This is a genomic window from Streptomyces bikiniensis (assembly GCF_000716625.1).
In the GTDB taxonomy this organism is placed as follows: domain Bacteria; phylum Actinomycetota; class Actinomycetes; order Streptomycetales; family Streptomycetaceae; genus Streptomyces; species Streptomyces bikiniensis.
This window is the reverse complement of sequence record NZ_JNXJ01000049.1, coordinates 1-56,511: the sequence shown is the minus strand read 5'-3', so window position 1 is coordinate 56,511 and position 56,511 is coordinate 1. Positions and strand designations below refer to the sequence as shown.

General features: G+C 74.0%; 51 protein-coding genes and 2 pseudogenes (1 of these 53 only partly in view). 29 read left to right on the top strand and 24 right to left on the bottom strand.

All coding sequences use genetic code 11. The annotated features are described in order from the left end of the window. The 3 genes from OO47_RS28710 to OO47_RS28700 form a co-directional block, all read left to right on the top strand. Positions 1-18 carry the 3' portion of a helix-turn-helix domain-containing protein gene (locus OO47_RS28710; protein ID WP_030221417.1) on the top strand. Its footprint begins 366 nt before the window's first position, so the window shows 18 of its 384 coding nt (coding positions 367-384); the start codon falls outside the window, past its left edge; the stop codon is at positions 16-18. A gap of 156 nt (positions 19-174) precedes the next feature. Further along, positions 175-645, top strand: coding sequence for a Dps family protein (locus OO47_RS28705; protein ID WP_030221413.1), 471 nt, complete (start codon positions 175-177; stop codon positions 643-645). A 106-nt stretch (positions 646-751) separates the two neighbouring features. Then, on the top strand, positions 752-1,021 hold the full coding sequence (locus OO47_RS28700; protein ID WP_030221410.1) for a hypothetical protein: 270 nt from the start codon (positions 752-754) through the stop codon (positions 1,019-1,021). Positions 1,022-1,180: 159 nt separating this feature from the next. On the opposite strand, the gene OO47_RS28695 is transcribed toward OO47_RS28700, so the two are convergent. Both OO47_RS28695 and OO47_RS28690 read right to left on the bottom strand, forming a co-directional pair. Then, entirely contained in the window at positions 1,181-1,996 is an 816-nt protein-coding gene (locus tag OO47_RS28695; RefSeq protein WP_030221407.1) for an Fpg/Nei family DNA glycosylase, read from the bottom strand. 308 nt (positions 1,997-2,304) lie between these two features. Continuing rightward, positions 2,305-6,954, bottom strand: a complete 4,650-nt coding sequence (locus OO47_RS28690; RefSeq protein WP_030221404.1) for an ATP-dependent helicase — start codon at positions 6,952-6,954, stop codon at positions 2,305-2,307. Between the two features lie 136 nt (positions 6,955-7,090). On the opposite strand from OO47_RS28690, the gene OO47_RS28685 reads away from it, so the two are divergent. The 3 genes from OO47_RS28685 (at position 7,091) to OO47_RS28675 (ending at position 9,212) form a co-directional block, all read left to right on the top strand. Next, positions 7,091-7,960 (top strand): AraC family transcriptional regulator, encoded by an 870-nt coding sequence (locus OO47_RS28685; RefSeq protein WP_030221401.1) that lies wholly within the window; start codon positions 7,091-7,093, stop codon positions 7,958-7,960. A 179-nt stretch (positions 7,961-8,139) separates the two neighbouring features. Next, complete coding sequence (locus OO47_RS28680) at positions 8,140-8,907, top strand: AzlC family ABC transporter permease (protein WP_030221398.1); 768 nt, start codon at positions 8,140-8,142, stop codon at positions 8,905-8,907. Beyond that, on the top strand, positions 8,904-9,212 hold the full coding sequence (locus tag OO47_RS28675) for an AzlD domain-containing protein (protein ID WP_030221395.1): 309 nt from the start codon (positions 8,904-8,906) through the stop codon (positions 9,210-9,212). Before OO47_RS28680 ends, OO47_RS28675 begins: the two co-directional genes overlap by 4 nt. Positions 9,213-9,305: 93 nt before the next feature. On the opposite strand, the gene OO47_RS28670 is transcribed toward OO47_RS28675, so the two are convergent. After that, entirely contained in the window at positions 9,306-10,235 is a 930-nt protein-coding gene (locus tag OO47_RS28670; protein WP_030221392.1) for a hypothetical protein, read from the bottom strand. A gap of 79 nt (positions 10,236-10,314) precedes the next feature. Here OO47_RS28670 and OO47_RS28665 point away from each other — a divergent pair, with 79 nt between their 5' ends. Both OO47_RS28665 and OO47_RS28660 read left to right on the top strand, forming a co-directional pair. After that, positions 10,315-10,509, top strand: a complete 195-nt coding sequence (locus OO47_RS28665) for a DUF3046 domain-containing protein (RefSeq protein WP_030221389.1) — start codon at positions 10,315-10,317, stop codon at positions 10,507-10,509. A 360-nt stretch (positions 10,510-10,869) separates the two neighbouring features. Next, positions 10,870-11,997, top strand: a complete 1,128-nt coding sequence (locus tag OO47_RS28660) for an AI-2E family transporter (protein WP_033210637.1) — start codon at positions 10,870-10,872, stop codon at positions 11,995-11,997. A 45-nt stretch (positions 11,998-12,042) separates the two neighbouring features. Here OO47_RS28660 and OO47_RS28655 read toward each other — a convergent pair whose 3' ends face one another. The 4 genes from OO47_RS28655 to OO47_RS28640 all read right to left on the bottom strand — a co-directional run bounded on the left by OO47_RS28655 (position 12,043) and on the right by OO47_RS28640 (position 16,334). Beyond that, positions 12,043-12,822, bottom strand: coding sequence for a cytochrome d ubiquinol oxidase subunit II (locus OO47_RS28655; RefSeq protein ID WP_030221383.1), 780 nt, complete (start codon positions 12,820-12,822; stop codon positions 12,043-12,045). A gap of 121 nt (positions 12,823-12,943) precedes the next feature. Next, on the bottom strand, positions 12,944-14,248 hold the full coding sequence (locus OO47_RS28650) for a cytochrome ubiquinol oxidase subunit I (protein WP_030221380.1): 1,305 nt from the start codon (positions 14,246-14,248) through the stop codon (positions 12,944-12,946). Between the two features lie 137 nt (positions 14,249-14,385). Continuing rightward, on the bottom strand, positions 14,386-15,054 hold the full coding sequence (locus OO47_RS28645; protein ID WP_030221378.1) for a response regulator: 669 nt from the start codon (positions 15,052-15,054) through the stop codon (positions 14,386-14,388). Continuing rightward, the gene (locus tag OO47_RS28640) at positions 15,051-16,334 is read right to left on the bottom strand and encodes a sensor histidine kinase (protein ID WP_051716335.1); all 1,284 of its coding nucleotides are present in this window, start codon (positions 16,332-16,334) and stop codon (positions 15,051-15,053) included. The genes OO47_RS28645 and OO47_RS28640 overlap by 4 nt, the downstream gene beginning before the upstream one ends. Positions 16,335-16,482: 148 nt before the next feature. Between OO47_RS28640 and OO47_RS28635 the strand changes: the two genes are divergently transcribed. Next, positions 16,483-17,277, top strand: a complete 795-nt coding sequence (locus OO47_RS28635; protein WP_030221372.1) for an SGNH/GDSL hydrolase family protein — start codon at positions 16,483-16,485, stop codon at positions 17,275-17,277. A gap of 106 nt (positions 17,278-17,383) precedes the next feature. Here OO47_RS28635 and OO47_RS28630 read toward each other — a convergent pair whose 3' ends face one another. Continuing rightward, on the bottom strand, positions 17,384-18,181 hold the full coding sequence (locus tag OO47_RS28630; protein WP_030221370.1) for a hypothetical protein: 798 nt from the start codon (positions 18,179-18,181) through the stop codon (positions 17,384-17,386). A 579-nt stretch (positions 18,182-18,760) separates the two neighbouring features. Between OO47_RS28630 and recA the strand changes: the two genes are divergently transcribed. Both recA and recX read left to right on the top strand, forming a co-directional pair. Further along, entirely contained in the window at positions 18,761-19,894 is a 1,134-nt protein-coding gene (recA, locus tag OO47_RS28625; RefSeq protein ID WP_030221368.1) for a recombinase RecA, read from the top strand. A 4-nt stretch (positions 19,895-19,898) separates the two neighbouring features. Next, positions 19,899-20,465: a recombination regulator RecX gene (gene recX, locus OO47_RS28620; protein WP_030221366.1), complete on the top strand. Its 567-nt coding sequence runs from the start codon at positions 19,899-19,901 to the stop codon at positions 20,463-20,465. Positions 20,466-20,788: 323 nt separating this feature from the next. Here the strand turns inward: recX and OO47_RS28615 are convergent, their stop codons facing one another. The 8 genes and pseudogenes from OO47_RS28615 to OO47_RS28585 all read right to left on the bottom strand — a co-directional run. After that, the gene (locus OO47_RS28615) at positions 20,789-21,241 is read right to left on the bottom strand and encodes a rhodanese-like domain-containing protein (RefSeq protein WP_078490002.1); all 453 of its coding nucleotides are present in this window, start codon (positions 21,239-21,241) and stop codon (positions 20,789-20,791) included. Further along, entirely contained in the window at positions 21,238-21,723 is a 486-nt protein-coding gene (locus OO47_RS28610; protein ID WP_234323328.1) for a cupin domain-containing protein, read from the bottom strand. The genes OO47_RS28615 and OO47_RS28610 overlap by 4 nt, the downstream gene beginning before the upstream one ends. A gap of 195 nt (positions 21,724-21,918) precedes the next feature. Then, positions 21,919-21,990, bottom strand: coding sequence for a putative leader peptide (locus OO47_RS38670; RefSeq protein WP_310851512.1), 72 nt, complete (start codon positions 21,988-21,990; stop codon positions 21,919-21,921). 47 nt (positions 21,991-22,037) lie between these two features. Beyond that, on the bottom strand, positions 22,038-23,738 hold the full coding sequence (locus tag OO47_RS28605; protein WP_051716334.1) for an FAD-dependent monooxygenase: 1,701 nt from the start codon (positions 23,736-23,738) through the stop codon (positions 22,038-22,040). A gap of 551 nt (positions 23,739-24,289) precedes the next feature. Next, a complete protein-coding gene (locus OO47_RS28600; RefSeq protein WP_030221358.1) occupies positions 24,290-25,180 on the bottom strand; it encodes an amino acid ABC transporter permease in 891 nt (296 codons plus the stop codon). Next, positions 25,177-25,851 carry an amino acid ABC transporter permease gene (locus OO47_RS28595; protein WP_030221357.1) on the bottom strand — a complete coding sequence of 225 codons (675 nt, stop codon included), beginning with the start codon at positions 25,849-25,851 and terminating at the stop codon, positions 25,177-25,179. The genes OO47_RS28600 and OO47_RS28595 overlap by 4 nt, the downstream gene beginning before the upstream one ends. A 120-nt stretch (positions 25,852-25,971) precedes the next feature. Then, positions 25,972-26,793 carry a glutamate ABC transporter substrate-binding protein gene (locus OO47_RS28590; RefSeq protein ID WP_030221355.1) on the bottom strand — a complete coding sequence of 274 codons (822 nt, stop codon included), beginning with the start codon at positions 26,791-26,793 and terminating at the stop codon, positions 25,972-25,974. A 20-nt stretch (positions 26,794-26,813) separates the two neighbouring features. Next, positions 26,814-27,500 (bottom strand): annotated as a pseudogene (locus OO47_RS28585) (amino acid ABC transporter ATP-binding protein); the annotation flags it as partial. Positions 27,501-27,829: 329 nt separating this feature from the next. Between OO47_RS28585 and OO47_RS28580 the strand changes: the two are divergent. Continuing rightward, positions 27,830-28,543 (top strand): response regulator transcription factor, encoded by a 714-nt coding sequence (locus OO47_RS28580; RefSeq protein WP_030221353.1) that lies wholly within the window; start codon positions 27,830-27,832, stop codon positions 28,541-28,543. Between the two features lie 18 nt (positions 28,544-28,561). After that, on the top strand, positions 28,562-29,989 hold the full coding sequence (locus OO47_RS28575) for a sensor histidine kinase (protein ID WP_051716332.1): 1,428 nt from the start codon (positions 28,562-28,564) through the stop codon (positions 29,987-29,989). A 24-nt stretch (positions 29,990-30,013) separates the two neighbouring features. Here the strand turns inward: OO47_RS28575 and OO47_RS28570 are convergent, their stop codons facing one another. Further along, positions 30,014-31,012, bottom strand: coding sequence for a TAXI family TRAP transporter solute-binding subunit (locus OO47_RS28570; RefSeq protein WP_030221347.1), 999 nt, complete (start codon positions 31,010-31,012; stop codon positions 30,014-30,016). Positions 31,013-31,505: 493 nt separating this feature from the next. On the opposite strand from OO47_RS28570, the gene OO47_RS38200 reads away from it, so the two are divergent. The 4 genes and pseudogenes from OO47_RS38200 to OO47_RS38190 all read left to right on the top strand — a co-directional run bounded on the left by OO47_RS38200 (position 31,506) and on the right by OO47_RS38190 (position 33,989). Beyond that, positions 31,506-32,159, top strand: a complete 654-nt coding sequence (locus OO47_RS38200; protein WP_078489999.1) for an LLM class flavin-dependent oxidoreductase — start codon at positions 31,506-31,508, stop codon at positions 32,157-32,159. Between the two features lie 240 nt (positions 32,160-32,399). Beyond that, the gene (locus OO47_RS28555) at positions 32,400-33,332 is read left to right on the top strand and encodes a DMT family transporter (RefSeq protein ID WP_030221344.1); all 933 of its coding nucleotides are present in this window, start codon (positions 32,400-32,402) and stop codon (positions 33,330-33,332) included. 102 nt (positions 33,333-33,434) lie between these two features. Further along, positions 33,435-33,539, top strand: a pseudogene (locus OO47_RS38845) (LuxR C-terminal-related transcriptional regulator); the annotation flags it as partial. A 213-nt stretch (positions 33,540-33,752) separates the two neighbouring features. Next, complete coding sequence (locus tag OO47_RS38190; protein WP_234323329.1) at positions 33,753-33,989, top strand: helix-turn-helix domain-containing protein; 237 nt, start codon at positions 33,753-33,755, stop codon at positions 33,987-33,989. Here OO47_RS38190 and OO47_RS28545 read toward each other — a convergent pair. The 3 genes from OO47_RS28545 to OO47_RS28535 form a co-directional block, all read right to left on the bottom strand. Further along, positions 33,974-34,618: a response regulator transcription factor gene (locus OO47_RS28545; protein WP_030221337.1), complete on the bottom strand. Its 645-nt coding sequence runs from the start codon at positions 34,616-34,618 to the stop codon at positions 33,974-33,976. The genes OO47_RS38190 and OO47_RS28545 overlap by 16 nt on opposite strands. Further along, positions 34,609-35,811, bottom strand: a complete 1,203-nt coding sequence (locus OO47_RS28540) for a sensor histidine kinase (protein WP_051716330.1) — start codon at positions 35,809-35,811, stop codon at positions 34,609-34,611. The genes OO47_RS28545 and OO47_RS28540 overlap by 10 nt, the downstream gene beginning before the upstream one ends. Positions 35,812-35,921: 110 nt before the next feature. Continuing rightward, complete coding sequence (locus OO47_RS28535; RefSeq protein WP_051716339.1) at positions 35,922-36,614, bottom strand: DedA family protein; 693 nt, start codon at positions 36,612-36,614, stop codon at positions 35,922-35,924. Positions 36,615-36,894: 280 nt separating this feature from the next. Here OO47_RS28535 and OO47_RS37035 point away from each other — a divergent pair, with 280 nt between their 5' ends. Beyond that, on the top strand, positions 36,895-37,053 hold the full coding sequence (locus OO47_RS37035; RefSeq protein WP_158708712.1) for a hypothetical protein: 159 nt from the start codon (positions 36,895-36,897) through the stop codon (positions 37,051-37,053). Here OO47_RS37035 and OO47_RS28530 read toward each other — a convergent pair. Next, a complete protein-coding gene (locus tag OO47_RS28530) occupies positions 37,029-37,304 on the bottom strand; it encodes a nuclear transport factor 2 family protein (RefSeq protein WP_033210614.1) in 276 nt (91 codons plus the stop codon). The two genes, OO47_RS37035 and OO47_RS28530, sit on opposite strands and share 25 nt — an antisense overlap. 62 nt (positions 37,305-37,366) lie before the next feature. Between OO47_RS28530 and OO47_RS37030 the strand changes: the two genes are divergently transcribed. The 3 genes from OO47_RS37030 to OO47_RS28515 all read left to right on the top strand — a co-directional run bounded on the left by OO47_RS37030 (position 37,367) and on the right by OO47_RS28515 (position 40,415). Continuing rightward, a complete protein-coding gene (locus OO47_RS37030; RefSeq protein WP_051716329.1) occupies positions 37,367-37,852 on the top strand; it encodes a hypothetical protein in 486 nt (161 codons plus the stop codon). Next, positions 37,812-39,332: a tRNA (N6-isopentenyl adenosine(37)-C2)-methylthiotransferase MiaB gene (gene miaB, locus OO47_RS28520; protein ID WP_033210611.1), complete on the top strand. Its 1,521-nt coding sequence runs from the start codon at positions 37,812-37,814 to the stop codon at positions 39,330-39,332. Before OO47_RS37030 ends, miaB begins: the two co-directional genes overlap by 41 nt. 375 nt (positions 39,333-39,707) lie before the next feature. Then, the gene (locus tag OO47_RS28515) at positions 39,708-40,415 is read left to right on the top strand and encodes a class III extradiol dioxygenase subunit B-like domain-containing protein (RefSeq protein ID WP_030221318.1); all 708 of its coding nucleotides are present in this window, start codon (positions 39,708-39,710) and stop codon (positions 40,413-40,415) included. Between the two features lie 111 nt (positions 40,416-40,526). Here OO47_RS28515 and OO47_RS28510 read toward each other — a convergent pair whose 3' ends face one another. Beyond that, positions 40,527-40,874 (bottom strand): antitoxin, encoded by a 348-nt coding sequence (locus tag OO47_RS28510; RefSeq protein WP_030221315.1) that lies wholly within the window; start codon positions 40,872-40,874, stop codon positions 40,527-40,529. Positions 40,875-41,221: 347 nt separating this feature from the next. Between OO47_RS28510 and miaA the strand changes: the two genes are divergently transcribed. From miaA to hflX, 6 genes are all read left to right on the top strand, one after another. Continuing rightward, positions 41,222-42,160, top strand: a complete 939-nt coding sequence (gene miaA / locus OO47_RS28505) for a tRNA (adenosine(37)-N6)-dimethylallyltransferase MiaA (RefSeq protein WP_030221312.1) — start codon at positions 41,222-41,224, stop codon at positions 42,158-42,160. Between the two features lie 108 nt (positions 42,161-42,268). Continuing rightward, a complete protein-coding gene (locus OO47_RS28500) occupies positions 42,269-42,805 on the top strand; it encodes a membrane protein (protein ID WP_030221309.1) in 537 nt (178 codons plus the stop codon). Between the two features lie 65 nt (positions 42,806-42,870). After that, positions 42,871-43,788 carry a diaminopimelate epimerase gene (dapF, locus tag OO47_RS28495; RefSeq protein WP_030221306.1) on the top strand — a complete coding sequence of 306 codons (918 nt, stop codon included), beginning with the start codon at positions 42,871-42,873 and terminating at the stop codon, positions 43,786-43,788. 137 nt (positions 43,789-43,925) lie between these two features. Next, positions 43,926-46,370, top strand: coding sequence for a RelA/SpoT family protein (locus OO47_RS28490; protein ID WP_030221304.1), 2,445 nt, complete (start codon positions 43,926-43,928; stop codon positions 46,368-46,370). Positions 46,371-46,533: 163 nt separating this feature from the next. After that, positions 46,534-48,069, top strand: coding sequence for a M1 family metallopeptidase (locus tag OO47_RS28485; protein WP_407696366.1), 1,536 nt, complete (start codon positions 46,534-46,536; stop codon positions 48,067-48,069). 123 nt (positions 48,070-48,192) lie between these two features. Next, entirely contained in the window at positions 48,193-49,686 is a 1,494-nt protein-coding gene (gene hflX / locus OO47_RS28480) for a GTPase HflX (RefSeq protein ID WP_030221299.1), read from the top strand. A gap of 102 nt (positions 49,687-49,788) precedes the next feature. On the opposite strand, the gene OO47_RS28475 is transcribed toward hflX, so the two are convergent. Beyond that, positions 49,789-50,961 carry a trypsin-like serine peptidase gene (locus OO47_RS28475; RefSeq protein ID WP_030221297.1) on the bottom strand — a complete coding sequence of 391 codons (1,173 nt, stop codon included), beginning with the start codon at positions 50,959-50,961 and terminating at the stop codon, positions 49,789-49,791. Between the two features lie 155 nt (positions 50,962-51,116). After that, positions 51,117-52,292, bottom strand: coding sequence for a trypsin-like serine peptidase (locus OO47_RS28470; RefSeq protein WP_033210610.1), 1,176 nt, complete (start codon positions 52,290-52,292; stop codon positions 51,117-51,119). Positions 52,293-52,669: 377 nt separating this feature from the next. On the opposite strand from OO47_RS28470, the gene OO47_RS28465 reads away from it, so the two are divergent. Together OO47_RS28465 and OO47_RS28460 are read left to right on the top strand one after the other, a co-directional pair. Continuing rightward, on the top strand, positions 52,670-54,187 hold the full coding sequence (locus OO47_RS28465; protein ID WP_407696365.1) for a diaminobutyrate--2-oxoglutarate transaminase family protein: 1,518 nt from the start codon (positions 52,670-52,672) through the stop codon (positions 54,185-54,187). A gap of 37 nt (positions 54,188-54,224) precedes the next feature. After that, positions 54,225-56,330, top strand: coding sequence for an IucA/IucC family protein (locus OO47_RS28460; protein WP_033210607.1), 2,106 nt, complete (start codon positions 54,225-54,227; stop codon positions 56,328-56,330). Positions 56,331-56,511 lie beyond the last annotated feature (181 nt).

Genomic DNA, 56,511 nt, shown 5'->3' with positions numbered 1-56,511 from the left:
GACGTCGTCGCCGCCTGAACCGAAACGAGGGCGAAGCCCCGGTCCGTGTCCCGTGAGGGACGCCGACCGGGGCTTCGCCCTTTCCGGGATTTCTTTGGGACGGTTTGTTTGAGATGCCGGGTTCCGGTGAGGCGTGCCATGGTGGGGAAACGTTCGACTGGTTGGAGATTCCACATGTCTGTCGTGAAGAGCACGCTGTCCGAGACCGACCTCAAGACGGTCGGCGACGCGCTCCAGGGCGCCCTGGTCGACCTGGTCGACCTCTCCCTGGTGGCCAAGCAGGTGCACTGGAACGTCGTCGGACCGCGCTTCCGCTCCGTCCACCTCCAGCTGGACGAGGTGGTCACCACCGCCCGGACGCACTCCGACACCGTGGCCGAGCGGGCCTCCGCCCTGGGCGTCAACCCGGACGGGCGAGCCGCGACCGTGGCGTCGTCGAGCGCGATCGGAACGGTGCCGGAGGGCTGGATCAAGGACGTGGAGGCGGTGAAGATCCTCGTCGACGCCCTCGGGGCCGTCACCACCCGGATGCGGGAGCGGATCGACGCGACCGGCGACCCCGACCCGGTCACCCAGGACATCCTGATCGCCCTCACGGGTGAGCTGGAGAAGCACGCGTGGATGTTCCAGGCGGAGAGCGTCTGAGGCGGGCCGGGGCGTGCTGATACGTACGGTGCGCGCCGGGGCGGGCCCCGGTGCGCCCTCCCGCAGGGTGATCCTGCCGGTCTAGCGTCGACCGCGGGAGGCGGCCATGGTACGGCGACGGTTTCCGCCGGCAACGCTCGCGCTGGTCGCGGTCGGGCTGGCGGCCGGGGGGCTCTGGTGGTGGGCGGTGCTGCGCCTGCTGCTCGTCCCGGGCGAGACCGGGCCAGTCGAGGGCGTGATGGCCGCGGGCGGTTGGGGCCTGAGCCTGCTGCCCGTGCACGTGGCCGCCTCGTCGGGGCCGCCGGGCGCGCTCGTCCGGCGCCTCGGCAGGCTGCCGTGGCGCCGGTGGCGGGGCGCGGGGCCCGGGTCGGCGTGAGGGCCGTGTTCGGCGTGAGCGACGTGTTAGGTGTGGGGCGTGTTCAGTGTGAGAGGCATGTTCGGTGGGGGACTCGCTTGGTGTGAGGGGCGTGTTCCGTTCCAGGGTGTGACGAAGACGTGGGGCCGCCGCGGTTGTGGGGTCGTGGCGGACGGACGGTCACACTGACGGGCTCGTATCGGCTTCCTGCCGGTGCGGGCCCTTCTGGCATCCAGGGCACCAGTACGTGACCCGGTCCCCGAGCTCCGCCTTGCGGATGCGGGCGCCGCAGCGCAGACAGGGGCGGCCCGCGCGGCCGTAGACGTGGAGCAGGGTGCCGGGGCGGCGCACGGTGGTGACGCGCCGGTCCGGGTGGTCCTTGTTGAGGTCGAGCAGGCGGTGGGCGGTCGCCACCAGACGGGCGGGAACGCCGGGCTCCAGCTCGCCCACGGGGAGCCAGGGGGTGACGGCGGCGAGGAACGCCAGCTCCGACTTGTAGACGTTGCCGATACCGGCCAGGTTGCGCTGGTCGAGGAGGGCCTCCCCGAGCGTCCTCGCCGGATCGGCCGTCAGTCTGCGCACGGCCTCCTCCGGGTCCCAGTCGGGACCGAGCAGGTCCGGACCGAGATGGCCCACCACGTGCGACTCCTCGTCGGTGCGCAGGAGCTCCACGATCGGGAGCCGGTAGCCGTACGCGGTGGACTCCGCGTTCCCCAGGACGGCCCGGATCTGGTGGTCGGGGCCGCCGCGGGGCCGCTCCCCGGTGGCGTACACCCGCCAGGCGCCGTCCATCCGCAGATGGGAGTGGAGGGTGAGCCCGCCCTCGATCCGGGCGAGCAGGTGCTTGCCGCGCGGGGTGACGTCGAGGAGCGTGCGGCCGGTGAGGTCGGCGGTGGCGAAGCGGGGCACCCGCAGGTCCGAGCGGGTGAGTACCCGCCCGGCGAGTGCGGCGTGCAGGCGGTGGGCCACCTGCCAGACGGTGTCTCCTTCGGGCACGGTCCTCCTCGGGTCACGGTCTCTCGGGCACGGTCGCGGGAACGCCGGGGGCCGGCCTCCTTTCGGGCTTCTTCCCGGGGGCGCGTCGACAAGACACCCCCTAGGGCATGTGTCGAAAATCCCGCCTGCCCGGTGGCGTCCGGCACGCACTCGCCCGTAGTCCTTCGGGCACGGGGGTGCCCCCAGCCGCGTTGTCGGGATCGCCCCGATACATCAAGTATCGGGGCGACCCTCCGCCTTGCGATCGCACGCACCGGACGTCGCCGGGCCTGCCCTCCGGGCAGACGACGTTCCTTTCGACACACGCTCTAGGCGCGCAGGCGCAGGCCTCTGGGGGTGGCCAGGAAGCCCGCCGCCTCCAGGGGGCGGGCCAGCGGGGAGGTCAGGGCCGCGGCGCCGTTGAGCCGTTCCACCGTGACCGTGCCCAGGGTGCCCGCGCGGGCGGACGCGGCCAGGGCCTCTGCCGCCGCTGTGAGGGCCGGGTCGTCCGGGTCGGTCGGCCAGGACAGGAGCGTCTTGCCGCCGCGCTCCACGTAGAGCGTCAGCTCGCCGTCGACCAGGACCACCATCGCGCCCGCCTTGCGGCCCGGTTTGTGCCCGGCGCCGGTCGGCGGCTCGGGCCAGGACAGGGCGGCGCCGTACGCGTTCGCCGGATCGGCCGCCGCCAGGACCAGGGCTCGCGGACCGGCCGCCGCCTCGACGCCCCGGTCCCGCGCGGTCGCCGCGGCCCGCAGCCGGTCCACCGCGCCGTCCATCGCGAACTGGGCCGCGCCGAGCCCCTCCACGACATAGCCCCTGCGGGCCTGGCCGCTGTCCTCGAAGGCGGCCAGGATCCGGTACACGGCCGAGAAACCGCCCTCCACGCCCTCGGCGGCCACCGCGCCCCGGGTGACCACCCCGTGCCGGTCCAGGAGGGTGCGGGCCAGGGCGTGCGCCCGCTGGGTCGGCTCCGGTTCGCGCGACGGCAGCAGCGACCAGCGGCCCGAGACCGTGGGCGGGCCCGTGCGGGACACCGGCCGGGCCGACGCGGTCAGGGTGCCGTACCGGCCGCGGGGGACCGTGCGGCGCGCGCGGTGCGCGGTGGCGCCGGCCGTGCGGCCCGAGCCGAGCAGCGCCCGCAGCGGGGCGAGGGTGTCATTAGTGAGCCGGCCCGACCAGGCCAGGTCCCAGAGCGCGTCGGTCAGCTGCGGATCGGTGGCGTCCGGGTGGGTGGTCGCCCGGACCTGGTCGGCGATCTGGCGGAAGAACAGGCCGTACCCGCCGGAGAGGGCGGTGAGCACCGACTCGTGCAGCGCGGACAGCTCCAGCGGGTGCGGCGGGGGCAGGAGCAGCGGGGCCGCGTCCGCGAGGTACAGCGAGACCCAGCCGTCCTTGCCGGGCAGCGAGCCCGCGCCCGCCCACACCACCTCGCCGGTGGTCGTCAGCTCGTCCAGCATCGCCGGGGAGTAGTCCCGCACCCGGGACGGCAGGACCAGCTTCTCCAGGGCGGAGGCCGGGACGGGGGCGCCCTGGAGCTGCTCGACCGCCCGGACCAGGCCGTCGATCCCGTGCAGACGGTGGCTCCCCAGGTGCTGCCACTGGGGCAGGAAGGAGGCGAGGGCCGCCGGGGGCACCGGCTCCAGCTCGTGGCGCAGGGCCGCCAGGGAGCGCCGGCGCAGTCGGCGCAGGACGGTGGCGTCGCACCACTCCTGGCCGATGCCCGAGGGATGGAACTCGCCCTGGACGACCCGTCCGGACGCGGCGAGCCGCTGGAGGGCGCCGTCGGTGACGGCCGTGCCCAGGCCGAAGCGCTCACCGGCCAGGGAGGAGGTGAACGGGCCGTGCGTGCGCGCGTACCGGGCGAGGAGGTCGCCCAGCGGGTCCTTGACCGGCTCGGTGAAGGCCTCGGGGACGCCGACCGGCAGGGCCGTGCCCAGGGCGTCCCTGAGCCGGCCCGCGTCCTCGATCGCCGCCCAGTGCTCCCGGCCCCCGATCCGCACCCGGATCGCGCGCCGCGCCGCCTCCAGCTCGCCCGCCCAGTCCGGATCGGCGCCCCGCTCGGCCAGCTCGGCGCCGGTGAGCGGGCCCAGGACCCGCAGCAGGTCGGCGACGCCCTCCACGTCCTTGATCCGCCGGTCCTCCGTCAGCCACTGGAGCTCCCGCTCCAGCTCCGTCAGGACGTCCGCGTCGAGCAGCTCGCGCAGCTCCGCCTGGCCGAGCAGCTCGGCGAGCAGCCGGGAGTCCAGGGAGAGCGCGGCGGCCCGCCGCTCCGCGAGCGGCGAGTCGCCCTCGTACAGGAACTGCGCCACGTAGCCGAAGAGCAGCGAGCGGGCGAAGGGGGACGGCTCGGGGGTGGTGACCTCGACGAGGCGGACCCGGCGGGCCTCGATGTCGCCCATCAGCTCCGTCAGGCCCGGGAGGTCGAAGACGTCCTGGAGGCACTCGCGGACGGCTTCCAGGACGATCGGGAACGAGCCGAACTCGCTCGCCACCTGGAGGAGCTGGGCAGCGCGCTGCCGCTGCTGCCACAGCGGGGTGCGCTTGCCCGGGTTCCGCTTCGGCAGCAGCAGGGCGCGGGCGGCGCACTCGCGGAAGCGGGAGGCGAACAGCGCGGAACCGCCCACCTGTTCGGTGACGACCTGCCCGATCTCGCCCTTGTCGAAGAGGGCGTCGGCCGCGCCGACGGGCGCCTTGTCCGCGTCGTACGCCTTGTCCGCGTGGCGGCCCGGGTCGACCGGCTCGTGGTCGAGGAGGTCCAGGCCCATGTCCAGGCCCATCAGGTCGGCGTCCGGCAGACGCAGCACGATGCCGTCGTCCGCGTGCATCACCTGCGCGTCCATGCCGTACCGCTCGGCGAGCCGGGCGCCGAGGGCCAGCGCCCACGGGGCGTGCACCTGCGCCCCGAACGGGGAGTGGATGACGACCCGCCAGTCCCCGAGCTCGTCCCGGAAGCGCTCGACCAGGATCGTCCGGTCGTCCGGCACGTGGCCGCAGGCCTCGCGCTGCTCCTTGAGGTACGCCAGGACGTTCTCGGCGGCCCACGCGTCGAGCCCGGCGGCGAGCAGCCGCAGCCGCGCGTCCTCGTCCTCCAGGGCACCGATCTCGCGGAGGAACGCGCCCACCGCCCGGCCCAGTTCGAGCGGGCGGCCCAGCTGGTCGCCCTTCCAGAACGGCAGCCGGCCCGGCGCGCCGGGCGCGGGGGTGACCAGGACCCGGTCCCGGGTGATGTCCTCGATCCGCCACGAGGTGGTGCCGAGCGTGAACACGTCGCCCACCCGCGACTCGTACACCATCTCCTCGTCGAGCTCCCCGACCCGGCCCCCGCCCTTCTTGGGGTCGGAGCCCGCCAGGAAGACGCCGAACAGGCCCCGGTCGGGGATCGTGCCGCCCGAGGTGACGGCGAGCCGCTGTGCACCCGGCCGGCCCGTGACCGTCCCGGCCACCCGGTCCCAGACCACGCGCGGGCGCAGCTCGGCGAAGGCGTCCGAGGGATACCGCCCCGCCAGCATGTCGAGGACGCCCGTGAACGCGGACTCGGGCAGCGACGCGAACGGCGCCGCCCGGCGCACCACCGCGAGCAGGTCGTCCACCTGCCAGGTGTCGAGCGCGACCATCGCGACCAGCTGCTGCGCGAGCACGTCCAGCGGATTGGCGGGGATCCGCAGGGACTCGATGGCCCCCGTCCGCATCCGCTCGGTGACCACGGCCGCCTGCACCAGGTCCCCCCGGTACTTGGGGAAGACCACGCCCGTCGACACCGCGCCGACCTGGTGGCCCGCGCGGCCCACCCGCTGGAGCCCGGAGGCCACCGAGGGCGGCGACTCGACCTGCACGACCAGGTCCACCGCGCCCATGTCGATGCCCAGCTCCAGGCTGGAGGTGGCCACCACGGCGGGCAGCCGGCCCGCCTTCAGGTCCTCCTCGACCTGGGCGCGCTGCTCCTTGGACACCGAGCCGTGATGGGCCCGGGCGAGCAGCGGCGGGGCGCCGTGCGCCGCCCCCGACTGGGCCATGACCTCGGCCGGGGGAGCCCCCTCGGGCAGGGGCTCGCCGGTCGCCCGCTCGTACGCGATCTCGTTGAGCCGGTTGCACAGGCGCTCGGCCAGGCGCCGGGAGTTGGCGAAGACGATCGTGGAGCGGTGCGACTGCACCAGGTCGGCGATCCGTTCCTCCACGTGCGGCCAGATCGACGGCCTGTCCCCGCCTTCCTTGCCCTCGGAGGCCGGGGAGCCGCCCAGCTCGCCCATGTCCTCGACGGGGACGACGACGGAGAGGTCGAACTCCTTGCCCGACGGCGGCTGCACGATCTCCACGGCGCGCCCCGGCGACAGGTAGCGGGCCACCTCGTCGACCGGCCGGACCGTGGCCGACAGGCCGATCCGGCGCGCGGGCCTCGGCAACAGCTCGTCGAGCCGCTCCAGGGAGAGCGCCAGGTGCGCACCCCGCTTCGTGCCCGCGACCGCGTGGACCTCGTCCAGGATGACCGTCTCCACGCCCGCCAGGGCGTCGCGGGCGGCGGAGGTCAGCATCAGGAACAACGACTCGGGGGTGGTGATCAGGATGTCCGGCGGCTTGGTCGCGAGCGTCCGGCGCTCGGCGGCCGGGGTGTCGCCGGAGCGGATCCCGACCCGGACGTCCGGCTCGGGCAGTCCGAGCCGCACCGACTCCTGGCGGATGCCGGTCAGCGGAGAGCGCAGGTTCCGCTCGACGTCCACCGCGAGGGCCTTCAGCGGGGACACGTACAGCACGCGGCAGCGCTTCCTCGCCTCGGCGGGCGGGGGAGCGGACGCCAGCCGGTCCAGGGAGGCGAGGAAGGCCGCCAGCGTCTTGCCCGAGCCGGTCGGGGCGACGACCAGCACGTCGGAGCCCGCCCCGATGGCGTTCCAGGCGCCCTCCTGCGCCGCCGTGGGCGCGGTGAAGGCCCCGGTGAACCAACCACGGGTCGCGGGGGAGAACGAGTCGAGCGCGGACCTGACCATGCCCCCATCGTGCACCCGGGCACTGACAACCGCCGGGACCTGTGGAAAACCGCCCGGACGGCGCGGTGGCCCGTCACCCTCCGGTATGAGCGGACCGGAGCGGCGGGCCCGCACGCCCCTGGCGCAGAATGGAGGCATGGCGAGCGGGGAACGGGCACGGTACTGGCAGTACCCCGAGCTGCCCGGGGTCGACCTGCTGCACGCCCACTACGTCCGCAAGGCCTTCGCCCGCCACACCCACGAGACCTTCGTCTTCGCCGCGATCACCGAGGGCGTCGAGGCCTTCCACCACCACGACGAGCTGGTCCACGCCGGGCCCGGGCAGATCGCCCTGGTCAACCCCGGTACCCCGCACACCGGGCACGCGGGCGTCCCCGAGGGCTGGACCTACCGCACGATCTACCCCGACGCGGAGATCGTCCGGTCGATCGCCGCCGACACCCTCGCCCTGCGCGGCTCGGTCGGCTTCACCTCGCCCGTCATCGACGACCCTTACGCCGCGCGGCTCGTCGTCGGCGTCCACCGGGCCGCCGAGGAGGGCAACGCGCTCGCCGCCGACAGCCTGCTCCGGCTCGTCACCGCCCGGATGCTGCGCAGCCACGGCGGCCTGATCACCCCGCTCCCGCCCCGCTCGGCGGGCGCCCGGAACGCGGCACGCGCGCGTGAGGTCCTGGAGGGCCGGATGGCCGAGCCACCGACCCTGGAGCGCCTCGCCGCCGAGCTGGACACCAGCCCCTTCGCCCTGCTCCGGGCCTTCCGCGACACGTACGGGATGCCGCCGCACACCTGGCTCACCGACGCGCGCGTGCGCCGCGCCCGCCGGCTGCTCGACGCCGGCGTCCCCCCGGCGGAGGCGGCCGCCGCAGTCGGCTTCACCGACCAGTCGCACCTCAACCGGCACTTCACCCGCAGCGTCGGGGTGCCGCCGGGGGCTTATCAACGCGCGCGTGAGGCGGGAAGACCCGCGGGAACGGGTGGGGCCCGGGGGCTTCGCGGGATCGGTTGATCCGGCAGAACGGCCGGCCCGGCCGACCCGGCCGATTTGGCCTGCCCTGTTGACCCGGTCGGCGCGCCTGTCCGTCAGGCCCTGTCGGCCCTGCCAGCCCTGTCGGCCCTGCCGGTCAGGTCGGCCCGGTGCAAGAACGTACAAGACCCGGCGGTCCCGGCGGCCGTAGCGTCCCCGACGTGGCAGAACAGACAGCATCCCCCGTGATACCCGACGACGCCCCGGCCAAGCCCGACGTCGCCGTCGTCCGCGACGCCCTCGGCGTCGGCGTCGCCGTCGGGCTCTCCGGCTTCGCCTTCGGCGTGACCTCGGCGGGCTCCGGACTCGGCCTCCTCCAGACCTGCGTCCTCAGCCTGCTCGTCTTCACCGGCGCCTCGCAGTTCGCCCTCGTCGGCGCGCTCGCCGCGGGCGGCAACCCCTTCACGGCCGCCGCCGGGGCGTTCTTCCTGGGCACCCGCAACGCCTTCTACGGGCTGCGGCTCTCCCAGCTCCTCGCCCTGCCGAAGGCCGTCAGGCCCCTCGCCGCGCACTGGGTGATCGACGAGACCACGGCGGTCGCGCTCGCCCAGCCGTCCCGCCGGGCCGCCCGCATCGGCTTCACCGTCACCGGTCTCACGCTGTACGTCCTGTGGAACGCCACCACGCTCCTCGGGGCGCTCGGCGCCGAGGCGATCGGTGACACCGCCGCCTGGGGGCTCGACGCGGCCGGACCCGCCGTCTTCCTGGCCCTGCTCGCCCCCATGCTCACGTCCGCGACCGAGCGGGCCACCGCCGGACTCGCCGTCCTGCTCGGCCTCGGCCTGCTCCCCGTGCTCCCCGCCGGGGTGCCGGTCCTCGCCGCCGCCCTCGCCGCGCCCGCGGTGCTCTGGGCGCAGGGCCGGCGCGCCGCGTCCACGACCGGCCCCACGGCCGGCTCCACGCCCCGACGAGAGAAGGACTCCCGATGAACGTCTGGATCGCGATCGCCCTCACCGTCGCCGGGTGCTACCTGGTCAAACTCGTCGGGCTGCTCGTCCCCGCCGGGGTGCTGGAACGCCCCCTCGTCCAGCGGCTTGCGGCGCTGCTCCCCGTCGCCCTGCTCGCCGCGCTCACCGCGCAGCAGACGTTCAGCACGGGCGGCGGCCTCGTCCTGGACGCCCGGGCCGCCGGACTCGCCGCGGCCGCCGTCGCGCTCGTCCTGCGGGCGCCGTTCCTGGTCGTCGTGGGCGCCGCCGTCGCCGTCACGGCGGGGGCACGAGCCCTGGGCTGGTGAGCTCGGCCCCGGGGCCGTACGGGATCGGGACGACCCCGACCTCCCCGCCCATCCGGCCCGTACACCTGACCCGTACACCCGGCACCCGCCCCGTCAGTGGACGGGGCGGCCGTGCGCGCGGAGGGTGCGCAGGGCCTCGACGGTGACGATCGGGCGCCACTCCAGGGCGGAGCCGGGGGCCCAGGCGCGCCAGCGGATCGGCCAGCCGCCGTCCTCCTCCTGGTCGGCCGCGAGCCGGTCGAGCGACCGGGCCATCTCCTCCTCCGTGAACCAGCGCGCGGCCAGCGAGTCCGGCACGCGCGCGTAGTCGTGCGGGAAGTGGTGCTCCCCGGGCGCGTACCCGTCCGCCACCGGCCAGTCCTCCGGACGGTCCGGGTCGAGCACGGCGAGCCCCTGCTCCCGGACGAGCCGGCCGAGGCGGTCGGCGGCCGCCTCCGCGCGCGGGCGGTCCGGAGCCCCGTCGAGGAAGGCGACGGCGGCCTGGACCTCGTACGGATGGGACTTCTCCAGGGACTCCACGGCCGACCAGCAGAACTCGGTGGCCCGGAACAGCCACGCGTGCCACACCTGGTTGCGGTGGAGGAGCCCGACCACCGGACCGGTCGAGAGCAGCGCGCTCGGCGGCCGGTCGACGACCGGCACGAAGGGGGCCGAGGGGTAGGGCCGCTGCGAGGGGTGGATCGCCGGGAGGGCGCCGTCGTGCGTGGACACCGCCGTGAGGTACCGGCAGATCCGTTCGATCCGCGGCCCGCCGCAGCGGCCGATGGAGTCCAGGACCCGCAGCGCGTGCGCGGTGTGCAGCGGCTGGCTGACGGGCCCGCGCAGATCCGGTTCGAGCGCGTGGCCGTACCCGCCGTCCTCGTTCAGGTACGCCGTGAGCGCCGTCTCGACCTGATCCGCGCCACCGCGCTGGAAGTGGTAGGCGAACCGGCGCTGTTCGAGGACGCGGGCCGTGAGCCAGACGAAACGCTCGGCGCGGGCCAAGGGGGTCGGGGACGCGGAGGGGAGGGGTTTTTCGGCCATGCTCCGACCGTAGGGCGGAAAGCCGTGCTGACAAGGCCCGCGGAGCGGGCTGCACTCTTGGGAGCGGGATACTGGGGGCATGCGGTTGACGATTTTCTGGGAACGGATGGCCGACCACTTCGGTGCGTCGTACGCCGAGTCCTTCGCGAGTGACCATGTGATGGCGGAGCTCGGGGGCCGGACCGTACGGGAGGCGCTGGACGCCGGCTGGGAGGCGAAGGACGTGTGGCGCGCCGTCTGCGCCGCCGTCGACGTGCCCGCCGACAAGCGCTGAGCGGTCCGTCCACCGGCCCGGTGGGCGGACCGGGGGACGGGACCGTCGTACGGTGACGGGCGGGGGCCCGGGAGGAATGTCCGCGCGGTGCGCGAGACTGGCGGGGTGGCCCCGACTGACGACAGCGACGACACCGACAAGACCCCCGGCTCCGAGGAGATCCACGGGAGCCGTGGCGCCGACGAGGCCCACGGCTCCGGCGGGATCACCGGCAGGCCCGGCGGCGCCGGCAGGACCGGTTCGACCGACGTGACGGCTTCCGCGCCTCCGGCTTCCGCCATCGGCACCGGCACGGGGGGAGGCGTCGCCGTGGGCACGCCTCCCGCCCCGGAGACCGTGTCCCCGGCGGGCGCCGCGCGGATGCCGCGCTGGCTGCCCCGCGCGCTCGTCCTGGCCTTCGCGCTCTACTCCTGTTTCCTGCTGGGCAGCTGGGCCTTCCACCAGCTCGTCGGCCTCCTCGTCAACATCCTCCTGGCCTTCTTCCTCGCCCTCGCCATCGAACCGGCGGTCGGGCGCATGGCGGCGCGCGGGATGCGCCGGGGCCTCGCCACCTTCCTCGTCTTCCTCGCCGTCCTCGTCTTCAGCGTCGGCTTCGTCGTCCTCCTGGGCTCGATGCTCGCCGGACAGATCGTCGACATGGTCGAGAACTTCCCCAAGTACCTCGACTCGCTGATCAAGTGGATCAACGACAGCTTCCACACGGACCTGTCGAGGGTCGAGGTCCAGGACAGCCTGCTCAAGTCCGACTGGCTGCAGAGGTACGTGCAGAACAGCGCTTCCGGCGTCCTCGACGTCTCCGCCACCGTCCTCGGCGGCCTGTTCCGGCTCCTCACGATCTTCCTGTTCTCGTTCTACTTCGCCGCCGACGGGCCCCGGCTGCGGCGCGCGCTCTGCTCCGTCCTGCCGCCCGCCCGGCAGGCCGAGGTGCTGCGGGCGTGGGAGATCGCGGTCGACAAGACCGGTGGCTATCTGTATTCGCGCGGCCTGATGGCCCTCATCTCGGGCGTCGCGCACTTCGTGCTCTTCGAGATCCTGGACGTGCCGTACGCCCCTGCGCTCGCCGTGTGGGTCGGTCTGGTCTCGCAGTTCATCCCGACCATCGGCACCTATCTGGCCGGCGCCCTGCCGATGCTGATCGCCTTCACCGTCAACCCCTGGTACGCGGTGTGGGTGCTCGGCTTCGTCGTGGTCTACCAGCAGTTCGAGAACTACGTCCTCCAGCCGAAGCTCACCTCGAAGACCGTGGACATCCACCCGGCGGTGGCCTTCGGTTCGGTCATCGCGGGGACGGCGCTGCTCGGTGCCGTCGGCGCGCTGATCGCGATCCCGGCCGTCGCCACCCTGCAGGCCTTCCTCGGCGCGTACGTGAAGCGGTACGACGTGACGGATGACCCGCGCGTCCACGGCCACCGCAGGTACGGCGAGGCGGTGGTCGCCCGGCTGCAGAAGGCCCTGCACCACAAGAAGGAGTCCGCGCCGGAGGAGTGAGGCGTTCCGGCCCGCGCCCGGGAACGCGGGGATCGAACGCGGGGCTCAGAGGTACGAGGGCCGGGTGACCCGGTGCCGGAAGGCGTACCAGGTCCAGGCCTGGACGGCCACGAGCAGCGGGGTGACGACGAGGAGGGCGGGCACCAGCAGGGCGAGCGTGGCGGGGTCCGCCGCCCGTCCGGCCAGCGGCAGCGCGGTCCCCGCCCAGAGCGGCAGCCCGGCGAGCAGGACGCCGGTGAGCGCGAAGGACTGCCACGGGTGCCCGGTCCGCCCGACGAGGCGGCGGGCCCGCTCGTACGGCGGTCCCGTGAGCCGCAGCACGGCGAAGCCGAGGCCGTGCGCGGCGAACAGGGCGGCCACGGCGAGGGCGGCGAGGACCGCCGTGGGGCCGGTCGCCGGGGCGTACGGACGCCCGGTGAGCAGGGCGGCGAGCAGCCACCCCCAGGAGAGCGCGACGGTCCAGCTCCCGCAGACCACGGCGGCGTCGCAGCCGGCCCGCCGCCGTGGTCCGGCGCCCCGGCCGCGCGACCAGAGGCCCGTGTCGCGCACGACCCAGCCGGTGAGGAGGGCCACGAAGACCGGGAACTGGCCGCTCAGGAGGTCTCCTTCGAGGGCGGGGAAGCAGCCGACGAACGCTCCGGCGGCGGCGACCAGCCAGACCTCGTTGCCGAGGAAGAAGGGGGCGAAGGAGGCGAGGACGAGCCGCCGCTCGCGGTCGTTCCGGCCGAGCCAGGGGACGAGCATGCCCGTGCCGACGTCCGCCCCGGCGAGGACGAACCAGCCTGCGGTGAAGAAGGCGAGCAGGGCGATGGCCAGGGTCTCCACGGGGAATTCCTCTTCTCGGGGCTTCTCGGGGCTTCTCGGGGCTTCTCGGGGCTTCCCGGAGGCTTCTCGGGGCTTCCCGGAGGCTTCTCGGGGGTTTCTCGGAAACGGGGCGTGCGGGGGCTCAGTAGCGCGGGGCGGGCAGTGCGTCGGCCGGGTCGGGCGCCCCGCCCGGCCCGTCGCCGGTGGCCGGGCGCTCGTCGTGGCCGAGGCCGGAGTCGACGGGACCGCGGCGGGCGTGCCGGGTCAGGAGCCGGGCGTTGAGGACGGCGAGCAGGACGAACAGCGTGGTGAAGACGGTGAGGGAGAGACGCATGGCGCCGGGGGAGAGGTCCGACACCGCGTCCTCCGTCTTGAGGAGCCCGTACACCACCCAGGGCTGCCGGCCCGCCTCCCGGAACACCCAGCCGCTGATCATCGCGAGGTACGGCAGCGGCACGGCCGCCATCAGGACGGCGTGCCAGAGCCGGAACCGGAAGACGGCCGTCTTGAAACAGGCCAGGATCACCCCGGCGAAGCACAGGTACATCATCAGGGCGAAGCAGATGAGCATCACCAGGCCGCCGCCTCGGGTCCACGCTTCCGAGGGCACGTAGTCACCCGGACCGAAACGTTCCGTCATCTCCGCCTGGAGGCGCGCGGTCTCGGCCGCCTTCCCGCTGAAGACGGCCGACTTCATCGGCTGGAAGGTGGCGAGGGCCCCGAGCTGGAGTCCGCCGAAGACGGCCGCCGCCATCAGCGCGGGCGCCGACAGGAACACCCCGATGCGCAGGCTGCGGCCGAAGAACTCCCACTCGGGGCTGCGGCGGAAGAGGTGGTACGCGCTCACCCCGGCCATGAAGAACCCGGCGGTGAGCAGCGCCCCCGCCAGGACGTGGCCGAAGGCGAGGAGGGCGGAGGGATTGGTGAGGACGGCGACCGGGTCGTCGAGCACGAGCCCGCCGTCCCCGGAGCGGTGCCCCACGGGGTGGTTGAGGAAGCCGTTGGAGACGAGGATCCAGTACGCCGACAGGTAGGCGGTCAGGACGACGATCCAGATCGCGGCCAGATGGGCCCAGCGGTTGAGCCGGTGCCAGCCGAAGATCCACAGGCCGAGGAAGGTCGACTCGACGAAGAACGCCACGACCGTCTCGACGGCGAGGGAGGCGCCCAGGACGTTGCCCGCCTCGTGCGTGAGCCCGCTCCAGGCCATGCCGAACTGGAACTCCATCACGAGGCCGGTGACGATCCCGACCGCGCAGTTGATCACGTACAGCTGGCCCCAGAAGCGCACCATGCGCGCGTGGAGCGGGTTCCGGCCGAGCGTCGCCCGCGTCTGGAGCACCGCCACGACCGTCGCGAGCCCGAGCGTGAGGGCGACGAAGAGGAAGTGGCCGCCGGCGGTGAGGGCGAACTGCAGCCGGGCGAGATCGAGTACGTCCTGGTTCACCCGTTCAGCGTCGGCGTACGGCACGGGGGCCGGCGTCGGTCCGGGGTGGACACCGGCCGTACCACGGTGGTCGCGCCGGTCCACGCGCGCGTACTCCGTGGGTTGTCCCTGTGGGGTCCCCTCCCTTAGGGGAGGCGTCAGGCCAGCCAGCCCGGGGTGATCATCCCGGACTCGTACGCCAGGATCACCAGCTGCGCCCGGTCCCGTACGGCCAGTTTGGTCATGATCCGGCTGACGTGGGTCTTGGCGGTGGCGGGGGAGAGGACCAGGCGGCCGGCGATCTCGTCGTTGGAGAGCCCCGCGCCGACCAGGCCGAGGACCTCGCGCTCCCGCTCGGTGAGGGCGTTCAGCCGGGGGCTCGGGTCCGGCTGCCGTTCGGCGCGCCCGGCGAACTCGGCGATCAGACGGCGGGTCACGGCCGGGGAGATCAGGGCGTCGCCGCGCGCCACGACCCGTACCGCGTGCAGCAGTTCCATCGGCTCGGTGTCCTTGACGAGGAAGCCCGAGGCGCCGGCGCGCAGCGCCCCGTACACGTGGTCGTCCGCGTCGAAGGTGGTCAGGATGACCACCCGGACCCCTTCGAGCCGCTGGTCGGCGGTGATGCGGCGGGTGGCTTCGAGCCCGTCGAGCACCGGCATCCGGATGTCCATCAGGACCACGTCCGGGCGCAGTTCGCGGGCGAGGCCGATCGCCCGCTCCCCGTCGCCGGCCTCTCCGACGACCTCGATGTCCTCCTCGTCGGAGAGGATCGACCGGAAACCGGCCCGGACCAGGGTCTGGTCGTCGGCCAGCACGACACGGATCATCGGGTGCCCTCCTGGGGGCTCTTCTCGGGGGTACGGGGGCCTTCCCCGAGTACGGAAGGTGCGGAAGAGGCGGAGGGCGCGGAAGGTGTGGCGTACGGCAGTCGGGCGTCCACCAGGAAGCCGCCGTCCTCCCCGTTTCCCGCGGTCAGTTCACCGCCGAGCGCGCGGGCCCGCTCGGCCATGCCCCGGATGCCGCTGCCCAGCGGGCGGTCCTCCGGGGCGCCCCCGCCGTCGTCCGCGATCCGCAGCCGCACCACGTCCGGGCCCCAGTCGAGGCCGACGTCCACGGTCCTCGCGCCCGCGTGCCGGGCGATGTTCGTCAGCGACTCCTGCACGATCCGGTACGCGGCGAGGTCGACGGGCGGCGGCAGCGGCACGGGGGTGCCCGTGACGCCCGTACGGACGTCGAGGCCGGCGCTCCGGGCCCGTTCGGCGAGGTCGCCGAGGAGCGCGAGGCCGGAGGAGGCGGGGGTCGTCGGGGTGGCCTCGTCGGCCCGGCGCAGCACCCCCAGGGTCGCCCGCAGCTCGCGCAGCGCGTCCTTGCTCGTGGCCCTCACCGCCTCCAGGGCTTCGGTCGCGGTGGCGAGCCCGGCCTCGGGGGCCGGCTTCTTGCCGAGCCGGTGCAGCGCGGCCCCGGACTGCACGTTGATCAGCGAGATGCTGTGGCCGAGGACGTCGTGGACCTCGCGGGCGATCCGCAGCCGCTCCTCGGTGGCGCTCTGCCGGGCCCGGGCCTCCTGCTCCCGCTCGGCGGCCAGCGCCCGTTGCTCCACCTCGTGGAGGTAGGCGGCCCGGGTGCGCTGGGCCCGGCCCACGGCGACCAGGCTGATCAGCCAGCCGGCCAGCATGGCGAGCGAGGTGTCGTCGATCTGCCGGTGCCCCGGCTGCTGCCGGACCTCGCCGGCGCCGACCGCGAGCAGGGTGACGGCGCCGAGCGCGACGGCGGCGGCGAAGCGTCCTTCGGCGGCGGTCGTGTAGAGGGCGAGCGCGAAGGCGATCATGAGCGGGCCGTCCTGGGCGGACAGCGGGTAGTAGACGGCGCAGGCGAGCAGCGTGGCGACGGCGACGGCGACCGGCTGCCGTCGCCGGAAGTACAGGGCCCCGCAGCCGGCCAGGACGAGCACCCAGCCGAGCACGGCGCGGAGCGGGGGCTCGCTCGCGCGGAGCCCCGCGACGAGCGTCCAGACCGCCACCACGAGCAGGACGGCGCCGGCCACGAGGGCGTCGGCGGCGCGCGGTGACGGACGGCCGCCGCCGGGGGAGCGGAGGGGGAGGGGCATGCGTCGAAGGATAGGTCGGAGAGCGGGTCCAGGAGCTACTCATACAGTTGGCTAGTCAATAAAGTGAGTATGGTGGGCGTGGGTGCGGCACGGCTCGTGGGTCTGGCCGCCCGTAGGGCCGGTCGGTGGGAGAGGGTGGAGGTCCGCGATGACGGATGGCACGTTTCTGCGGTACGTCGCGCTGGGGGACAGCCAGACGGAGGGCGTCGGCGACGGTGACGACACCGGCGGTCTGCGCGGCTGGGCGGACCGGCTCGCCGAACTGCTCGCCCGCGACAGTCCGGACATGCTCTACGCCAACCTGGCCGTACGGGGCCGCCTCGCCGGGCAGGTGCGTGCCGAACAGCTCGCCCCCGCCCTCGCGCTCGATCCGGATTTCGCCACGGTCGTCGCGGGCTTCAACGACCTGCTGAGGCCCGGGTTCGACGCGGACGCGACGGCCGGGCATCTGGAGGAGATGTTCGCCGCGCTGACCGGGCGGGGCGCGCGCGTAGCGACCCTGGCCTTCCCCGACGTGGGCCGGATCACCCCGCTGGCCCGGCCGCTCGTCCCGCGCGTCCGGGCCCTCAACGCGCGCGTCCGGGAGGCCGCGGGCCGGTACGGCGTCGTCGTCGTGGAGACCGGCCACCAGCCGGTCGTCACCGACCCGCGGCTGTGGAGCCCCGACCGGCTGCACGCCGGACCGCTGGGCCACGCGCGCATCGCAGCCGCCGTGGCCGAGGCCCTCGGCCTGCCCGGTGCCGACGACTCCTGGACCCGCCCGCTGCCGCCGCCGGACGTCCCCCTCCCCACGGGCCTCCGCGCCGAACTGCGCTGGGCCGGCGCCTTCCTGGGGCCTTGGCTCGGCCGGCGGCTGCGCGGCCGGTCGTCCGGCGACGGCCGCGGGGCCAAGCGGTCGGAGCTGCTGCCGGTGGTACGGGTCGAGGAGCCGGGCGTACGGTGACCGCCGTCCCGGCGGCGTGTACGAGGGGGGCGCCCGCGTGGCCACCGTTACCGGGTCGAGGAAGCGCCGGCGCGGGACGGGAGGTCCGGAGCCCGGGGGCGGGGATTCAGAGCGCGAGGACGGGGCGCACGGAGAGGTCGTCGACGAAGTCCTCGCCGTCCGGGCCGTACACGAACTCGGCCATGAAGGGATTGCGGTGGGCGGTGGCCAGGGGGAGCCACGCCAGCAGGGTGCCGTAGCCGCCGCACACCGACTCGCCGCCGTCCCCGCCGTACACCGTGGTGGGGTCGCTCGTCAGTTCCATGTCGTACGTGTCGTGGGCGATGCGCGGGCCGAAGGCGCTCGGCAGGCGGTGCGGGCCGGTGTCGTCCCCGTAGGGGACCCGGTCGAGGGGGCACTCGTCGCCCCACCGGAACAGGGTGTCGGCCCCGGCCCCGCAGGCGTGCTCCCACTCGTCCGGGCTCGGCATCCGCAGTCCGCGCGCCGCGAGCACGGCCGGCACGGCGGCGGGCGGCTCCGACAGGTGCTCGCTCTCCACGGCCATGAGCACCGTGGGCAGCGTGACGCGCCGCCAGGGGCTGAGCACGCGTGCGAGGTGGGTCTTCAGATCGGGGCCGAAACCGAAGCCCTGCTCCGCGCTCTCCGCGTAGTCGGCGACCTGCCCGGGCGTCGGCCGCCAGGCCTCGGCGTCGAACCCGAGGGTCACGGGGCCGCCGGGTATCAGGGCGAACTCCCGACCGTCCCGCTCCACGCGGGCGCGATGCAGCGGGGCGCCGAGGTGCTCGACCGTGTCGACAGCGGTCACGCGCCCGTCCACCCGGCGCGCGGCGTCCTGGGCGAAACGGTGTGCGGCGGACAGGTCGAAGGACCGCCACCGGGAGAGGGTGAGATCGGAGAGGGGCACGCCGCGCAGGATGGCACGGGGGTGTGACAGCGGTTGAGGGAGGGGCCGGTGCGGGCCGGCCGCCCCTCGACCGACCGACCGACCGACCGACTGATTGATCGCCCGATCGCCCGCCCGCCCGCCCGACCGGCCGACCATTCGCCCGCCCGCCCGACCGGCCGACCATTCGCCCGCCCGCCGCGAGCGGCGCGGTCGTTTCGGCGGGCGTGGAGCCTCAGCGCTGGACCAGGCCGCCGACCGGGACCGGAGCGACGTGGCCGGTCGGCGGCACGTGGCGGGTGAGCAGCACCCGTCCGTCCTCGACGCACACGGCGTACACCGCCAAACGGAAACTCGTCCCTCTGCCTCCGGGGGCTCGGTACGGCCGCCGTGGGGACCTCTCCGCACGGCGCTCCGGGTCCGCGTGGCGCGCTTGACACTAAAATCGAACATCCATTCTCATGGAGGTCCGGCCCTTGGAATCGCGGGGTTGTCGCGGGGTTTTCCACAGGGTGGGCGGGACGCCGGGGCCCATTGTCAGTGGCAGGGGTTAGCGTCTTTCACATGAAGCGATCGACTCAAGCAAACCGGGTGGAACCCATGGCAGGAACCGACCGCGAGAAGGCGCTCGACGCCGCACTCGCACAGATTGAACGCCAATTCGGCAAGGGCGCCGTGATGCGCATGGGCGACCGCACCCAGGAGCCGATCGAGGTGATCTCCACCGGCTCGACCGCCCTGGACGTCGCCCTTGGCGTCGGCGGACTGCCGCGCGGCCGCGTCGTCGAGATCTACGGACCGGAGTCCTCCGGCAAGACGACCCTGACCCTGCACGCCGTCGCCAACGCGCAGAAGGCCGGCGGCCAGGTCGCCTTCGTCGACGCCGAGCACGCCCTCGACCCCGAGTACGCCAAGAAGCTCGGCGTCGACATCGACAACCTCATCCTGTCCCAGCCGGACAACGGCGAGCAGGCCCTCGAGATCGTCGACATGCTGGTCCGCTCCGGCGCCCTCGACCTGATCGTCATCGACTCCGTCGCCGCGCTCGTCCCGCGCGCGGAGATCGAGGGCGAGATGGGCGACTCGCACGTGGGTCTCCAGGCCCGCCTGATGAGCCAGGCCCTCCGGAAGATCACCAGCGCGCTCAACCAGTCCAAGACCACCGCGATCTTCATCAACCAGCTCCGCGAGAAGATCGGCGTGATGTTCGGCTCGCCGGAGACCACGACCGGTGGCCGCGCCCTCAAGTTCTACGCCTCGGTGCGCCTCGACATCCGCCGCATCGAAACCCTCAAGGACGGCACGGACGCGGTCGGCAACCGCACCCGCGTCAAGGTCGTCAAGAACAAGGTCGCGCCCCCCTTCAAGCAGGCGGAGTTCGACATCCTCTACGGCCAGGGCATCAGCCGCGAGGGCGGCCTGATCGACATGGGCGTGGAGCACGGCTTCGTCCGCAAGGCCGGTGCCTGGTACACCTACGAGGGCGACCAGCTCGGCCAGGGCAAGGAGAACGCCCGCAACTTCCTGAAGGACAATCCCGACCTCGCCAACGAGATCGAGAAGAAGATCAAGGAGAAGCTGGGCGTCGGCGTCCGTCCCGAGGCCCTGTCGGCCGAGCCGGGCGCGGACGCGGCGGCCACGGACGCGGCCGGCGCGGACGACGCCGCCAAGAGCGTCCCGGCATCCGCGGCCAAGACCGCGAAGGCGACCAAGGCCACCGCGGTCAAGAGCTGAACCGGTGACCGGTCGTACCGAATGGCCGGGTGACGGCCCCGACTCGTCGAGGGCCGAGAAGGAGCCGTCACCCCAGGATCCGGCCGAGCGGGCGCGTGCGATCTGCCTGCGCCTGCTCACCGGGACCCCCCGCACGCGCAAGCAGCTGGCCGACGCGCTGCGCAAGCGGGAGATCCCCGACGAGGTCGCGGAAGAGGTCCTCTCCCGCTTCGAGGACGTCGGGCTCATCGACGACGCCGCCTTCGCGGGGGCCTGGGTGGAGTCCCGCCACCACGGCCGGGGCCTCGCCCGCCGCGCCCTCGCCCGGGAGCTGCGCACCAAGGGCGTCGAGCCCACCCTCATCCAGGAGGCGGTGGACCAGCTCGACTCCGAGCGGGAGGAGGCCACGGCCCGTGAGCTCGTGGCCCGCAAGCTGCGCGCCACCCGGGGCCTGGACCGCGACCGGCGGCTGCGGCGGCTCGCCGGCATGCTCGCCCGCAAGGGATACCCCGAGGGCATGGCCCTCCGCGTCGTCCGGCAGGCGCTGGAGGCGGAGGGTGAGGACACGGACGGGCTGGACGAGTCCTTCTGACACGGGGGCAGAGGGACTCGTCCGGTTCGACGGGCGGTGAGGGCCCGGTCAGTCTGGCGGGCGCGGGCGCGGGCTCGGGGTGCGGGCCTGCCAGGCCCGGCAGGCGGCGAGGAACCGGTCGGCCTGGTGGGCGGTGGGGATTCGTCCGGTCCGGCAGGCGGTGATGTCCGTCCGGTCCGGCAGGCGGTGAGCGGTCAGCCGGTCCGGCAGGCGGTGAGGGGTCAGCCGGTCCGGTGGGTGGTGAGGGCCCGTCCGGCCCGGTGGGCGGGGAAGATCCGGTCGGCCCGGCGGACGGGAGGGGCTTCCGGTGTCGGGCGGTCGTGTCAGCTTCTGCTTGCCGGGAGGAGCACTGGGAGGCCGGCGGCCTTCCAGGCCTGGAAGCCGCCGATGAGGTCGGTCGCCCGGTGCAGACCCAGGCGGCGGAGGGACTCGGCGGCGAGCGAGGAGGCGTAGCCCTCGTTGCAGAGGACCACCACCCGCAGGTCGTGGCTGTCGGCCTCCGTCGCGCGGTGGCTGCCCAGCGGATCGAGCCGCCACTCCAGCTCGTTGCGCTCCACGATCAGCGCGCCCGGGATTAGCCCATCCCGCTCCCGCAGGGCCGCGTAGCGCGTGTCCACCAGGAGCGCGTCACCCGCCTCGTACGCCTCGTAGGCGGCCCGGGGCTCGATCCGGTCCAGGCCCGATCTGACCCGTTCCAGAAGCTCGTCGATGCCCACCCTGGCTCCCCGCTCCACCCGCTCCGCCCCTTCCTTGCCTTTCTCCCGTCCCCCGCTCACTGCCAGTCCTCCGGGCGCTCGACCTGCTCAAGGCGGAGCACCGCGCCCGTCCGGCTGAAGCGCCGGATCAGCGGGAGCGGAGGGTAGTAGGCGTGCACCGACACGGCGTGGGTGTCCGGGGACTCGTTGAGCACCTCGTGCACGTGGTGGCGGCCGAAGGCCCGCCCCGCCCCCTCTCCCAGACGGCGGGAGCGGTCCACCCCGTCGGCCAGCTCCAGGGTCTTCCAGCCGCTCGCCGGCAGCCGGACCGCGAGCGCGTTCTCGGTCAGGGTCCCGCGCGCGGTCGCGAAGGCGCCCTGCGACTCGGCGTGGTCGTGCCAGCCGGTGCCCGTGCCGGGCGGCCAGCCGATGAGCCAGGCCTCGCTGCCGCCGGGGCCGTCGAGCCGTACCCAGGTGCGGCCCTCGGGGTCGAGCGGCAGGGAGGCGATCAGTTCCCGGTCGGCGGCCGTGCGCCGGACGAAGTCGAGCAGCTCGGTCGCCATCGGAGCCGACGGGGCGGAGCCGGGAACAGGAGCGGGGGCGATGGGTGGAAGTGGGGCGGTGTGCTGCGACACGGGTGACCGTCCTGGGGTTCGCGGAGGGCGCGCGACGGCACGTGGCACGCACGGACCCGCGTCGGCGGACGACGCAGAGGGGTGCGGCGGGAGTGCGGCGGGGCGCGCGGGAGAGGGGCGAGATCAGCAGGACGGGCGACACACGCAGCCCGCATAGCGGAGGAGGTCCATGTGGACCCTCCGCCACAGGCGCACGTCGGTGTCGGTCACGCTCCGGAGTACACCACGCGTCCCCGGCGGAATCAATGCATGTCCGCCGTGCGGTCACTCTCCACGGGCGCCCCCGAGGACGTCTCGGAGGACTTCTCCGGGGACACCCCGGCGGGCTCCCGGTCGGTCAGGGGGCCGCCGCGGACCGCGTCCGCCGCCGCGTGCAGCTCCTCGGGGCGCACCCCGGAGAAGGCGGCGACGAGATGCCCGTCGGGCCGTACGAGGAGGACGGCGTGGGCCGGAGCCCCCGGATAGGACTCCGACACCAGGACCTCGGCCCGTACCGGCAGGCCTCGTACGGCCTCTTCGAGGCGGGGCATCACACCGGCGGTCCGCCAGTGGCGCCGGTCCCACACCCCCGTACCGGGCGCGATCAGGAGGACCAGGAGGCGGCCCCGGCCGAGCCGGTCCCGGAGCCGTACGGTCGTGCCGTCGGGAGCGGTCACGCGGACGTCCTCGACGGGGGCGCCCGGCGGGGTGCCGACCGGGATCCGCCCGTCGGCGTACGGAGGCGCGAGGGGGGAGTGCGGGTACGCGGGGGGCGCGCCCAGCGGGCCGCGCCCCACGTGCCCGTCGGTCAGCAGGGCGTCGTGGCCGCGCGTGGCCCCGGGCAGGTACGTCCGCAGGCCCCCGCCGCCGCGCAGCACCGGCAGCGACTGGTCCGCCGCCCGAAGCCGGGTGGCCACGGCCGCCCGCCGCTCGCTCTGGTAGCTGTCGAGCAGCCGGTCCGAACCGCCGTGGTGCCAGGTGAGGGCGAGCTTCCAGGCGAGGTTGTCCACGTCCCGCAGGCCCTCGTCGAGCCCCTGGGTGCCGACCGCGCCGAGCAGGTGCGCCGCGTCCCCGGCGAGGAGGACCCGGTCGACCCGCCAGCGCCGGGCGAGCCGGTGGTGCAGCGTGTGCACCCCGGTGTCGATGAGTTCGTACGGGGGCGTCACCCCGTCGCACCAGCCGGCCAGGGTCTCGCGGATGCGGGCGATCAGCGCGTCCGGGGTGACCAGGTCGCCGCGCGGCGGCAGCAGCCAGTCGATCCGCCACACGCCGTCGGGCAGCGGGCGCGCGCCGATCTCCTCGGCGGCGCCGCGCCACGGCGGCTGACGGTGCAGCAGGGCCTCGCCGGGCCAGGGGAGTTCGGTGCGCAGGGCGGCGACCGCGTGCCGCTCCACCGCCGTGCGGCCGGGGAAGCGGATGCCGAGCAGCTTGCGCACCGTCGAACGGGCGCCGTCGCAGCCCACGAGGTGGCTGCCGCGCCACCAGGTGCCCGCCGGGCCCCGGGTGTGGGCGACGACCCCGTCCCGGTCCTGCTCGATGGTGTCGAGCCGGGCCTCGGGGACGAGTTCGACCAGCTTCTGCCGGGCGATGGCGTCGCGCAGTCCGCGCGCCAGGGCGTGCTGGGGGATGTGCAGCGGGGCGGCCGGGGCGGCGGGCGAGGCGGGGTCCTCGGACCACTCCTCCGTACCGCCGAGGCCCAGGTCGAGCTCCAGGTGGCGCACCACCTGGCGGCGGCGCATGCCGCGCCAGCCGACCCAGCGGACCCCTTCGTCGCGGAGGGTCGTGCAGCCGAGGCGTTCGACCATCGCGGCCATGTCGGCGCGCAGGACGACGCTCCGGGCCGGGCGGGGCTCCTCCTTGCCGGGGCCCTCGTCGAGGACGACGCTGGGCACGCCCTGCGCGGCGAGCGCGAGGGAGAGCGCGAGACCGACCGGTCCCGCACCCACGATGATCACCGGGTCCACGGCGCGGCTCCTGAAGGCCGGACGGTCATGAGGGCAGCACGGTCGAGTGTGGCACGGGCCCGGTGGTTGATCACAGACCGTATGCAACCCACTGGGGGTGCTTGCGTCAAGCGACGGGGTGGGCGCGGTGCGGCCGACCTCAAGTCGGTGCCGCGAACGGCGGGGCGGACGAGGTCAGCCGGGCTCGTGACGGGGGCGTACACGAGGGGCGGGGCGGGCTGCCGGGGCCCTCGGGACCGTGCCGTACGGGAGGGGTGGAGGCGGGCTGTCGGGACACGACGGGTGTCGTACGGGAGGGGTGGGGGCGGCCTGTCGGGACACGACGGGTGTCGTACGGGAGGGACGGGCGCGGGCTGCCGGAGCCCGACCGGTCTCGTACGCGAGGAGCCGGCGCGGGCTGCCGGCCCGGGCCCGGCCCCCTGCTTCCCGCCCCGCGACGCCGCCGTACGCGAAGGAGCGGGCGGGGCGGCCGACCTGGTGTCGGTACCGCCCCGCCCGCTCTTGCTTCGTTCCGGGTCCCTTGGGGCCTCGTCGTTCCAGGCCCCGCAGGGTCACGCGCCGCTGACGGCCTCCGCCGGGGCCTCGCCGGTCTTCGTGACCGCGCTCTCGGTGACGCCGGCCGTCTTCCGGCCCTGCCGCAGCCGCCGCTCCAGCCAGCCGGCCAGGGTGGTCAGGGCGAAGTTGACGGCGATGAAGATCAGCGCGATGACCGTGAAGGTGGCGATCGTGTTGGCGCCGTAGTTGGCCGTGATCTGCCGGTTCTGGCTGAGCAACTCGGGGAAGCCGAGCAGGGCGCCGCCGAGCGCGGTGTCCTTGACGATCACGACGAGCTGGCTGACCAGGGCCGGGAGCATGACGGTCACGGCCTGCGGCAGCAGCACGTACAGCATGGTCTGGCCCTTGCGCATGCCGAGCGCGACGGCCGCGTCGCCCTGGCCCCGGGGCAGCGAGAGCACGCCCGCCCGGACGACCTCGGCGATGACCGAGGCGTTGTAGAGCACAAGGCCGGTGACGACCGCGTACAGCGGGCGGAAGTCGGAGCTCACGGGCGTGAACTGTGCGTACACGGCGCTCGCGAACATCATCAGGAGCAGGACCGGGATGGCGCGGAAGAACTCCACGACCGTGCCGACGGGCACCCGCACCCAGCGGTGGTCGGAGAGCCGGCCGATGCCGAGGAGGGCGCCGAGCGGCAGTGCGATCAGGATGGAGAGCGCGGCGGCCTTGAGGGTCTCGACCAGACCCGGCAGCAGGTACGTCGTCCAGACCCGGACGTCGGTGACGAACGGGCTCCACTTGTCGGCGTCCAGCTGGCCCTTGTCGGCGAGGGCGGAGAGCACCCACCAGGCCAGCACGGCGAGGACCGCGAGGAAGCCGACCGTGTAGAGGACGTTGCGCCGCTTGGCGCGCGGGCCGGGATTGTCGTACAGGACGGAGCTCATCGCTTCACCGCCAGTCGCTTGGCCGCCCAGCCCAGGGCCAGGCCGGTGGGGAGGGTGAGGACGATGAAGCCGAACGCGAAGATCGCGAAGACCGTGAAGAGCGCCTGGGCCTCGTTCTCGATCATCTCCTTCATCAGGAACGCCGCCTCGGCGGCGCTGATGGCCGCCGCCACGGTGGTGTTCTTGGTGAGGGCGATGAGGACGTTGGCGAGCGGGGTCACCGCGGCGCGGAAGGCCTGCGGGAGCACCACCAGGGTGAGCACCTGGAAGAAGCTCAGACCGAGCGCGCGGGCGGCCTCGGCCTGGCCCGGCGGCACCGTGTTGATGCCGGAGCGCAGCGCCTCGCAGACGAACGTGCCGGTGTACGCGACCAGTCCGAGGATCGCGAGGCGGAAGCCGATCTCCTTGAAGTCGGAGCCGCCGAGTGTGACCCCGAGAGTCTGGTCGAGGACCAGGGAACAGGCCACGATGACCACGGTCAGCGGGGTGTTCCGGACGAAGTTGACGTACGCGGTGCCGAAGGACCGCATGAGCGGGACCGGGCTGACCCGCATGGCGGCCAGGGCCGTGCCCCAGATCAGCGAGCCGATCGCCGAGTAGAGGGCGAGTTGCGCCGTCACCCAGAAGGCGCCGAGCAGGTCGTACTGCCCGGAATCAAGAAAGTCGAACACGATGCCCCGCGCTCTCCCCTGGTGGTCGGTCGGTGTGGAGGCCGCCGGGGTGGCGGCGGCCGGTGCCGGAGTGACGACCGTCCCCGTGCGGGACGGCCGTCACTCCAGAGGCAGGGTGGATCAGCCCTGGACCTTCGGCGCGGACTCGTACTTGTAGCCGGACGGACCGAAGTGCTCCTTGACGAGCTTCTCCCAGGTGCCGTCGGAGACCATCTTCTCCAGCGCCTTGTTGATCTTGCCGCGCAGCTCGTCGTCGCCCTTCTTGAGGCCGATGCCGTAGTTCTCGTCACTCATGCGCAGGCCGGCGAGCTTGAACTTGCCCTGGTGCTCCTTCTGCGAGGCGTAGCCCGCGAGGATGGAGTCGTCGGTGGTGAGGGCGTCGACGCGCTTGTTCTGCAGGCCGGTCAGGCACTCGGAGTAGCCGCCGAGCTGCTGGAGGTCGGCCTTGGGGGCGAGCTTGTCGCGGACGTTCTGCGCGGAGGTCGAGCCGGTGACCGAGCAGAGCTTCTTGGAGTTCAGGTCCTCGACCTTGGTGATCGAGGTGTCGTCGGCGCGCACGAGCAGGTCTTGGTGGGCCAGGAAGTACGGGCCGGCGAAGTCGACCTCCTTCTTGCGCTTGTCGTTGATCGAGTAGCTGGCGACGATGAACTTCACGTCGCCGTTCTTGATCAGGTTCTCGCGCTCGGCGCTCGGCGCCTGCTTGAAGTTGATCTTGTCCTCGGCGTAGCCGAGCTCCTTGGCCACGTAACGGGCGACGTCGACGTCGAAGCCGACGTACTTGCCGTCCGGGGTCTTCAGGCCCAGGCCGGGCTGGTCGAACTTGATGCCGACGGTGATCTTGTCGCCGTTGCTCCCGGAGTCGGACCCGCCACCACAGGCCGTCGCGGTCAGCGCGAGCAGGGCGACGGCCGCGACGGCGGCGGAGGTGTTGCGAAGCTTCATCGAGGAAAGTCCCTTGGCTAGGCGTGAGTCGCGAAGCCCATCTCGTGGGTCACGACCACCATCGTCATGCCGTCCCGGGCCAGCTGCTGCATGACCTCCAGGACCTCGTTGATCATCTCGGGGTCGAGGGCCGAGGTCGGCTCGTCGAAGAGCATGACCTTCGGGTCCATCGCCAGCGCGCGGGCGATCGCCACGCGCTGCTGCTGACCGCCGGAGAGCTGGGCCGGGTACTTGTCCGCCTGCGTGCCCACGCCCACCCGGTCGAGCAGCGCGCGCGCCTTCTCCTCGGCGGCCTTCTTCTCCGTCTTCCGGACCTTGATCTGCCCCAGCATCACGTTCTCGAGCACCGTCTTGTGCGAGAACAGGTTGAACGACTGGAACACCATGCCGACGTCGGACCGCAGCCGGGCGAGCTCCTTGCCCTCCTGCGGCAGCGGCTTGCCGTCGATGGTGATGGTGCCGGAGTCGATGCTCTCCAGCCGGTTGATCGTGCGGCACAGCGTCGACTTGCCGGACCCCGAGGGCCCGATGACGACCACGACCTCGCCGCGGGTGATCGTCAGATCGATGTCCTGGAGGACATGCAGTGCGCCGAAGTGCTTGTTCACGCCGGACAGCACGACCAGGTCGTCCGCGGCGCGCGGGGTGTCCTGCGGACCCTTGGACAGGGCGTCCTTCGGATCCTTCGACACTGACTCTCCGCTCATCGGCCTCTTGCTCCGTCCTCCTCGGTTGGGGAGGACACTAGAGACCGGATGTGACGAGCGTCATCACATCTGAGCGGAAATTGAGGATAACGATCCGGCCGCAACCGGACACACTGCGTGAAGGCGACACCGGCCCCCGTACCAGGTGCATCACGGAAACGCCCGCGTAACGGAGGGACACTTGACTGTGACGCCGCCGTCCGGTGTTCATGCTCTGGTACCACCTGGTACACAGAGACCCGGCATCGGCACCCGGCACCCGGCGCGGGGCCCACGGGAACCACGTGCGAACGGCGCGAACGACACGGAAGATCACGGAGGAGGTACGCATGCGACTGCTGCTCGTGGAGGACGACGACCACGTCGCCGCCGCCCTCTCCGCGATCCTCGCGAAGCACGGCTTCGCCGTCACCCACGCCCGCAACGGCGAGGAGGCGCTCCAGGCCGTCCTGCCCACCGCGCACGGCGAGCGCCCCTCGTACGGGGTGATCCTGCTCGACCTCGGCCTGCCCGACCAGGACGGGTACCAGGTCTGCGGCCGCATCCGGAAGCTCACCACCACCCCGGTGATCATGGTGACCGCGCGCGGGGACGTGCGCTCCCGGATCCACGGCCTGAACCTCGGCGCCGACGACTACGTCGTCAAGCCCTACGACCCCGGCGAACTGCTCGCCCGCATCCACGCCGTCAGCCGGCGCAGCCCCGGCCCCGAGGAGACCGGCGGGGCCCCGGGGACCAGCGACGCGACCCGGCTGCGGCTCGGCTCCGTCACCATCGAGCTGCCCACCCGCCGGGTCAGCGTGGAGGGCGAGAGCGTCCAGCTGACCCGCAAGGAGTTCGACCTCCTCGCCCTCCTCGCCCAGCGGCCCGGCGTCGTCTTCCGCCGCGAGCAGATCATCAGCGAGGTCTGGCACACCAGTTGGGAGGGGACCGGCCGCACCCTGGAGGTGCACGTCGCCTCCCTGCGCTCCAAGCTGCGGATGCCCGCCCTGATCGAGACCGTGCGGGGCGTCGGCTACCGCCTGGTCGCCCCCGCCGCGTAACCGCCCGGCGGTCCCTCCGTGCGCACCCGACTCCTCCCGCTGCTCATCGTCCTCATGGCCGGCGTGCTGCTCGCCCTGGGCTTCCCGCTCGCCGCCAGCCTCGCCGCCTCCGAACAGCAGCGGGTCATCGTCGACCGGCTCGACGACGCCGCGCGCTTCGCCGCCCTCGCCCAGTACGTCGACCCGCGCAGCTCCGGCACCGACGAACGGCTCGTCACGCTCGGCGGCGAACTCACCAGCTACCACGACGTGTACGGCATCCGCGCCGGGGTCTTCCACCGCGACAACCGGTCCATGGCCGCCGCCCCCGAGGAGTGGGTCGTCCCGTACGACGGGGAGGCCAGGCGCGCCTTCAGCGAGGCGCTGCTCGGGCGCCGCAGCCACGACCCGCCCCAGGTGTGGCCCTGGCAGCCCCACGCGCGGCTCGCCATCGCCTCCCCGGTCGTCCGGGACGGCGACGTCATCGCCGTCGTCGTCACCGACTCGCCCACCGGCCAGCTCCGCTCCCGCATCCTGCACGGCTGGCTGCTGATCTTCGCGGGCGAGGCCGCCGCGATGCTGCTCGCCGTCGGCGCGGCCTTCCGGCTCACCGGCTGGGTGCTGCGGCCGGTCCGCGTCCTCGACGCCGTCACCCACGACATCGCCACCGGCCGGATGAACTCCCGGGTCGCGGCCACCGGGGGCCCGCCCGAGCTGCGGCGCCTCGCGCGCTCCTTCAACGAGATGGCCGACAACGTGGAGGAGGCCCTCGAACAGCAGCGGGCCTTCGTCGCCGACGCCTCCCACCAGCTGCGCAACCCGCTGGCCGCACTGCTCCTGCGGATCGAGCTGCTCGCCCTGGAGCTGCCCGAGGGGAACGAGGAGATCGCCTCCGTACGGACCGAGGGCAAGCGGCTCGCCCAGGTCCTCGACGACCTCCTCGACCTGGCGCTCGCCGAGCACGCGGCGGCCGAGCTGCGGCTCACCGACGTCGGCGCGCTCACCGCCGAGCGGGTCGCGTCCTGGCGGCCGGTCGCCGAGGACAAGGGGGTCGTCCTGGCGGGGGAGTGCGGGGCGGTCACGGCCTGGGCGGACCCGGTGGCCCTCTCCAGCGCCCTCGACGCGGTGATCGACAACGCGCTGAAGTTCACCCCGGCCGGGGAGGAGGTCACGGTCACGGTCGTCCCGGACCGGACGAGCGTCGCCGTCGTCGTCGCCGACCACGGACCCGGCCTCACCGAGGAGGAGCTGGGCCGGGTCGGAGACCGCTTCTGGCGCTCGGGCCGGCACCAGAACGTCAAGGGCTCGGGCCTCGGCCTCTCCATCGCGCGCGTCCTGCTGACGGCGGGCGGGGGAGGGGTGGCCTTCGCGCCGAACGAACCGCACGGCCTGCGGGTGACGGTCACCGTCCCCCGGCACGCGCCCGCGGACGCGCGGGGGCAGGAGCAGGGCTTCACCGAGCGGTAGCGGCAGTGGTCCGAAGCGGTGCCGTCAGGGCTTCACCGAGCGGTAGTAGCGGCGGGCGCCCTCGTGGAGCTCCAGGGGATCCGTGTAGACGGCGGTGCGCAGGTCCACCAGCTGGGCCGGGTGGACCTGGCGGCCGATCCCGTCCCTGCTCCTGATCACTGTACGGGTGAAGCCCTCCACCAGGTCCGCGTCGGCCTCCTCCGTGGTGACCAGGAGGTTGGCCACGGCCAGGGTCTCGACCCGCTGCCCGTCCTGCGCCTTCGCGTACGCGTCGGCCGGTATCACCGCCGAACGGTAGTGGCGGGTCGACTCGCCGACGTCGTGCAGCTGGTCGACCAGCTTCGCGTCCAGCGGGATCAGCCGGACCGGGGTGCGCTCGGACAGCGACTGCACCGCGTGGGTGGGCAGGCCGCCCGACCAGAAGAAGGCGTCCAGCTCGCCGCGCTCCAGGAGCTCCGGCATGGTGTCGATGCCCGCCGGGACCGCCCGGACGTCCCGTACGGGGGCCAGGCCGGCCGCCGCGAGGACCCGGTCCGCGATCAGCCGCACGCCCGACCCGTCCTGGCCCACGCCGACCCGCAGGCCCTTCAGGTCCTCCACCTTCTGCAGCGGCGCCCCCTTGCGGACCACGAGCTGCACGTAGTCGTCGTACAACCGGGCGCAACCGCGCAGCCGCTCGAAACCGGGCCCGCGCTCGCGCTGGTACTGGGCCACCGCGTCGGCCGTGGCGATCGTGAAGTCCGCCGCGCCCGAAGCCACCCGGGCCAGGTTCTGCTGGGACCCCTCGCTGTCCTCCAGCCTTATCGACACCTCGGGCAGGTCCTGGGCGAGGGCGTGCTTGAGGAGGTTCCCGTACCGCTGGTACACGCCGCTGGGGACACCCGTGCTGAAGGTGATCGAGCCGCTGGGCGAGGGAGGACCGAAGGGGACCAGCCACCACACCAGCACCCCGCACAGCGCGAGCAGCGCGGCCGCGACCGCCAGGGCACGGCGGCGGGCGGCGCGGGAGAGGGAGGCGAACATGGGGCCGATCCTGCCAGCCCACCGCGGCTCCTGGCCAGGGACGGCCGCGCCGCTCGCGGTGTACGGGCCCGGAGTGCGCTCCGCCGAAGCGGTGAGCGGTCCCGGCGGCGCGGGCCGCGCCGTGTGTCCTGCCGGGGCGGTGGTGCCCCGGCGGTTAGCGTCGGAAGGCGTTCGGTGATCTTGAGGACAGTCCCCTGTCCGCCCCTGGCGTCCCCTCCGAACGCACCCTTCCGCCCGTCCCCCTCGGAGCGCCCCGCCCCGCCTCACCCCGCCGCAGCGGTGAGGCGGCGTACTTACCCACCCTGCTCCGGCCCGCCCTGCCCCGGCCCGGGAAACGCGGGGCTTCGGGATCCCGAACCCTCTTCCGTCCCGCGGGCCCCGGGAGGGGCGGCCGGTCGGTAGCGTCCCGAGGGCCTTCTCGTACGAGGACCGTCCCGTACGTCCATCGGGGCGCCCGCGCGGTCGCGGTCGGCTCCCGGGAAAGGACCGCCCCGTGAAGTTCGGCGTCGACCTGCCCGACTACGGGCCCGAGGCCACCCCCGACGCCCTCGCCGACCGGGCGCTGCGGGTGGAGGCCATGGGGTACGACTACGCGATGGTCTCCGACCACGTGGCGCTCACCCCGGACGTGCAGCACCTCTTCCCCGCCCCGTTCTACGACCCCTTCGCCACCCTCGCCTGGCTCGCCGGCATCACCAGGACCGTGGGCCTCGGGACCACGGTCGCGATCCTCCCGTACCGGCACCCCGTGCACACCGCCCGGGTCGCCGCCAACATCGACCGCTTCAGCGACGGGCGGCTCCTCGCCGACCTCGCCGAGGAGACCTGGATCTTCGCCACCACCGGCATGTGCCACGACATCGGCGTGGCCGCGTGCACGGAGGCCGGTTTCACCCCGCAGGCCTCCCACGCCATCGGCGACTGGGACGCCACCCTCGCGGCGGTACGGCTCGGCCTCGGGGTCGCGCTCGTCCCACGCCTGGCCGAACCGGCCCCGCGGCCCGAGGTGACGGTCCGCGCGTTCAGCGAGCGGGCCCCCTCCCGTACGGTCTTCGCGGCCGTACGGGAGGGCAGCCAGACCTCCCCGGAGATCGCCGCCGTCCTGGACGCGCTGCGCACGGTCGCCAGGGCGGCCGTCACCGCCTGACCGGCCGTACCGCCTGACGGCCGTCACCGCCTGACCGGCCGCCGTCGCCCCGGGGCGGTGCGCGACCGATCCTCCACGGTTCGTGGAAGGTACCGTCCAGCAGCCGTTGCTGGATCCGCCCGCCCGCCGGTGCGAGGCTCGTCGGCGTACCGCGGACCGTTCCGCGCACCCCCTTCCCCCACCCTTTCCTTCCCCCTTCCCCACCCCCTGCCGAGCCCTTCCGGAGAGCGGGAAACACCCATGTCCAAAGCCACCTGCGCGCGGCTGGCCGCGCTGAGCCTCGTCTGGGGCTCCGTCTTCCTGTGGATCAAGATCGCCGGGTACGGCTTCCCGCCCGCGCAGACGGTCCTGGTCCGGCTCGCGCTCGGCGCCGCCGTCCTCCTCGCCATCGGATACGTGAAAGGGCTCCGGCTGCCGAAGGAGAAGGCCGTCTGGGGCCATCTGACCGTGGCCGCCCTCCTCGGCAACGCGATCCCCTGGACCCTGTACGCCCAGGGGGAGATCGACGGCTCCAGCAGCGTCGCCGCCGTCGTCAACGGCAGCGCCCCGGTCTGGACCCTGGCGACCGCGCTGCTGCTCGGACAGGAGAAGCGGGTCTCCGGCGCGAGGGCGGGTGGGGTGCTGCTCGGCCTCGGCGGCACCGCGCTCATCGCCTCCCCGTGGAACTCGGCCTCGGCCGGGAGCGGTGGGAGCGTCCTCTGCTTCGTCCTCGGCTCGATCAGCTTCGGGGCCGGCTTCGCGTACATGGGCAGGTTCCTGACGGGCAGGGGCGTTCCGCCCCTGGTGCTCGCGGGCGGCCAGCTCGCCGCCGCCACCGTGCTGCTCCTGGTCGCCCTCCCCTTCCTGGGACTCCGGGACGTCACCTGGCGCGCCGACTCGGTGGTCTCGGTCCTCGTCCTCGGCGTGGTCTGCACCGGGTTCGCCGCGCTGCTCAACTTCGAGCTGGTCATCAAGGACGGGGCCGCGGTCGCCTCCACCGTCACCTACCTGATGACCGCCGTGGCCGTGCTTCTCGGTGCCGTGGTGCTGCGCGAACCGCTCGGCCCGACCGTGTGGCTGGGCGCGGCGGCGGTCCTCGCGGCCACCGTCCTGCTCCGGCGCGGACCGCGCCCGGCTGCGGAGGAGAAGGCGCCCGCGCCGGCCGCGCGGCCCTCCTCCGCGTGCGACGTGTGAAAGGGAGGGGCGTACGTGGCTTTCGTGGTCGAGCTCGTCTTCCGTGGCGAGGAGGCGGACCGGCCGGACCTCGGGGAGGCCCACCGGGCCTACTGGAAGAGGATGGCCGCACGCGGCCTCCTGATCGGGGGCGGACCCTGGAGGGGAGGTGCCGGGGAGCTCCTGGTCTGCGAGGTCCGGGATCGCCGGACGCTCTCACGGGTGCTCCGCGCCGACCCGTACGCGCGGGCACGGGTCATCGGGGAACCGAGGGTCCGGGAATGGAACGTGGTCATGGGGCACGCGGTGTTCACGGGCCCGGAGCCGGCCCCGTCGGCTGCCCCCTCAGCCGTCCCGTCGGTTGCCCCCTCAGCCGTCCCGTCGGCTTCCCCTTCAGCCGTCCTGCCCGCTGTCCCGCCTGCCGTACCCGAGGGATCCGTCGTGGGCGAGGAGCTGACCGCCCACGAGCGGCGCGTCGCCGCGATGGTGCTCGACGGCCTGACCAACAAGCAGATCGCCGGGGCCTTCGCGGTGTCGACCCGGGCCGTGGAGCTGCACCTCACCCGGTTCTACCGCAAGCTGGGCATCCGCCGGCGCGCACGACTGGCCGCCGCCGTCGACCGGTCGAACGCCGCGCCGAGGCGGCCCCCCGCGCCCCCGGTCTACGACTCCAGGTAGCGGAGCACCGCCAGGATCCGCCGGCTGTAGCCGTTCGTGCGGTCGAGCTCCAGCTTGTCGAAGACGGAGTTGAGGTGCTTCTCCACCGAACTCAGCGAGAGGTGCAGCTTCTGCCCGATGGCCGTGTTCGTGTGGCCCTGCGCGAGCGCCTCCAGGACCGCCCGCTCCCGGGGCGTGAGCCGCGCCAGCGGATCGACGCGCGTGGTCCGTACGACCAGCCGCCGGACGACCTCCGGATCGATCGCCGCCCCGCCGGCGTGGATCCGGTCGAGCGCGTCGAGGAACTCCTCGACCTGCGCCACCCGGTCCTTCAGGAGGTAGCCGACCCGCTCGGCGCCCGTCGCGAGGAGTTCGGCCGTGTAGGCGCGCTCGACGTACTGCGAGAGGACGAGCACACCGGTCCCGGGCCACCGCTCCCGGATCTCGACGGCCGCCCGCAGCCCCTCGTCGGTGTGCGTCGGGGGCATCCGGACGTCCACGACGACGACGTCGGGCCGGCGCTCCCCGACCTCCTCGACCAGCGTCGTCGCGTCCCCGAACGCGGCGAGGACCTCGTGGCCCTCCTCGACGAGCAGGCGGACGAGACCCTCGCGCAGCAGGGTCGAGTCCTCGGCCAGGATCAGGCGCACGGCAGCTCCGCGGTGACGGTGGTGGGTCCCCCGAGGGGGCTGTGGACGTGCAGGACGCCGTCGAGCGCGGTGACCCGGCTGCGGAGCCCGGTGAGCCCGCCGCCGGCCGGGTCCGCGCCGCCCGTGCCGTCGTCCTCGATCCGTACGGTGAGCCGGGGCCCGTCGAGCGCCACCGTCACCGAGACCGAGACCGAGACCGCGGACGCCGAGGAGTGCTTGGCGGCGTTCGTCACGGCCTCCGAGACCACGAAGTAGGCGGCGGTCTCCACCGGCCGGGGCAGTGGGGCGCCGACCTCGAACCGGATCCGCAGCGGGAGGGGGCAACGCTCGGCGACCCCGCCGAGCGCCTCTTCGAGCCCGAGGCCGTCCAGCGCCGACGGATACACCCGCCAGGCCACCTCGCGCAGTTCGGCCAGGACCCCCTGGGACTCCTCGTGGGCCTGGCGCAGCAGTGCGTCGGCCCGCTCGGGGTCGCGGCCCCGGCGGGCCCGGCCGATCAGCACGGCGAGCGCCACCAGCCGCTGCTGGATCCCGTCGTGCAGGTCGCGCTCGATGCGCCGCCGCTCGGCGTCCACGGCCTCGACGACCGCGGCCCGGCTGGCGGCGAGCTCGTCGATCCGCCGCCGGAGCAGTTCCCCCTCGGAGGGGCCGAAGAACGCACGGGCGGTACGGGCGTCGAGCGCGGCCAGCGAGTGCAGGCCCTGGACGTCGAGGAAGAGCAGGACCCCGCCGAGCAGGGCCTGGACGAGCAGTTCGTCCCAGCCCAGGGTGCCCCGGACCGCTCCGGCGGCCAGGACCCCCGCCAGGACCGCGCCGAAGCCGAGCAGGCCGACGACCACCCCGCAGAGCAGCCCCGTGCCGACGCGGACCGCCAGATGGCGCAGGACCTTCCGGTCGGAGGCCGCGTCATGCTCCGGGAAGCGGTCGCCGAAGAAGACGGAGCGGCGGGTCCGTTCGAGGGCGGTCAACCGTCGGGCACCGGCCGCCAGGACCTTCAGGGCGCCGGGCCGGGTGCGCGGCCGGAGCAGGAGCGGGCCGAGGACCGCGCCGGTGACGAGGAAGTGGAGGGCACCGGCCAGGGCGGTCGCGCAGCCGAGGAGGGTTCCGAGGGCGCGGGAGGGGAAGGGCGTACGGACGGCGGTCCCGCCCCCACCGGCGTCCGCCGACGGCCGTCCGGACGCGACGCCTGCCAAGTCCCCCTGCACCGAACCCCCTTGCGTGCTGCCCGAGGCTAGTGGACCCGTACCGCCCGGACAAGATCGCCGGGACGGCGCGGGGAGCGGGGGCGTACAGGGGCCCGGTTTCACGAGGCGCGCCGGTGCCGGGCCCCGGCGCGACCGCGCAACCGGACCGCCAGGCAGGCCGCGACGGCGACCAGGACGAGGGCCAGGACGCCCTTCGACAGGACGCCGACGTACCCCTCCACGAGGTCCCACCGCTCGCCCAGCCAGTAACCGGCCATGACGAGGACGCCGTTCCAGACCAGGCTGCCGAGCGCGGTGAGCGCGACGAAACGGGCCGTCGGCATCCGTTCGACGCCCGCGGGCACCGAGATCAGGCTGCGGAAGATCGGCACCATCCTGCCGAAGAAGACCGCCTTGGTGCCGTGCCGGGCGAACCACTCCTCGGTGCGGACCAGGTCCGAGGCCTTCACCAGGGGCAGCCGGGCCCAGAGCGCGTGCATCCGCTCCCGGCCGAAGAGCGCCCCGATCCAGTAGAGCGCCACCGCCCCGGCGACCGAGCCGAGCGTCGTCCAGAACAGCGCCGACGCCAGGCTCAGTACACCCTGACCGGCGGCGAAACCGGTCAGGGGCAGGATGATCTCGCTGGGCAGCGGCGGGAAGAGGTTCTCCAGGGCGATGGCGAGGCCGGCGCCCGGGCCGCCCATCGCGTCGACGAGTCCGGCGGCCCAGCCGGCGACACCGCCCGCGGGCTCCCCGGTCAGGGCCAGGGGGGTGGAGTGGGCGAAGGAAGTGAAGGCGGCGAAGGCGGCGATCGGCACGGCGGGACTCCAGGGCGGGGGTCGGGGCTCCGGGGCCCGTCGCCCCGGTACTCCTCCACGCTAGGAATCCGGCCTCCGCGCCGGTACGGGGCTTCCCGTCCGGCCGCCCTGCGGAAAACCGCGGGGTGCGGGGAGGCGGGGTGCGGGAAGGCTGCCGGGGCCCGGCAAGAGGGGGTGCCGTTCGGTGTGCGCCGCACACGTGTCGGGGCCGGTCGCGGCCTCCTTACGATGCCGACGGAACGACGGAACGACGGAACGCGACCGGGGGGAGACCATGGAGGACGAGTACGACGCGGCCACCGCCCCCGCCACCCGGGTCGGCCCCTTCGCCCCGACGCCGGAGCCCACGTGGTACCCGCCCGCCTCGTACGTGGACGTACGGCCGTACGAGCCGCTCCCGCAGGACCCTTACGGGACCACCCCCGCCCCCTGAACCGTCCCCGGGACGGTGAAGAACTCGGCGATCTCGTCACGGCCGGAGCGGGCGCCGGTCCAGGGGACGTCGGGGGAGCCGGGGACGTCGAAGTCGACGGTGTCCGCGAACAGTCCGAGCAGGCCGGGCAGATCCTCGGCGCCGAAGCGCTCGAAGAAGGCGTCGACCGTGCGGAAGATCCCGGACGCCCCGGTGCTCTCGGCGGCCTTGCGGGTCTCGGCGGTCCCGGGGTGTCCGGAGGCGCTGGTCATGGCGGCGGATCCCTCGCTTCGCGGCGGTACCGGAGTCCGAGCCGGGCAGGATCGCGGCCGCCGTGCCGCTGACCGCCGAGCACGCCGCCGACCTGGGCGCGTACGCGGGCCGGGTCTTCGACCACCACCGCGCCCATCCGCACTTCGTGCGCCTGCCGGCCCGGGAGGGCCTCCGGGGCGGGGACCGGGTGGCGGCCGAGGACGAGCGCGCGGGCCACTACGACGAGAAGACCGCCGCCGTCGCCCGCGCCCAGCGGGACGGCGTCCTCACCGACGAGGCCGCCGCCGGGCAGCTGGTGCACGCGGTCATCGCCCTGACCGCCTCCTGGTCCGTGCTGCCGCAGCTGACCCGCATGCGCGTGCCCGCCCTCGTCGGGGCCGGCCCCGACGCCCAGCGCGAGGCCCTCGTCTCCCTGGTCCGCCGCCTCGCCGCCCGACCGCCCGGTGGGGACGCGGACGATCCGGCCGCCGGGACGGCGGCCGCCCCGGACCGCCTACCCTTGACGCATGACGAGCAGCAGCGACCGGAGCACCGCAGTGAGCGTTGACGGCACCAAGACCTACGAGATCCGCACCTACGGGTGCCAGATGAACGTCCACGACTCCGAGCGGCTCTCCGGTCTGCTGGAGGAGGCGGGTTACGTACGGGCCCCCAAGGGCGCCGACGGCGACGCCGACGTCGTCGTCTTCAACACGTGCGCGGTCCGCGAGAACGCCGACAACAAGCTGTACGGCAACCTCGGCCGGCTCGCCCCGATGAAGACCACCCGCCCGGGCATGCAGATCGCCGTCGGCGGCTGTCTCGCCCAGAAGGACCGCGACACCATCGTCAAGAAGGCCCCGTGGGTCGACGTGGTCTTCGGCACGCACAACATCGGCAAGCTGCCGGTCCTCCTGGAGCGCGCCCGCGTCCAGGAGGAGGCGCAGATCGAGATCGCCGAGTCCCTGGAGGCCTTCCCCTCCACGCTGCCGACCCGCCGCGAGTCCGCGTACGCCGCCTGGGTCTCGATCTCCGTCGGCTGCAACAACACCTGCACCTTCTGCATCGTCCCGGCCCTGCGCGGCAAGGAGGAGGACCGCCGGCCCGGCGACATCCTCGCCGAGATCGAGGCGCTGGTCGCCGAGGGCGTCTCCGAGATCACCCTGCTCGGCCAGAACGTCAACGCGTACGGCTCCGACCTCGGCGACCGCGAGGCGTTCTCCAAGCTGCTGCGCGCCTGCGGGCAGATCGAGGGCCTGGAGCGGGTCCGCTTCACCTCCCCGCACCCCCGCGACTTCACCGACGACGTGATCGCGGCGATGGCCGAGACCCCGAACGTCATGCCGCAGCTGCACATGCCGCTCCAGTCCGGCTCGGACACGATCCTCCGGGCGATGCGCCGCTCGTACCGGCAGGAGCGCTTCCTCGGCATCATCGAGAAGGTCCGCGCGGCCATCCCGCACGCGGCCATCTCCACCGACATCATCGTGGGCTTCCCCGGCGAGACCGAGGAGGACTTCCAGCAGACGATGCACACCGTCCGCGAGGCCCGCTTCGCGAACGCCTTCACCTTCCAGTACTCCAAGCGCCCCGGGACCCCGGCGGCCGAGATGGAGGGGCAGATCCCCAAGGAGGTCGTGCAGGACCGCTACATGCGGCTCGTCGCGCTCCAGGAGGAGATCTCCTGGGAGGAGAACAAGAAGCAGGTCGGCCGCACCCTGGAGGTCATGGTCGCCGAGGGCGAGGGCCGCAAGGACGGCGCCACCGACCGCCTCTCGGGCCGCGCCCCCGACAACCGGCTCGTCCACTTCACCAAGCCGGACGAGGAGGTGCGCCCCGGCGACGTCGTGACCGTCGAGATCACCTACGCCGCCCCGCACCACCTCCTCGCCGAGGGCCCGGTCGCGTCGGTGCGCCGCACCCGCGCGGGCGACGCCTGGGAGAAGCGCACCGCCGAGAAGCCGAACGGCGTCCTCCTGGGCCTTCCCGGGATCGGCGCCCCGGCCCCCCTCCCGGCGGCCGACGCCCCGGCTTGCGGGGCCCACTGAACCGGGACCGGGGCCGGGGCCCGCTGACCGGGGCCCGCTGAACCGGTCCCGCTGGCCGGGACCCACGAAACCGGGACCCCGCTGTCCCGGGCCCACTGGCAGGGGAGTCCCGACCTGAGCGGCCTGCTCGGCCCCCTCGGCCCGCTCGGCCTGAGGAGCGTGTTCGGCCCGAGGGGCCTGCCGCCCCGGGCAGGGCTCGTGGGACCGGGCTTCCGGGCCCGGCCCCGGGGCTCGCCCCGGTCGGCCGAAGGGAAGCACCTCCGGGGGGAGAGCACCTCCCGGGGAAAGCACTCCCGAGGGGAAGCGCTTCCGGGGCGACCCCGTCTCCCCGGCCGTCCCCGGACGGCACCGCCCCGGCGCAGTAAGGTGCGGATCATGCTTGTCGCCGCAGCCGTCTGTCCCTGTCCGCCGCTCCTCGTGCCCGAGGTCGCGACCGGCGCCGCCCCCGAGCTGGACGCCGTCCGGGCCGCCTGCGCGGACGCCGTCGGGCTGCTCGCCGCCGCCCGCCCGGACCGGCTGTACGTCGTCGGGCCCGCAGCCGCCGGCGCCGACGGCGTCTTCCCGGCCGGCACCACGGGTTCCTTCGCCGGATTCGGCGTCGACCTCTCCGTACGCCTCGGGGACGGCCCGGCCGGCGACCGAGCCCTCCCCGCCCCCCTCACCGTCGGGGCCTGGCTCCTCGTCCGGGCCCGCTGGTCCGGCGCACCCGTCGAGGGACTGGGCGTGGGGGAGGAGACCCCGGCCGAGGCCTGCGCCACGACCGGCCGCGAGCTCGCCGCCTCCGCCGAACGCGTCGCCCTGCTCGTGATGGGCGACGGCAGCGCCTGCCGGACGGTGAAGGCCCCCGGCTACCTCGACGAGCGGGCCGCCGGTTTCGACGCGGAGGCCGTCCGCGCGCTCGGCGGGGCCGACGCACCCGCGCTGCTCGCCCTCGACACGGGACTCGCGCGCGAACTGAAGGTCTCCGGCCGCGCCCCCTGGCAGGTCCTCGCGGGCGCCGCCCAGGGCGCCGGGCTCGACGGCCGGCTGCTCCACGAGGACGACCCCTACGGGGTGGAGTACGTCGTCGCGGCCTGGTCCTGATCCGCCCCGGGACCGCTCCCGGCACGACACGCGACACGGCGGACGGCCGCGGAGCACCTCGCTCCGCGGCCGTCCGCCGTCCTGCCGTACCGGGCGACCGTCAGGCGGCCGTCAGGCGGCCGGCGGCGGCGTCACACCGCCGCCCCCGGCTCCGGTACCGGTCCCGGGGGCACCACCGGTGCCGGGCGTGCCGCCGGTCCCGGGAGTTCCACCGGTGCCGGGCGTGCCATCGGCCCCCGGAGCGCCACCGTCCTTGTGGCCCATCCGGTCGATCGCCCCCTTCGCCTTGTCCGTACCGGAATGGATCTTGTCGCTGTACTTGCCCTTGGTCTTCTCGTCGACCACCCTCGCGGCCTTGTCCAGGCCCTGGTCGATCTTCTCCCCGTGCTGCTGCGCCAGGTCGGCGACCTTCTCCTTGGCCGGGCCGAGCTTGGCCTTCAGCGAATCCATGAGACCCATGGGGGCACCTTCCCTCCGCGGACCCTCGCGGGCCCGTCCTCGTGTTCTGCCCCCGGCGCCCGGGGGCCTGCCTACGCGCCTTCGGCCGCCTCGACGCCCTCCGTACGGACCACGTGCCCGTTCTTCGCCGGAGAACGCGCGACCACGTCCGCCTTCTCGCGCCACCCGGGGCGAGCACCTATGGCAAAAACTTGCCAAAACGCCCATATCCACTCCACAGCGTACTCGGAGGGGAGGGCCCCCGCGACGACCCGCGACCGGGTGCCGCGTACGGGGCAACGAGGCCGGGCGGGACCCGTCACGCGACTCGTTCGGGTACGGGTCCGGAGGTTTGCGAGACTGGGGCGGTGAGAAGCGCAGCTCCCGCCCCGCGGGTCATCGCCGTCGTCGGCCCCACGGCGGCCGGAAAGTCCGATCTGGGTGTCTTCCTGGCCCAGCAGCTCGGCGGCGAGGTCGTCAACGCCGACTCGATGCAGCTGTACCGGGGGATGGACATCGGGACCGCCAAACTGACCCCCGAGGAGCGCGGCGGCGTCCCGCACCGCCTCCTCGACGTCTGGGACGTCACCGAGGCCGCCAGCGTCGCCGAGTACCAGCGCCTCGCCCGCGCCGAGATCGACCGGCTGCTCGCCGCCGGCCGCACCCCGGTCCTCGTCGGCGGCTCCGGCCTCTACGTACGGGGGGCCGTCGACGCCCTGGAGTTCCCCGGCACCGACCCGGCCGTCCGGGCCCGTCTGGAGGCCGAGCTCGACGAGCGCGGCTCCGGCGTCCTGCACGCCCGGCTCGCCGCGGCCGACCCCGAGGCGGCCCGCGCGATCCTGCCCGGCAACGGGCGCCGCATCGTCCGGGCCCTCGAAGTGATCGAGATCACCGGCAAGCCCTTCACCGCCAACCTCCCCGGCCCCGACTCCGTCTACGACACCGTCCAGATCGGCGTCGACGTGGCCCGTCCCGAACTCGACGAACGCATCACCGCGCGCGTGGACCGGATGTGGGAGGCCGGCCTCGTCGACGAGGTGCGCGCCCTGGAGGCGCGGGGCCTGCGCGAGGGCCGCACCGCCGCCCGTGCCCTCGGCTACCAGCAGGTCCTCGCGGCGCTCGCGGGGGAGTGCACCGAGGACGAGGCGCGCGCCGAGACCGTGCGCGCCACCAAGCGCTTCGCCCGCCGCCAGGACTCCTGGTTCCGCCGCGACCCGCGCGTGCACTGGCTCAGCGGGGCCGCCGAGCACCGGAGGGAACTCCCGCGAGAGGCGCTGTCGTTGGTCGAACGAGCGGTTACAGCCTGATCACGTGATGGCATCGGGACGCCCTGCCCGTCATTCCGGCGGTCGGGAGCGTGCCATCATCGAGCATCGATCGACCAAGTGGAGTCCGAGTGGGGAGGGCGCGTGGCGATGGAGGCCGGCCCTCGCGACAGAGAACAGCACGACGCGGTCCTCGGCGACCCGGCGGCGGATCCTTCGGGCGACCTGCCGGGCGACCCGCCGGGTGGGACCCCGCACCGTCCGGCGGACGACGCCCCGGTCGGGACTCCGGGGCTGACCCCGGACGGACCCGACGACGCGGTCGGCACCGCCGTCGTGGTGGACGCCGACGAGGTCGAGGTCGAGCTGCGCCCCCAGCGGCGGCTGCGGATCTGGCAGCTGGCCCCGATCGTGGGCCTCGCCGCCGTCGGCTCGCTCATGTTCGCCTTCCCGCTCGCCTTCGGCTCCGGGGATGGCGGTGCCGTCGTCGCCATGCTCGGCCTGCTCATCAGCTCCTGCGCGGCGGGCTGGGGCGTGATGGCCGCCCGCAAGGTCGGCCACACCTGGCCCGGACTCCCGGCGCGCGGATCCGGCGAGCGCCCCGACTGGCGCGTCCTCACCCTGTACGTGGCGACCATCGGGGCCCTGGCGGTCCTCGCGGTCTGGCGCGTGGCCCGCCTGCGCTGACCCTCGCGCCGCAGGCCCGTGGACCACCGGCCCGCACCTCGACCCCGCGCCGTACAGTTGATCGCGTGACCAGCACGCAGACCTCCCCGCTCCGTTTCCTCAAGGGCCACGGCACCGAGAACGACTTCGTGATCGTCCCCGACGCGGAGAACGCCCTCGACCTGCCCCCCGCCGCCGTCGCCCGGCTCTGCGACCGGCGCGCCGGCATCGGGGGCGACGGGCTGCTGCACGTCGTGCGCAGCGCCGCCCATCCCGAGGCCCGGCACCTGGCCGACGAGGCCGAGTGGTTCATGGACTACCGCAACGCCGACGGCTCGGTCGCCGAGATGTGCGGGAACGGGGTCCGGGTCTTCGCCCGCTACCTGGAGCACGCCGGACACGTCACCGCCGGCGAGGTGCCCGTCGCCACCCGCGGCGGGGTCAAGCACGTGCACCTCGACAAGGACGGCTCCGTCACCGTGGCCATGGGCCGCGCGGTCCTCCCCGAGGCCGCCGCCACGATCACCGTCGACGGCCGCAGCTGGCCCTCCCGCAACGTCAACATGGGCAACCCCCACGCGGTCGCCTTCGTCGAGGACCTCGACCACGCGGGGACCCTGTCCACCGAGCCCGCCTACGCCCCCGCCTCGGTCTACCCGGACGGGGTGAACATCGAGTTCGTCGTCGACCGGGGCCCCCGCCACGTCGCCATGCGGGTCCACGAGCGCGGCGCCGCCGAGACCCGCTCCTGCGGCACGGGCGCGTGCGCCGTCGCCGTCGCCGCCGCCCGCCGCGACGGCGCCGATCCCGCCGAGAGCGGCACCCCCGTCACGTACATCGTCGACGTCCTCGGCGGGACCCTGGTCATCACCGAGCACCCCGACGGGCGGATCGACATGACCGGCCCGGCCGTCATCGTTGCCGAGGGCACCGTCGACCCCGCCTGGCTGGCCACGGGCCCCGGGAACGCCGCAGCCGCCGGAATCGAAACGGTCAACGACTGAATTATCGCTCGAATGGGTGATCCGTTTCACGCTGAGCGAGAGCGTGACTGCGCCGCGTGGTGGGGTCGGTAGCATCAAGCACCGGCCCCCGGGCACGCCTGGCCCGCCCACCGCCGGTCTGTCGCCGGAGGTGCCCCATGAGCGCAGAGGCCACCAACCCTGTGAGCGAGGCGGAGGACGCCGCCACCGACACGACCGTCCGCAGACGCGGACGCGCCCGCATCGACCTGCGCCGGCTCGGCCGCGCCGCCCTGCTCGGCGCCACCGCCGGACCGGCCCCCCGCGACCGGCTGCCCGACGCCATCGGCCACGTGGCCGAGGCGCACCGGGCCCACCATCCCGAGGCCGACCTGACGGTGCTGCGCCGGGCGTACGTCCTGGCCGAGTCCTCGCACCGGGGCCAGTTCCGCAAGAGCGGCGAGCCGTACATCACCCACCCGCTCGCGGTCACCCTCATCCTGGCCGAGCTCGGCGCCGAGACCACCACCCTGACCGCCTCCCTCCTCCACGACACCGTCGAGGACACCGATGTGACGCTCGATCAGGTGCGCCGGGAGTTCGGCCCCGAGGTCGCCTACCTCGTCGACGGCGTCACCAAGGTCGAGAAGATCGACTACGGCGCCGCCGCCGAACCCGAGACCTTCCGCAAGATGCTCGTCGCCACCGGCAACGACGTCCGGGTCATGTCGATCAAACTCGCCGACCGCCTCCACAACATGCGCACCCTCGGCGTGATGCGCCCCGAGAAACAGGCCCGGATCGCCAAGGTCACCCGGGACGTCCTCATCCCGCTCGCGGAACGGCTCGGCGTCCAGGCCCTCAAGACCGAGCTGGAGGACCTGGTCTTCGCCATCCTCCACCCCGAGGAGTACGAGGCCACGCGCGCGCTCATCGCCGGCAACCCGCACGCCCCCGACGCGCTCGGCGCCGTCGCGGAACAGGTCGACGCCGTCCTGCGCGAGGCCGGCATCGGCGCCGAAGTCCTCGTCAGGCCGCGGCACTTCGTCTCCGTCCACCGCGTCCGCCTCAAGCGCGGCGAGCTGCGCGGCTGCGACTTCGGCCGTCTCCTCGTGCTCGTCGCCGAGGACGCCGACTGCTACGCGGTCCTCGGTGAGCTGCACACCTGCTTCACCCCGGTGATCTCCGAGTTCAAGGACTTCATCGCAGCGCCCAAGTTCAACCTGTACCAGTCCCTGCACACCGCCGTGGCCGCCCCCGACGGGGCCATGGCCGAGGTCCTCATCCGGACGCACCGGATGCACAAGGTCGCGGAGGCGGGGGTCGTCGCCCTCGGCAACCCGCACGTGGGCCAGGAGGCCGCCGAGCAGCCGGAGGGCGCGGCGCTTCCGGCGTCCCCCGTGTCTCCCGCGCCCTCGGCGTCCCCCGCGTCCCCGGCGGCGTCCCCCGCGTCCCCGGCGGCGCCCCTCGCGTCCCCGGCGACCGAGGACGGCGAGCGCGTCGACCCCACCCGCCCCGGCTGGCTCTCCCGCCTCCTCGACTGGCAGCAGTCCGCCCCCGACCCGGACACCTTCTGGACCTCCCTGCGCGCCGACCTCGCCGAGGACGACGAGATCACCGTCTTCCGCGCCGACGGCAGCGCGCCCGGCACGATCAGCCTGCCCGCCGGCGCCAGCTGCATCGACGCCGCCTACGCCCAGCACGGCGAGGCCGCCCACGCCTGTCTCGGCGCCCGCGTCAACGGGCGCCTCGCACCCCTGAGCACCGTCCTGGGCGACGGCGACACCGTGCAGCTGCTGCTCGCGCAGGACCCCGTGTCCGGCCCGTCCCCGGAGTGGCTGGACCACGCCCGTACCCCCGCCGCCCGGATCGCCATCGCGGGGTGGCTGCGGGACCACCCGGAGAGCACCGAAACCACCACCCCCGGACCCGGTCCCCGCCCCACCGCCTTCCGCCCCGCCGATCTCCGGCCCGATGCCCGAGCCACCGATCCCCGCTCCACCGGCCCCCGGCCCGATGCCCGAGCCGCCGGCGCCGGGCCCCATGCCCCGACCGATCCCCGGCCCGGCGCCCGCTCCCGCTTCCACCCGGAGCCCAGGCCCGAGCCCCGCCCGGCCGCCGACCCCCGCTCCGGCACCGGGCTCCACGCCGAGCTCCACGCCGACCTGGACGGCGAGCAGCCCGCCGCCGTCCGGCCCGCCGGGTGCTGCACCCCCGTACCCCCCGACGAGATCACCGGCTTCCGGGTCCGCGGCGGATCGGTCACCGTCCACCGCTCCGGCTGCGCCTCCGCCGACGCCATGCGCCGGGTCGGCCGCGCGCCCGTCACCGTCCGCTGGGGCGACACCGCCCAGGGCAGGGTCACCCTCGTGGCCGAGTCCTTCGGCCGGCCCGGACTCCTCGCCGACCTCACCGAGGCCATCGCCACCGCCGGGGCCGCGGTCGTCTCCGCGACCGTCGAGCCGCCCAGCGAACAGCGGGTCCGCCACACGTACACCCTCCACCTCCCCGACGCGGCCGAGCTCCCCGCCCTCATGCGGGCCATGCGGGACGTGCCGGGGGTGTACGACGTGAGCCGCGCCCGCCATCGCGCGTCACCCCGCCCCCGCCCGCGCCGGAGCTGAGGGAACGGCGACCGTGACCGGGCGGAAGGAGCCCGTGACCGACCGGGACCGGCAGGTGCCGTCCGGGCGTGACCCCCTTCGGGTGGCGGGCGGGCGAGCCGCCCCGGCGCGCGGCGAAAGCCCTGGTAGCCGTAGGGCCAGTCCTCCGGAAAGGCCCTGGCCCATGCCGTTCGCCCGATCCCCCGTGCCGTTCAACCACGCCCCCCTGCCGTTCGACCGCGCGCCCCTGCCGCCCCGTGCCCGGTGGCTCCGCTCCGCCGCCCTGGTCGCCTCCTCGGCCGGGCTCGTCGCCGCCGGGCTGCCCGCCCCCGCGCCGCTCGGCATCGGCGACCCGCTCTTCCCGCACCTCGGCAACCCGGGCTACGACGTCCTCGCGTACACCCTCGACGTCGCGTACCCCGGCGCGAACACGAAGCCGCTCTCCGCCGTGACCCGGATCGACGCGCTCGTCACCGACGACCTGGAGCGGATCAACCTCGACTTCACCCACGGCGAGGTCTCCGCCGTCACCGTCGACGGCCGCCCCGCCGCGTACACCAGCAGCGGCGAGGACCTGGTGATCACCCCCGCCGCGCCCGTCGAAGCGGGCGAACCGGTCCGGATCACCGTCACCCACACCAGCGACCCCTCCGGCCCCGCCGACACCGGCGGCTGGGTCCGCACCGGCGACGGCCTCGCCATGGCCAACCAGGCCGACGCCGCCCACCGGGTCTTCCCGTCCAACGACCACCCGGCGGACAAGGCGTACTTCACCTTCCGGATCACCGTCCCCGACGGCCTCACCGCCGTCGCCAACGGCCTGCCCGCCGGTCGCGTCCGCCACGGCTCCACCACCACCTGGACCTACCGCACCCGCCACCCCATGGCCACCGAGCTGGCCCAGATCTCCATCGGCCGCTCCGCCGTCGTCCACCGCGCGGGACCCCACGGACTGCCCCTGCGGGACGTGGTGCCCACCGCCGACCGGGAGCTCCTGGAACCCTGGCTCCGCAGGACGCCGGCCCACATGGAGTGGATGGAGCGGCAGGTCGGCCCGTACCCCTTCGAGACGTACGGCGTGCTCGTCGCCGACGCCACCACCGGCTTCGAGCTGGAGACCCAGACCCTCTCGCTCTTCGAGCGCCGCCTCTTCGCGGACCGGACCCTCCCCGAGTGGTACGTCGACTCGATCATGGTCCACGAGCTGGCCCACCAGTGGTTCGGCAACAGCGTCTCGCCCCGCAGCTGGTCCGACCTGTGGCTCAACGAGGGGCACGCGAGCTGGTACGAGGCCCTGTACGCCGAGGAGACCGCCGGCCGGTCCCTGGAGCGGCGCATGAAGGCCGCCTACGCCGCCTCCGACGGGTGGCGGGCGGCCGGCGGACCCCCGGCCGCCCCCGAGCCCCCCTCGCCGGACCACAAGATCAGCCTCTTCCGGCCCGTCGTCTACGACGGCAGCTCCCTGGTCCTCTACGCGCTCCGCCAGGAGATCGGCACCGCCGCCTTCCAGCGCCTGGAGCGCGCCTGGGTCGCCCGGTACCGCAACGGGAACGCCGCCACCGCCGACTTCGTCGCCCTGGCCGGCCGGACCGCCGGACGCGACCTCACCGGCTTCTTCCAGGGCTGGCTGTACGGCGAGAAGACCCCGCCCATGCCCGGCCACCCGGACTGGCGCAGCAACCCGGCGGGCGGCGCGGGAGGCGCCCCGAAACCCGGATGACGGACCCCGGCGGGGCGTGTCACCATCGTCCGGTCGGCGAGGCGGCCGGGGCCCGGGAATCTTCCGGCGCCCGCGCGCGTTGTCACCGTCACACACCTGTTTCTCCTCAGACGTAAGGATCCAATGACCTCCTCTTCATCCCCTTCCCAGGACAACCAGAGCTTCGCGGAGACGAGCCGTACCGAGAGCCTTCGGGCCGATGCCCTGATGGAAGAGGACGTCGCCTGGAGCCACGAGATCGACGGAGAGCGGGACGGCGACCAGTTCGACCGCTCCGAGCGCGCGGCCCTGCGCCGTGTCGCCGGCCTCTCCACCGAGCTCGAGGACGTCACCGAGGTCGAGTACCGCCAGCTGCGCCTGGAGCGCGTCGTGCTGGTCGGCGTCTGGACCTCGGGGACCGTGCAGGACGCCGAGAACTCCCTCGCGGAGCTCGCGGCCCTCGCCGAGACGGCGGGCGCCCTCGTGCTCGACGGCGTGATCCAGCGCCGCGACAAGCCGGACCCGGCCACCTTCATCGGCTCGGGCAAGGCGCGCGAGCTGCGGGACATCGTGGTCGAGACCGGCGCCGACACCGTCGTCTGCGACGGCGAGCTCAGCCCCGGCCAGCTCATCGCCCTCGAAGACGTCGTCAAGGTGAAGGTGGTCGACCGGACCGCCCTCATCCTCGACATCTTCGCCCAGCACGCCAAGTCCCGAGAGGGCAAGGCGCAGGTCGCGCTCGCGCAGATGCAGTACATGCTGCCGCGGCTGCGCGGCTGGGGCCAGTCGCTCTCCCGGCAGATGGGCGGCGGCGGCGGTGGCGGCATGGCCACCCGCGGCCCCGGTGAGACCAAGATCGAGACCGACCGGCGCCGCATCCGCGAGAAGATGGCGAAGATGCGCCGGGAGATCGCCGAGATGAAGACCGGCCGCGACATCAAGCGGCAGGAGCGGCGCAGGAACAACGTGCCGTCGGTCGCCATCGCGGGATACACCAACGCCGGCAAGTCCTCCCTGCTCAACCGGCTCACGGGCGCGGGCGTCCTCGTGGAGAACGCGCTGTTCGCCACGCTCGACCCGACCGTCCGCCGGGCCGAGACGCCCACCGGCCGGGTCTACACCCTGGCCGACACGGTCGGCTTCGTCCGGCACCTTCCGCACCACCTGGTCGAGGCGTTCCGCTCCACCATGGAGGAGGTCGGCGACTCCGACCTCATCCTGCACGTGGTGGACGGCTCGCACCCCGCCCCGGAGGAGCAGCTGGCCGCCGTGCGCGAGGTCTTCCGGGACGTCGGCGCGGTGAACGTGCCGGAGATCGTCGTCATCAACAAGGCGGACGCGGCGGACCCCCTGGTCCTCCAGCGCCTGCTGCGGGTGGAGAAGCACTCCATCGCGGTCTCGGCCCGCTCGGGCCGGGGCATCGAGGAACTGCTCGCGCTCATCGACGCCGAACTGCCGCGCCCGAAGGTCGAGATCGAGGCCCTCGTGCCGTACACGCAGGGCGGTCTGGTCTCGCGGGTCCACGCCGAGGGCGAGCTGGAGTCCGAGGAGCACACCCCCGAGGGCACCCTGCTCAAGGCCAGGGTGCACGAGGAACTGGCGGCGCTCCTGGCGCCGTTCGTGCCCGCCGCGCACTGACGGTCCCGCACCTCACGCGCCGAAGGCGCCGGCCTCCTCCCTTCCGGGAGGGGACCGGCGCCTTCGGCCGTTCCACGTGCCGCGGGATCTGTGTGCCGCGCGTCAGCGGGCGAACTTCTTGCTGACCATCTCGTGGGCCGCCTTGGCGCCGCTGCCGAGCTGCGGCCCGGCGAGCCAGCCGTTGCGGCCGGCCGGGCCGATCGAGGTGTTCGAGACCAGCGCCGTCTTCCCGTTCGGCAGCACCCGGAACCAGCCGCCGCCGGACGAGCCCGCCGTCATCGTGCAGCCGATCCGGTACATCACCGGGGTCGCGGGCGCCGTGGTGTACCGCGTCGCCCGGTCCAGGCACTTGTGCATGATCACACCGTCGTACGGGGCGGCCTGCGGGTATCCCCAGGCGCCGATCGTCCCGGCCCGCGCGGGCGCAGGGGCGGAGAAGTCGACCGGCAGGGCGGCGCCGACGGTCTCCTCCAGGGACTTGGTCCCCCGCTGCGGCTTCACGTGCAGCACGGCGTAGTCGTACGGCCAGGCCTGATCGGTGCCGCCGGACTTGATCCACTCGCCCGAGGTCACGGCCCAGTCGGCCCAGTACTGGCCGTACGGGTACACCTCGTGCGGCTTCGCGTTGCGCAGCGCGGCGGGGGACTTGCCCCGGTCGTTGTACGCGGGCACGAAGGTGATGTTGCGGTACCAGCCGCCCTTCCTGCCCGCGTGGACGCAGTGTCCGGCCGTCCAGACCAGGTTCGACTTCCCGGGCCGGCGGGGGTCCTTCACGATGGTGCCGGAGCAGACCATGTGGCCCTGCGGCGCGTCGAAGAAGATCTTGCCGACCGGGGCCGCGTTGCGGTGGTACGGCGTCTTCTCGCGCTGCGCCTGCACGGGCCGGGGCACCGGATCGCTGCCACTGGCACCGGCCTGGGTGGCGATCGTCTGCTCCGGGCTCTTGGCGGACTGCATGCGCGCCGGGTCCCAGAGCCCCTCGATCACCGGGTTGACGAAGTCCTCGGCCTCACGCAGCCAGGTCTCGCGGTCCCAGTTCTTCCACTCGCCGTTCTTCCAGCCGTCGAGGTCGACGCCGCGCTTCTTCAGCTTGTCGGCGAGGTCCTCGGTGAGGTCGGAGCCGCCGTCACCGGCGTCGGCAGCGGGCGCGGAACTGCTCGCCCCGCCGGCCGGCTTGTCGACGGCCGGGGTCTCGGTGGGCCCGCAGGCCGTGGCCGTCAGCGCGAGCGCCGCGGCCAGGCCGAGGGCCGCGGGTATGGGTCGTACGGAGCGCATGTGGTGATTTCCCCCTGAGGTGTCTACTGCTGGGATGCCCGGCCGGAACGGGCGCCCGTGTCGAGACGGGTCCCTGTGCCGAGACGGGTCCCTGTGCCGAGACGGGCGCGACATGGGTGGAGGCGGGACCCGGGGGCCCCGCCTCCGTGCCGGGCCTACTGGCCGGCGTACTTCTTGCTGACCTCGTCGAAGATGCCCTTGGCCTCCGGGCCCAGGCGCGGGCCCGCGAGCCAGCCCGCCGACGCCGGGCCGATCGAGGTGTTCGAGACCAGCGCCGGCTTGCCGTCGCCGCCCTTGCCCACCCAGCCGCCGCCGGACGAACCGCCGGTCATGGTGCAGCCGATGCGGTACATCGTCGGCTGGTTCGCCTTCAGGGACAGCCGGCCCGGCTTGTCCTGGCACTGGAACATCTTCTGGCCGTCGAACGGCGCCGCCGCCGGATAACCGGTCGCCGTCAGACTCGCGATCTTCGGCACGGCGGGCGCGTTGAACTCCACCGGAAGCGCCGAACCGACCGTCTCCTCCAGGGACTTGCCCGAGGAGCCCTTCTCCGGCGTCACCTTGATGACCGCGAAGTCGTAGGGAGCGCCCGCGCCGCCCGTGCTCGCGCCCTCGGCGATCCACTGGTCGGAGGTCTTGACCCACTCCGCCCACCACACGCCGTACGGGGCGATCTGCTCCCGCGTCGCCTTCTCCAGGGCGGAGGTCGCCAGCGCCGAGTCGTTGTACGAGGGCACGAAGGCGATGTTGCGGTACCAGCCGCCCTTCTTCCCCTTGTGCACGCAGTGCCCGGCCGTCCAGACCATGTTGGACTTGCCCGGGTGCGCCGGGTCCTTCACGACCGTGGCCGAGCAGACCATGGAGCCCTCGGGGCCGTCGAAGAAGACCTTTCCGGACTCGGGGGCGTTGTCGTGGTACTTCGCGTCCACGGCCTTCGCCCGCACCGGGTCCGGAGCCGGGTCGGTGACGCCCTTGTCGCCCGAGATGTCCTCCTCCTCGACCGGCTTGTCGGGGCGCTCGGCCTCCCGCATCCGGTCCGGGTTCCAGAGGTCCTCGATGATCGGGTTGACGAAGTCCTTGGCCTCACGCAGCCACTTGTCGCGGTCCCAGTTCTTCCACTCGCCGTTGCGCCACTTGTCGAGGTCGATCCCGTGTTCCTTCAGGCGGTCCTTCAGGTCCTCCGGAATCTTGATCTTCTCGGCCGGGTTCAGGCTCGCGGGGGCACTGGGCTTGTCCCCCGCGTTCTCCTCGCTCGGCCCGCAGGACGTAACGGTGAGCGTCAGCGCCGCGACGGCGGAAGCCGCCGTCAGCAGCGGACGAATCGATCGCATCTCGTGATCCCCCTGGGACTACGTCAACTTGTACGGCTTGCTCATGGGCTCGTTCACGGACCTGCCCGTGGACTCGCTCGTGCACTTGCTCATGGGCGAACAGTGGCCGAACCCGGGCGGATCACGGCCGACGGCCCCCACTATGCCGGTGCCGGAGGGGACGGTACGCGCCCCGCCGGTGGTTCCGGGCACCGTTCGGTCGTTGCCGTGCCGTGATCCGGGACACGCCAAGATCTTGCCTCCGGCCCGTGATCCCGGGGAGTTCCCGTCGTTGGTACGCACGGGGGACACAACGGAGGCGCCCGGGGCGGGCCTTGCGGCCGCTCCCCGACGCCCCGATGTGCAACGCAACTGTTACAGCGGGAGGACACCGAGCCGTGGCCGTGACCGAACCAGCTCCGGCCGTCCCGGCGGAGCCGCACGCCCCGGCGGACGCGCCGAACCGGGCGGGCGAAAGCCCCGAACCGCCCGAAAAGGCCGAAGGCCGACAAGCCTCCCCGTCGGGGCGGACGGTGCGGGGGACCGGGTACGAGAGCATCCTGCGCCGTCAGTCCCTGCGCGAGTCCGCCGCCCGCACCTATGCCCGCTCCCTGCCGATCGTCCCCGTGCGGGCCCGGGGGCTGACCATCGAGGGCGCCGACGGGCGCCGCTACCTGGACTGCCTCTCCGGCGCCGGGACCCTCGCGCTCGGCCACAACCATCCCGTGGTCCTCGAAGCGATCAAGAAGGTCCTCGACTCGGGCGCCCCGCTCCACGTCCTCGACCTCGCCACCCCCGTCAAGGACGCCTTCACCTCCGAACTGTTCGCCACCCTCCCCGGCGAACTCGCCGACGACGCCCGCATCCAGTTCTGCGGACCGGCCGGCACCGACGCCGTCGAGGCGGCCCTCAAGCTCGTCCGCACCGCCACCGGCCGCGACGGCCTCCTCGCCTTCACCGGCGCCTACCACGGCATGACCGCCGGAGCCCTCGCCGCCTCCGGCGGGGCCCACGACGTCCGCGTGACCCGGCTGCCCTACCCGCACGCGTACCGCTGTCCCTTCGGCACCGGCGGCGAACGCGGCGCGGAGCTCTCCGCCCGCTGGACCGAGAGCCTCCTGGACGACCCCAAGAGCGGTGTCACCACCCCCGCCGGAATGATCGTCGAGGCCGTCCAGGGCGAGGGCGGCGTCATTCCCGCCCCCGACGACTGGATGCGCCGGATGCGCCGGATCACCGCCGACCGCGCCATCCCCCTCGTCGTGGACGAGGTGCAGACCGGGGTCGGCCGCACCGGCGCCTTCTGGGCCGTCGAGCACAGCGGCGTCGTGCCCGACGTGATGGTCCTCTCCAAGGCCATCGGCGGCTCCCTCCCGCTCGCCGTCGTCGTCTACCGCTCCGCGCTCGACGCCTGGGAACCCGGCGCCCACGCCGGTACCTTCCGCGGCAACCAGCTCGCCATGGCCGCCGGCACGGCCACCCTCGCGTACGTCCGCGAGAACAAGCTGGCCGAACGGGCCGGCACCCTCGGCGCCCGCATCCTCGGGCAGCTCCAGGGCCTCGCCGCGGCCCACCCGTGCGTCGGCGACGTCCGCGGCCGGGGCCTGATGATCGGCGTCGAACTCGTCGACCCCGACGCGGCCGGGCCGGAGGACACCGTCCCGCCCGCCGCCCCCGCCCTGGCCCTGGCCGTCCAGCAGGAGTGCCTGGCCCGCGGCCTCATCGTCGAACTCGGCGGCCGCCATTCCGCGGTGGTCCGGCTCCTGCCGCCGCTCACCCTCACCGACGAGCAGGCCACCGCCGTACTGGACCGCTTCGCCGACGCCCTCGCCGCCGCCGAACGGGTCCACACCCCCCGACCGTCGCCCTCCCGTCGGGCCCCGGCCCCCGTGCCCGCCCCCGGGCCGTCCCACTGACCCCGGACCGCCCCCGGCCCCACCCCCAAGGAAGCCCGTGAACGCCACGCCCACCTCCCCGGCGCCCGCCGCCACCTCCCTCCTCACCCCCGAACCCCTCACGACCGGGACCTTCGCCCCCGCGACACCCGGCTCCGGAACGCTGAGCCCCGAGAACCCCGGCTCCGGGGAGCCCGACGTCAAGAGCACCAGCTCCGAGAGGACCGACTCCGTAGGGACCGGTTCCGAGAGGACCGACTCGGTAGGGACCGGTTCCGCGGGGGCCGGCTCCGTAGGGACCGGTTCCGCGGGGGCCGGTTCCGCGGGGGACGGCGTCGAGAAGCCCGGTTCCGAGAAGCCCGGCTCCGAGGCGTCCGGCTCGGGGGAGCACACTGTCCCGCGTCAGCACCCCGGGCCGTACGCCCTCCGGACCCTCCGGTCCGCCGCCGATCCCCTGGACGACCCCGACCCGGTGCGCGCCGCCGACTCCGCCGCGGTCGAGAGCCTCCTGCGCTGCTGGGTCCGGGAGAAGAACCTCCCCGCCCCCGACTCCGCCACCCTGCGCGTCCCCCTCGACGCCAGCGGCACCGCCCTCCTCGTCCCCGTCCACTACTGGTCGCCCACCGGCTGGCACCGCTTCGGCGCCCCCGTCCTCGAAGGGCTCCCCGCCTCGGCGCCGGCCGTCGACGCCGTCACCACCGCCGCCCTCCTCAGCCGGGAGACCGGCCGTCCCGAGGGCACCGAACTCGTCGGCCGGGTCGCCGACTCCGCCCGCCGCACCGCCGACTTCATCACCGAGTGCCGCCACCGGCCCCAGCCGCACCCGGACGCCGACCTGTTCCTCGCCGCCGAACAGTCCCTCCTGCTCGGCCATCCGCTCCACCCCACCCCCAAGAGCCGCGAAGGCCTCACCGAGGCCGAGAGCCGCCTCTACTCACCCGAACTGCACGGCTCCTTCCCCCTCCACTGGTTCGCCGTCGACGCCTCCCTCCTGGCCTCCGACTCCGCCTGGACCGAACAGGGCCGGCCCGTCACCGCCGAACAGCTCGCCCACGGCCTCGCGGAGGGACTCGCGGTTCCCACCGGCACCGTGCCCCTGCCCCTCCACCCCTGGCAGGCCCGCGAACTCCGCCACCGTCCCGACGTCCGCGCCCTCCTCGACGGCGGCCTCCTCCACGACCTCGGCCCCCACGGCACCCCCTGGCACCCCACCTCCTCCATCCGCACCGTGCACCGCCCCGGCGCCACGGCCATGCTCAAGCTCTCCCTCGGCCTGCGCATCACCAACTCCCGCCGCGAGAACCTCCGCAAGGAGCTCCACCGCGGCGTCGAGGTCCACCGGCTGCTCCGGACCGGCCTCGTCGACGAGTGGCAGGCCGCCCATCCGGGCTTCGACATCGTCCGCGACCCCGCCTGGCTGGCCGTCGACGCCCCGGACGGCACCCCCGTCCCCGGCCTCGACGTCATGATCCGCCACAACCCCTTCGGCCCCGGGGACGACGCCATCTGCATCGCCGCCCTCACCACCCCCCGCCCCTGGCCCGGAGCCACCGCCATGCGCTCCCGGCTCGCCGACGTCATCGGCGGGCTCTCCGCCCGCACAGGCCGTCCCACCGCGGCCGTGGCCGCCGAGTGGTTCCTCCGTTACCTCGACCACGTCGTCCGCCCCGTCCTCTGGCTCGACGGACACGCCGGCATCGCCCTGGAGGCCCACCAGCAGAACACCCTGGTGCTCCTGGACCCGGACGGCTGGCCGGTCGGCGGCCGCTACCGCGACAACCAGGGCTACTACTTCCGCGAGTCCCACCGGAGCGAGCTGGAGGGCCGCCTCCCCGGCATCGGCGCCCACAGCGACACCTTCGTCTCCGACCAGGTCACCGACGAACGCTTCGCCTACTACCTCGGCATCAACAACGTCCTCGGCCTGGTCGGCGCCTTCGGCTCCCAGCACCTCGCCGACGAGCGCGTCCTGCTCGCCGCCCTCCGCAGCTTCCTCACCTCCGCCACCGGCCTGGGCTCGCCCCTCCCGCACCGGCTCCTGGAGGCCGCGACCCTGCGAAGCAAGGCCAACCTCCTCACCCGCCTGCACGGCCTGGACGAACTCGTCGGCCCGGTCGACACCCAGTCCGTCTACGTCACCGTCACCAACCCCCTCCGCGCCTGACCCCCTCCGCACCCACCCCCGCACCCGGCCCCGCCGACGGCCCCACGTCCCCACCGCACCGCCGAGAGGAGAGCGACACCGTGTCACCCACCCGCCCCCCGGTCGACCCGCCGGGAGACGACACCTGTCTCTTATACACATCTGACGCTGCCGACGACTCCTTACGTGTAGATCTCGGTGG

Bases quoted from the DNA above. Each gene is read 5' to 3' on its own strand.
- OO47_RS28685 (WP_030221401.1), top strand. From the start codon at position 7,091: ATGGCGAGCGGGGAACGGGCACGGTACTGGCAGTACCCCGAGCTGCCC.
- OO47_RS28500 (WP_030221309.1), top strand. From the start codon at position 42,269: ATGGAGGCCGGCCCTCGCGACAGAGAACAGCACGACGCGGTCCTCGGC.
- OO47_RS37035 (WP_158708712.1), top strand. From the start codon at position 36,895: ATGGAGGACGAGTACGACGCGGCCACCGCCCCCGCCACCCGGGTCGGC.
- OO47_RS28515 (WP_030221318.1), top strand. From the start codon at position 39,708: ATGCTTGTCGCCGCAGCCGTCTGTCCCTGTCCGCCGCTCCTCGTGCCC.
- recA (WP_030221368.1), top strand. From the start codon at position 18,761: ATGGCAGGAACCGACCGCGAGAAGGCGCTCGACGCCGCACTCGCACAG.
- OO47_RS28675 (WP_030221395.1), top strand. From the start codon at position 8,904: ATGAACGTCTGGATCGCGATCGCCCTCACCGTCGCCGGGTGCTACCTG.
- OO47_RS28570 (WP_030221347.1), bottom strand. From the start codon at position 31,012: ATGTTCGCCTCCCTCTCCCGCGCCGCCCGCCGCCGTGCCCTGGCGGTC.
- OO47_RS28660 (WP_033210637.1), top strand. From the start codon at position 10,870: ATGCCGCGCTGGCTGCCCCGCGCGCTCGTCCTGGCCTTCGCGCTCTAC.
- OO47_RS28705 (WP_030221413.1), top strand. From the start codon at position 175: ATGTCTGTCGTGAAGAGCACGCTGTCCGAGACCGACCTCAAGACGGTC.
- miaB (WP_033210611.1), top strand. From the start codon at position 37,812: ATGACGAGCAGCAGCGACCGGAGCACCGCAGTGAGCGTTGACGGCACC.
- OO47_RS28610 (WP_234323328.1), bottom strand. From the start codon at position 21,723: ATGGCGACCGAGCTGCTCGACTTCGTCCGGCGCACGGCCGCCGACCGG.
- OO47_RS28580 (WP_030221353.1), top strand. From the start codon at position 27,830: ATGCGACTGCTGCTCGTGGAGGACGACGACCACGTCGCCGCCGCCCTC.
- OO47_RS28490 (WP_030221304.1), top strand. From the start codon at position 43,926: ATGAGCGCAGAGGCCACCAACCCTGTGAGCGAGGCGGAGGACGCCGCC.
- OO47_RS28600 (WP_030221358.1), bottom strand. From the start codon at position 25,180: ATGAGCTCCGTCCTGTACGACAATCCCGGCCCGCGCGCCAAGCGGCGC.
- OO47_RS28485 (WP_407696366.1), top strand. From the start codon at position 46,534: ATGCCGTTCGCCCGATCCCCCGTGCCGTTCAACCACGCCCCCCTGCCG.
- OO47_RS28670 (WP_030221392.1), bottom strand. From the start codon at position 10,235: ATGGCCGAAAAACCCCTCCCCTCCGCGTCCCCGACCCCCTTGGCCCGC.
- OO47_RS28690 (WP_030221404.1), bottom strand. From the start codon at position 6,954: ATGGTCAGGTCCGCGCTCGACTCGTTCTCCCCCGCGACCCGTGGTTGG.
- OO47_RS28470 (WP_033210610.1), bottom strand. From the start codon at position 52,292: ATGCGATCGATTCGTCCGCTGCTGACGGCGGCTTCCGCCGTCGCGGCG.
- OO47_RS28665 (WP_030221389.1), top strand. From the start codon at position 10,315: ATGCGGTTGACGATTTTCTGGGAACGGATGGCCGACCACTTCGGTGCG.
- hflX (WP_030221299.1), top strand. From the start codon at position 48,193: ATGACCTCCTCTTCATCCCCTTCCCAGGACAACCAGAGCTTCGCGGAG.
- OO47_RS28510 (WP_030221315.1), bottom strand. From the start codon at position 40,874: ATGGGTCTCATGGATTCGCTGAAGGCCAAGCTCGGCCCGGCCAAGGAG.
- OO47_RS28555 (WP_030221344.1), top strand. From the start codon at position 32,400: ATGTCCAAAGCCACCTGCGCGCGGCTGGCCGCGCTGAGCCTCGTCTGG.
- OO47_RS28700 (WP_030221410.1), top strand. From the start codon at position 752: ATGGTACGGCGACGGTTTCCGCCGGCAACGCTCGCGCTGGTCGCGGTC.
- OO47_RS28530 (WP_033210614.1), bottom strand. From the start codon at position 37,304: ATGACCAGCGCCTCCGGACACCCCGGGACCGCCGAGACCCGCAAGGCC.
- OO47_RS28640 (WP_051716335.1), bottom strand. From the start codon at position 16,334: ATGCCCCTCCCCCTCCGCTCCCCCGGCGGCGGCCGTCCGTCACCGCGC.
- OO47_RS28590 (WP_030221355.1), bottom strand. From the start codon at position 26,793: ATGAAGCTTCGCAACACCTCCGCCGCCGTCGCGGCCGTCGCCCTGCTC.
- OO47_RS28635 (WP_030221372.1), top strand. From the start codon at position 16,483: ATGACGGATGGCACGTTTCTGCGGTACGTCGCGCTGGGGGACAGCCAG.
- OO47_RS28475 (WP_030221297.1), bottom strand. From the start codon at position 50,961: ATGCGCTCCGTACGACCCATACCCGCGGCCCTCGGCCTGGCCGCGGCG.
- OO47_RS28645 (WP_030221378.1), bottom strand. From the start codon at position 15,054: ATGATCCGTGTCGTGCTGGCCGACGACCAGACCCTGGTCCGGGCCGGT.